Source organism: Mucilaginibacter tolerans (assembly GCF_030519375.1).
GTDB lineage: Bacteria > Bacteroidota > Bacteroidia > Sphingobacteriales > Sphingobacteriaceae > Mucilaginibacter.
Window position 1 is genome coordinate 173,015 of the sequence record NZ_JAUMKB010000007.1, and the last position, 57,671, is coordinate 230,685.

Here is a 57,671-nt window from a genome sequence, read left to right on the forward strand (position 1 = left end):
CGTTAAATTTTATCCCGGCGGACTAGAAGCAGTCTTAGGCATTAGTCAGCTTAAATGCGTCAATCGGAGGGTTGATCTGGACGCTATTTTGCCTGCAAAACTTCTCAGCCAGATCAAAAAACCAATTACGTTTGCTGAGCGATGCGAATTAATGCAAGACTACCTGCTAGCCTCTTTCAAAGAGCGTCAGCAGAAAGACTATTATCTGCGTTTTGTCCGCGACTGTATCAGTAATTATGGAGTATCGGATATGCAAATGAGCATCGGCGAAATGGCCGAAAGGATGTTTGTTACCTCTAAAACCATCAATCGTTATTTTAACAGGGTGGTAGGTATTTCGCCCAAAAACTACTTCTCGGTTGTGCGTGCCCGAATTGCTTTAACATACTATGTAAATCATAAAACCGATTTTACTCCTTTCGATTTTGGTTACTACGACATGAGCCACTTTTACAAGGAGGTGGTACGGTTTACCGGCAAGAAGCTAATCGAGCATGTTGCAGCCTGAGATTGTCCGTTTTTTACTAAATTCCCTTATTGCAAAGCTGTTATTTTGCTGAAAAAGAATTGTCAAAATGAAATATCTGATATCTGTAATTGTATTTTTTATCCTATTTCAGCATGTAAGTTTTGCCCAGCAAAAAGCCTATACTCTACGAATTGAACCCTGCGAATGTGTTTTTAAAGCCGATACGAGCCTGAAAACCCGCTGCGCTTATCTGATCGTTCCTGAAAACAGGAGTAAACCTAATGGCAAAACTATCAAGCTCCCATTTATTTATGTAGAAAGCAAAAATCCAAATAAGCATAAAGACCCGGTGCTGTATACCGCAGGCGGTCCGGGGGCAAGCTCATTGCATGGGGTAACCTTTATTCATAATCGTGCTTTTATAAAGGACCGTGACTATATTGCCTTCGAGCAACGAGGCACTTACAATGCAAAGCCCTGGCTAAACTGTACCGAAGTACCTGAGGCGATCAAAGATTCTTACCGAAAGGGGCTGAACAGGGATAGCATGATATTACTTGCGGTAAAAGCCTGCCGTAAACGATTAGTAGGTGAAGGCATCGACCTGGATGCTTATAATACGATTGAGAATGCCGCAGATATAGAGGATCTTCGCCGCGTATTAAATATTGATTCCATAAACCTGGTTGGTATTTCCTATAGCGGTGGATTGATGATGACCGTAATGCGCAATTTCCCGCAGCATATCCGGTCGGTTGTTTTGGATTCAGCCCTGCCGGGATTTGTTAATTACGAGGAAGATGCTGTTTTCAGCATCAATGAGGCATTTGATAAAGTATTCAGCAATTGCGACAGGGATTCAACAGATAAGGCGAAATACGGAAATCTCCGGCAGCGATTTCATGATTACCTGAACTCGATAAGTAATAAAGCCTTCTACCTAAACTACAAGGAAAAGGGTAAACCGGATAGTATCCGCATCAAATATACCCGCGACGAACTAGTCGGTCTTTTGGTCGATAAGCTTTCATCCAACCGTGAGCTTAAAAATGTACCGTATATTATCATACAGCTGATGGCCGGGAGTCAAAAAAGTTATATGAAGGAGTATTTTGATGGGGTGTTTGGTGCAGGAACTTCTACAGATGGCATGCGATTTTCGATGTATTGCTCGGAGCAGATCAATTATGCCGATCAGAAAGTGATCGATAAACAAAATGGCATGTTCCCCTATTTTGCCGGATATCATTTTAATGATGTTGATCACCCGATATGTAATTGCTGGAATGTGAAGTCAGTCGATCCGACAGCAAAAACGCCGGTATACTCGCACCTTCCAGTATTATTGAGTTCAGGTGATACCGACCCGTATTGCAGGCCATATTATAATGATCTGATTCATCATTATATGCCGAACAGTCAACGATTGTTGTTTATCGATAAAACACATGGGCCGCTGTTGAATACCCGGGAAGGTGACGAACTGCTCGCTGCATTTTTGGCGCATCCGTTTAGCCCTGTAGTTGCAGATGGTAAAAAAGTTAAAGCTTACTGAAATGAAGAAATTGCTGCTTTTTGTATTGTTAATGGCCGGACTATCAGCCTATGCTCAAAAAGATAGCCGCATTGTTATCGGTACGGTAGATACAGTTTATTCCAAAGTTCTGAATGAAAAGCGAACTATCCGGGTACATGTTCCGGAGGGAGGTAAAAATCAACATTATCCGGTACTTTATATATTGGATGGCGAAGATCATTTTCTGTCTGCCGTGGGTATTACCGAAGAAATGAGCGGCGTAATACCTCCTATGATCGTTGTCGGAATTGATAATATGGGGTTCAATACCAGGGAACGTGATTTAACGCCGACTATCGACCCTAAAATAGCCCATTCTGGTGGAGGCGAAAATTTCATCAGTTTTATGGAGAAAGAGCTGATACCATATATTGAATCCAGATATGCTACTGCTAATTATCGTGTTTATAGCGGGCACTCGCTTGCAGGTCTAGCTGTTGTGAATGCGCTGTTCAATCATGCGGAATCGTTCAATGCCTATATAGCTCTCGATCCAAGTGTATGGTGGGACGACCAGCGGTGGATTAAAATCCAGGAACCTAAACTATCACAGCATAATTTTAAAGGCAAATCCTTATTTATAGCCATAGCTAATAATATCCCGCCGGGTTTGGATTCAGTATCGGTATTAAAGAGTAACGATCAAATGAGTTTACTTACACGCGCGGTGATCCCATTTGTGCATGCTGTACGGGACGCTAAACCAGCAGGGCTAAGATGGGCGTCAAAATTTTATCCAACTGAACGACATGGCACAGTCGAGATGATTTCGGAATATGATGCCTTGCGTTATATTTTTAACTATTACCAGTTCAGAACAAGTCAGTTTGTTGAACATCCGGAGCTGGATGAGGATTCCGTTCTCGCTGCTCATTTTCAAATGATTTCCGGAAGATTAGGCTACACGGTTTTGCCAACAGAAAATACGATAAATGAACTAGCTTATGACTGTATGGGACGACATAAAATGCCACAGGCATATAAACTATTTATTCGCAATACGCAATTATATCCAAATAGTGCGAATGCATTTGATAGTTTGGGCGATTACTATGTAGCGGCGGGTGACAAGCAAAAAGCTATCGAGGTTTTTACCAAATCATTAAGCATACAGGAAGTAGCAGACACGAGAAATAAGCTGAATGATTTGAAGAAGTAATTGGAGTAGTAGAGACGCAATGCATTGCGTCTCTACAGGGGGTAATTTTCAATAAGGTTTCCCAGCCGCCAGGGCCCTGTTCGCCCATTTAATAGCTACCTTTTCGCGGTAACGCGCATAATCGCCTTTAAAAGTCATTTTGAGAAGACTATCCACTCCGCCTTTGACAGCGAGATTGTACAGACTTGCTGCTTTCCGGGTAAGCGAGGCATCCCAAGCCCGGAGGCTTAGTGAATAAGAACCATCCAGGTATTTCATCCAATGCCAGTAACCGGTAGGCATAAACAAGGTATCGCCGTGTTCCAGGAAGGCTTCCGTGCCTTCGACACCGTTCAATGCCGGGAATTTTTCAATATCAGGGTTCAGTACGTCATAATCCTCTAAGGCATAAGTAGCATTAGGCAAACAATATAAACGGCGCTTCCATTTATTCTCGAACAAGATGACATGCTTGCGGCCGCCAAAGTGTGTATGGAAAATATGCGGAAGGTCAATGTCGTAATGCAGAAAGGTAACTGAATTCGATCCCCCGAAAAACATGGCTGGCATGCTTTCAATAAATCCGCCCATCAAATCCTTAGGCAAAACAATATCGTTTATTAATTCCGGGGCCTGTTTGAAAATATTAAAAAAGAAGATACGCAGTTCAGTCGGCTGGCTCCTGATCAGATCGATATACTCATCAAAGGGCATCTCTGCTGCACGCGCATTGATGGGTTTGGAAGGGTCGGCTTTTGAATTATCGTAGAGCGGTACCACTTTGTTGCCCACCACCTCTTTCAGGTATTCAGGTGTCCATTTCTGCCTTGCGGGCCAGTCTTTAGTTAGACCTTTAATAACTAATGGACGACGTGGCTTTAAATAATTCTCGTTAAAGTCAGCAGGACTGATCGTGTCTACGGTATCAATAGGGTGGAGGATAAAACTCATATGAATTGTCTCAAATCAATGATTAATATTAACCCTCAGGAGAGGCACCTTTTAGGCAATATTCGTCAAAGATAGCAAGATAACGATTTATGAAGATTAATATTTTCGTCATTTATACCTGCGACCAGGTTTTTACACAAAAAAGTCCGGGTGATTTACACTCAGACTTTTCAGTTTGCAGTTATCAGTTTGCAGTCGGCAAATAGTTAACCAACTGCTCAATTCGGCATCAATACCGTATTGACTACGTGGATCACACCGTTACTCTGATTAACGTCGGCGATAGTGATCCATGATTCACCACCCTTTTCATCTACAAGGTACAATTTTTTACCTTTTGCCATAGCGGTCAATTTTTCGCCCTGCACAGTAGTTAATTCTGCTTTGCCATTACCGGCTTTTACTTTGGCCCACAAATCTTCGGAGCTTAAACGACCTGACACCACGTGATAGGTCAAAATTTTGGTTAAAGTTTCTTTGTTTTCTGGTTTTACCAGGTTATCAACTGTTCCGGCAGGTAATTTATTAAAGGCTTCGTTGGTAGGGGCAAATACGGTGAATGGCCCTGCTGACTCTAAAGTTTCCACTAATCCAGCGGCTTTAACGGCGGCAACCAGAGTTGTATGGTCTTTTGAGTTTACGGCATTTTCAACAATGTTTTTCGTAGGGTACATCGCTGCGCCGCCTACCATTTTTGTTTGAGCATAGGTTTTAGAGCCGATCGCAATAGCTACCATTGCAAAGGCTGCGAAAATAATTTTTTTCATTTTTTAATAAGTTGTTTTAATTGGTAAATGATCCTGTCAGAAGAAATTTCTAATGCTGCAGCCTAAATGACAGACTCATTTAATTTTTTGATAGTAAGTTATTTGATGGAAGATACGGGGCAAAAGGAATGACGGATTTTAAACAAACCAAAATATTGTTTATTTTACTGATATACAGGTAAATATAATTTAAATAGAGATGATTGTATCAGAAAAATAGCTCCGATGCGATATGATCTGCATATAGCTTCCCTGTTTGAGTGAGATAAATGGTCTGATCTTTTTGAACAACCCATCCTCTTTCTAAAAACCCTTCCACCACTTTTAGCAGTGGTTCTGAGGCGCCCTTTGCGATTAAATTTAACTGATCTAACTTGAGACCCCATTGCGTGCGGAGCGAAGTCATAATGTACTCGTTCAGACGGTTTTCCTCAGTCAATACCTCAATTTCAGAGGGAATGGTTTTCTTATTTATAGCTTGGATATATTTGGCATTATTGGCGATGTTCCACTGTCGTTTTTCGCCATCGTAGGAGTGCGCCGAAGGACCGATACCCAGGTATTTTATTCCTTTCCAATAGTTTGTGTTGTGTCTCGAATAATGCCCTTTTTTGCAGAAATTGGATATCTCGTAATGCTCAAAACCCTGTGTTTTCATCGCCTCCATCAGTTGAATAAACTGTTGTGAGCTTTGCTCCTCGTTCATCGGCGGTTCTTTTTTGCTTTTGATGAATGATGCCAGCGCAGTACGCGGCTCAATTGTCATAGAGTAAGCTGATACATGCGTGACTTGCAGATCGAAAACTTTATCAAGGTTACGTTTCCATTTTTGATCGGTCAGCAGAGGATAGCCGTAAATCAGGTCGACTGTAATATTCTCAAATCCCGCATCCTGTGCCCGTTTTACCGATGATTCCGCTTCGTTGGAGCGATGGGCACGGTTCATCCATATCAAATCGTCATCAAAAAAAGATTGTATGCCTATGCTGAAACGATTGACAGGCGTCTGTTTTAATTCTTTCAGTTTTTTTAACGTGAGGTCGTCAGGGTTAGCTTCTAAAGTGATCTCTGCACCGGATGATACCGAATGAAGATCAGTAATGATATTGATCAGGTGATTTATTTCTTCTCCTTCCAAAAGTGAGGGCGTTCCCCCTCCAAAATAAATAGTTTCGATAGTCTCACCACTCAGAAACTCTTTTTGGAGACGAATCTCCTGGTGTAATGCTGCTAACAGGTTGGTTTTATAAACCAGAGAAGTACTGAAATGAAAATCGCAGTAATGACAGGCCTGCTTGCAAAATGGAATATGTATGTAAATGCCGGCCATCTGGGATTGATTAAATGCTAATTTAAAATATGCTTGTTACGGGGCAGTTATTATTTTTACTTAATTAATTTATAGTCTTGAGTATCTGAATACTCATCGGTCATCCATTGACAAACATATCGTTTTTCATCCCAGGAAATAACTCTAACTAATATCTGTGACGATGAAGACTTATCATTGTTTTTTAATGTTTGTTCATCGATTAGACCGAAAGTGTCTGGCGAAACGATATCCCATGTTAAGAATCGCCTTAAATCTATATTTCCTTTATTGTCAGTATAGTCCATTGAAGTTTTAGTCCTTTTAAATGTTGTTGCTGCCCCATTTGTAGAGGCAAATTGCCCGGTTTTTATATATTCAGGAACAGATACCTTGTCCGAATACGGACAATTAAACCATATGTCGGAAATATTCGCGTTTAAATCAATTGTTCGCAGTTCTAATGTTTGTAAGTCCTTGGAATTAGCAAATGTGTTTACGATATAGGAATTGACGGAATGTGTTATTTTGATTCAAATGTTTTTAGAGATAACAAAGGATTAAAGATTTTAAAAAATAAGACCCATCGAATGGGCCTTATTTTTTCATCAGTCATTTTGATTGATGAATCAATGATATTGATAGGCGCTTTTCTGCAAAATAGAAATGGCTTCATCGGCGAGGTCATCGGTAAGTCCGATAGACGGGCTAGTTAATACCAAGTTGTGTTTAATGTTTTCCGGCAAGCCATTTAACATTTTGTCGTCGTCTATAATGACAAATTCTTCATTAGGCATACGCTTTTTTGTATACCATTGTAATATTTCATCCTTACGACTTGTCAGCAAGCTGTTGGTAGTCAACCGGTGCACGCGTTTCGGATTAATTCCTCTCGATTTTAACAAGTCCTTCCACTGGGCAACTTTATATTTCGACTTATGCGAAGTCGTTAATAAAACAGATGCATTTGTTTCAGACAGGATTCGCTGAAGTGCTTTTACTGACCTTGAATTAAACATAGGAAAGCCATCTTCCATAAATTCCGGTTTTTTCCAGGAGTTCGCAGGAACTAATACACCATCTATGTCTAATAAAATCAACATGATACAAATTTACAACTAATTATTCATCTTGAAGTGATTTGCTTTACAAATTCGATTTCCAGTTTATTGTATTTCGCGTCCAATTCGTTTAGATAATCAATTTTCGCTGGAGTGTCCCAATCGTCTTCGACAAATCTCACCAAATCCCAGGAAATTGGTTCAGTTGCAGATGTCGAGTTAGTAGGTACTTTCCCTAATTTATGATTTATGGTCAAAGCGCTTAGGTATCGATGATGTCCATCAATAATTAAATTTTCACACACTTTAATCTCGTCAAATTTGATGCCATGTAACATCTTTTGACACATCCTGAAAATGATGGGAATACACAACTTAGTTTGTGTAGCCATCAATGGAATATCATGTGATGTTATAAATTCTGCTATAGATTCAGCTGTAATATCTTGCATCTTCGTTTAAATGGTGAAATCAAAAGTAATTCTTTTAGTTACCCTTCATTCGGCAAGAATCGGGAAAAGGCTTAACCTTTCGAAATTAAGGCATTAACTTGATTCTTAGGGCTCACTGTTATAGGCTACGCCCGGAATTTCTTTGCATAATCCCTGTTTTAACAGGTTTAAAGTTTCTTGAAGTTGTCCCGTATCCTTCATACTTATTTCCTTTTTATCAGGATGGTTAAGATTTACCAGAAATATTGACTTCTTATAAGTGCCATTTTCCAGTTGATTCTGATACCATATTACCCCCTTAATATTTGATAATACTAGTCCATAAAATGCTCTAGCTTTAAAGAGTATGTTTTTATCCTCAAGATCCCGTTCAGTTCCCGGTAACGAATAGTTATTTTCGCCGCTCTCAACTTTCAGTGGGCCATCTGCCGGAGAACAAATGTAAATCGAGATATTTGCGTCGCATTCATCACAATCACGCCCACTTAGAATTAGAAATGGGGCCTTATTTCCATTGGGTACTTGTCCTATATATTTTAGCTCGTATAGACTTGTTTTGAATTGTTTGCCATTTTTAAAATACAGCTTATTTCCCGTTATTTTTTCGAAATCCCAGATTTGCTTTTTGGCATCAATCTGTTGTTCAATGAGTTGTGTTCCCATTGGCTTTTGGGTATAATCTTTCATGTTAAGAGAGCAAACGCTGTAACAAACAAGGAGAATTTTATCTAAGTGAAGTATCATGAGTAATTACTTTTCAAGTTAGGCCGAAGATATGATGGTATGTTTTGTCTCGCAAGCATTGTAACTACCTATTCGAACTAGACTTCGAATCTTCTCCAGTCAGATTTTGGGAGGGGTTACAAAGGAACTTCATAATACAGGCGATGTTATATGCAGTTTGAAGTAAGCATACCATGCAGGCCAACTATGTTTGTGGATGATATTATTTAATTCCTGTTGTTGCTTATTTGTTACTTCTCGATTGTAACTATTTGTAAACCATAGCAATATTCAATTCCTGCCATTTGGGCAAAAGTAAATAAATTTTAAAGGGATGACCGAAAATCCTTTCTGAAGAGTACAGTTGGAAGGTGTTATTATAACATTACCGCTGGTTTTGTGGTGTTTTTGGCGGGATTTTTTCGAGATAATATTGGTTAAAATCGATGTTAAAATATTGTAATCGCGGTTTTTAAAACCGTTTAAGAGATGTCTTTTAAAATTAGGTTTTTTTTATTTTGTCCCGTTCTGACATGTCTTTTCTGAAAAGTAACCGAAATTAACCCGCATCTTCAGAGATATTTTGCCAGCTAAGAACGTTATACTTTGTTCTTTTTTCATTTTCGCTTCCACCATAGATCAGCGTCTTATTAACTTGTGCAGGGGCTGCAATTTCTTCAAACCGATCCATTTCTTTGAATAAGGCTGTACTTATGGTTTGCGTTGCCTTGATCTCAAAAATAGAAAAGCCTGGTCCTTTTTTCATGAGCAGATCAACCTCATGGGCGTTGCTATCCTGCCAGAAATAATAATCCAGATGAAGGTATAGATGATGGTTTTGCTTTTGGTATTCAGCCAATATCATATTTTCAAAGACGTGCCCTTTCAACCGGTTTTCTTCCAGTTCTTCAGCATTTCTTAGTCCCAATAAATGAGTAAGCAATCCCGTATCATAAAAATATAATTTAGGGCTTTTAATCAAGCGTTTGTTAAAGTTTTGATGATATGGCTGTAAAAGGAATACTATATAACTGCTTTCAAGGATCGACAGCCAGGCTTTGGCTGTGTTATGAGAGATATCACATTCGCTAGCTAAGGCACTGAAATTCAACAACTGTCCAGCGCGACCTGCACACAAACTTAAAAAGGTACGGAATAGCTTCAGGTCTCTTATGTTCATTAGTTCTGTTACATCCTTTTCTATGTATGTTTGAATATAATTGGCGTAAAAAATAGCCGGGTCAATGTCCCTGTCAAATATGGCCGGATAAAACCCCTTGATGCTTGCCTGTGTATAAGAATTTGACGACAAGCCGGGTTGTTTTAGCTCCGTAAAATCTAAAGGCAGTAATTTAAATAGGGCAACCCTACCTGCCAACGTTTGAGTTATACTGTTTAATAAATGGAAATTCTGAGAACCAGATAGTATGTATTGCCCCATTATTTTAGATTCATCAACCCTGCCTTGTATATAAGAAAACAACGCCGGTACTCGTTGCACCTCGTCGAAAATAACTTTCTGATCGTACTGATTCAAAAAACCGATGGGGTCATCCAGGGCAAACGAACGCGTGTTGGGATTCTCCAAACTGACATACTTATAGTCGCTGAAAATCTCTTTTAGCAAAGTGGTTTTACCGGATTGTCTCGGCCCTGTAACTGCTAGTACCGGAAATTTACTTTGTTGTGCTTTTATTACAGGTGCAATTTGCCTTTGAATAAATTTGCTCATAAATTATAAATTTAAACAAAATTACCAATTACTTACAATTTACATGACTTCCGATTACAAAATACATGACATGTACTTACAATTTACATAATCCTAAATCACCCTCAAGCAAGCGATAATCTATTACATAAGTCTATAGTCTCTTGTTGCTTGATCAATTAAAAGGATACAATTTGTTTTCTAAATTTGAAAGTAGCTAAAGTCGCTGCCTCATATGAAAGATGACTGATTAAATTATGCAAGTCCTTAGCCCTTTGTTACTTATTTGTCGCTTATAAATTGTAACTATTTGCAAATCAGCGGAATGTTCGACGCCGGACATCCGGCAAAAGTAAATAAATTTTAAAGGGGTGACGGAAAATCCTTTCCGAAGAGTACAGTTAGAGGTGTTATTATAACATTACCGCTTTATCACTGATTGCGGAGGTTGTTGTAAGACGCAGCAGAATAAACAATCGAGTGCGGCGATCGGTTATAAAAAATGAATCAATTCATCAGGAGGTAAAACAGTAACGCCGGCGTCTTTAAAATCCTTTATGTTCCTGGTTACAATAAAATCTAAGCTTTTGATGGAACCTGCCGCAAATATTTGGATAGCGTCTTCAAAATCTTTATGGTTTGATAAAAGGCTTTTTTTAATAATAGATAAATCAATTGAAATAATGTCAATGAAATCCAATAGAGAATATAAAACCACTCTTAGTTCTTTCTCGCCCATATATTTTTTTAATAGGTAGTGCGTCGTGGCATAAGAATGAGAAGAAGTGAATAATTTAGCTTTATGTTTTTCGGCTAAGTCGAAGATCGATACCGCAAACTTACTAAACGGGGGCCTATCGGCTAATAAATCTATGTGGATGTTTGTATCACCAAATACATTCCTCATAAGTGTTTGTTTTCAAAATAAGTATTCAATTCTTTGTTTTCATCAAAGTCGGCTGGAAGCTTAACAGAACCTATTAGTCTTTTTAGCTAAGGGGAAATCTGTCCAGTATCTTTATGCTCTTCAGTAAGTGTTTCAAGATATTTCACTATAAGTTCGGATAAACTTCTGCCCGTTTGTTTGGCGTACGACTTAGCTTTCTTAATTACGTCTTCTTTAACACTCAATGTAAGCTTTGTTGTCATGGCATGTGTCTTTATGACAGAGATACTTGGGGGAAATCAAAAAATAATTGTTTCATTGGGGTCTCAAGAGTGTTTCACGCCAGTTTGTGTTACTGTTGGCTTTGAAAACAACCTAGCGAATTGAAAATCGACCAACCAGGAGCCATACCTTGGGAAAACGATCCACATATGGGCCATGATTACAGGCCAGGCCGTAAATGATAGATACCCTGCAATCGTTTGTTGCCTATTTGTGATTTTCAGAAGGTAACTATTTGTAAATCATTGCAATATTCAATTCCGGCCATGTTTATTGTGGCGCAAAAATAAGCTAAGAGTTGAATAAATGGGCAATTTTAAGACAACTCATGCTTGCACAATGATTTTTATTTTATAAAACCGCTGTAAGGTTTATTCCTAAGCATAACCCAGGTACGATCATAAGATACAACATAATGTATTATAACGACAGCACCCATTATTAAACTTAATGTTGAATAGCCAAGATCATACAATGCCCAGCTTGCGAAGCCGAACAGGCCTAACTCCAATAATAAACGAAGGATTCCGGGAACGGCAACAGGCGCTGGTTTTGGGTCATTGGGTATACGGAATACGCCCCATAAAGTAGCTGCCGCAATGGGTAAACCTGTTGCAGCGATATATCGCGATATCCCGCTTAAATGCCAGCCCCAGCAGCCTAACGCTGTCAGCATAGCAATTTCTAATAAGAACCTTACAGTAAGATTTATGGGGTTTGTATTCATAGCGAGATTAAGGTAATATTTTCAAGTTTAAATTTTGGTTAAATCTTTTAAAAAGGCAACCATTTCATAAAACGCGCCGTGTTAAAAAAGAGCATTCCCCAATAGCTCATTTACAATCAAGTATAAAAGGGAAGGAGGTGTAGTTAGAAACAATTAAATACACTTAAAACTAAATCTCAGAAATAATTTATAAACCATAATTATATAACCAATGAAAAATCTAATGAAAATCAGAGTTCTGCTGGCAGTACTTATTGCGATCCCATGTTTCTATTCTTGTATGAAGGATCATAATCTCGGGAAAAGAATTGAAGTAGACCAGGTAAATCTTGTTTCGGACACTATCGGTTTTGGCGCCGCCAGAACTGACACCAATCTTAATAATGCCTGGGGCATCGCAGCGGCACCCGGCGGGCCCCTTTGGATATCGTCCAACCACAAAGGTGTTAGTGTTGTTTACAGTAAAACAGGTCAGACGCTAAAGGATCCGGTTACAATTCCTTCTATTGCTTTAGGACAGACTGGAGCTCCTACAGGGGTTATTTTTAATGGCACAGCAGACTTCGGAGCAAATAAATTTATTTTTGCCAGTGAAGACGGAATAGTTGCTGGGTGGAGCTCGGGAAATTCCGCCACCACTGTTGCTGACAGATCTTCATTTAATGCAGTTTACAAAGGCATTGCAATGGCTAATGATGGAACAGCCAATTTTCTTTATTTGACTAATTTTAAAGGAGGTAAAATTGACGTTTTTGACAAAAATTTTAATTACGTAACCGATAAGCCCTTTATGGATCCCGGTGTCCCTGCCGGCTTTGCACCGTTTAATATTGTAAATATTGGCGGGAAATTGTACGTTTCTTATGCGAAACTGAAAGGGCCCGATAATATGGACGATCAGGCGGGGCCGGGCAACGGGTACGTCGATATCTTTACTCCCGGTGGCATTCTCGTAAAACGCTTTGCTTCTCAAGGTAAACTCAATTCTCCATGGGGCATAGCCCTTGCCCCTGCTGGATTTGGCGATGAAAAGCAGTCGACAATTTTAATTGGCAATTTTGGCGATGGCCGGATCAATATTTTTGATCTGCAGGGACATTTTGAAGGTCAGTTGCAAAGCAAAGGGCAAGCTTTGACCATCGACGGTTTATGGGATATCGACTTTCTCGAAAATAATATGCCGGGCGGGAACTCAACCGACCCATTATTTTTTACAGCTGGTCCCAACGAAGAAGGACATGGGCTTTTTGGCTATGTCCAGAAAAAATAGTAAATGAAATAACCCCGGTTAATCTCACCCCAACCGGGATTATTTGCATAAAAATAATGATCAATTAAAGCGTGCATTTATAAAACAATCAAATATTCAGGTAACTTTGCGGCAGGATTTTGATTTGCCCCGGGAATTTCATATGCGTATTATTGCCATAGCCTTGTTGCTTTTTACTTTTCTGGCCGGTAATACTTATGCGCGACAGAATTCATCTGCTCTGCAAGGTAATGATACCTCTGCATCCGGAAGCAACCCCAACCGCCTGCCATTTCTTGATTCAGTAGCTTTGGCGATGCAGCAACGTGAACAGTTTGTTTCCGATTCGCTGGCTACTATTTATATCCGCCCGGCCGATCCGCTACGTCGCAACTTGCTTGTAGACACTTTGCTAAAAACCAATTTATATAAAGGGCATAACAATTTTCTCGATATCCCTCATGTATCCAAAAATCTGTTGAAAGAGGGGCATTCACGCAAAACCCGCGACCAGTGGGTTATTGTTACCATTATCGGTTTGTTATTATATACCGGTTTGTTAAATCGCATAATGAGTAAGGATGTCGAAAGCGTGTGGCAATCGTTCTATAGCAAACGCGTGCTCTCGCAGGTTGGGAAAGAAGAAAGCATCATTAATGCCTGGACTTTTGTAGCCCTGTTTTTGTTATTTGGGTTGATATTCGGACTATTTCTGTATCAACTGGCACAATATAAAGGCGTTTATTATAGCATTAACGGTGTGCGGCTTTTTGTGTCCTTTTCTCTAATTATCCTGATAGCGCTGGCCATTAAGTTCCTGATTGTTAAATTCCTGGGTTTTGTTTTCAATATAAACAAACTGGTTACCGAATACTTGTCAACGTTGTATCTTACTTATTTTAATATAGGCTTTGTTTTTTTGCCGGTTACAGTGTGTTTTTGCCTGTTGACAGCCGAGTTGATCAATTACATCCTATGGATTGCACTGGTTTTGGCAGTGGTGATATTTATATGGCAGTATTTGCGCAGCAGCGTGAATATCGTTTCTAATATTCTATTTCATAAGTTTTATTTAATTGTGTATCTTTGTGCCCTCGAAATTTGCCCTATTTTGATTTTGATAAAGGCGCTAAACATATAGGAATTAGATTTTTATATATTACAGATTTTGGAAGAAAGAAAGAAAAAGGTCAAAAGCATACTGGTTACCTTGCCCAAACCGGAGAATGATAAAAACCCTTATGCCGAACTGGCTAAGAAATACAATTTAAAGATCGATTTCAGGTCTTTCATTCATGTTGAGGGTGTACCGGCGAAAGATTTTCGAAAAGAAAAGATCAACTTGTCTGATTTTACAGCTGTAATTTTTACCAGCCGCAATTCAGCCGATCATTTTTTCCGTATTTGTGAAGAAATGCGTTTTGAAGTGCCTGTCGAAATGAAGTACTTCTGCCTTTCTGAAACCATCGCCTTATATCTTCAAAAGTATATCCAGTATCGTAAAAGGAAGATATTTTTTGGCAAACAAACTGCAGCCGACCTGGCTGAGGTACTAAAAAAACATTCGGGCGAGAAATTTCTTTATCCGTGTTCGGATGTTGCTGCCGAAGAAACCCAAAAATTCCTTCTGGATAACGGCTACAACTTTACACCTGCGGTACTATTCCGTACAGTATGCAGTGACTTATCTGACCTTGCTGAGGTGTTCTATGATGTGCTGGCTTTTTTTAGCCCGTCGAGTATACAATCACTTTATAAGAACTTCCCTGATTTTAAGCAAAATAACACCCGCATAGCGGCTTTTGGTGCTACTACACATAAAGCAGTGTTAGACGCTGGATTAATATTAGATATACCTGCGCCAACTCCCGGCGCCCCATCTATGACTATGGCTCTCGAGCAATACGTGAAGATGGTTAACAAATAATTTTACACATTTTTATCATAACGTCCTGCAACATTTTATAGCTGCAGGACGTATAATGCCTTGTATTAAATTAGCTGCAAGTGATAACTGGTTAATTTATAAGTTAATATGTTTTGTAGTAATAAACTATTAATTTATACTTTTGTTAGGATTAGCTTGTTGTTTTTACAACTAAAACAACATATTTGTGTTCTAATTGACTTTAACTGATTTTACATATAAAAGGGCATAATTTCGTTATTATCCAGATAACTGATTAGAAATTAAAAATGAAGCAGATATACTATTTATTAACATTTTTGGCCGGTGGAGTTATGCTGCTAAGCAGCTGTAGCAGAGGGGGCGATAGAGGTGAGGTGACCGGTGTCGCGCAAAGGTCATTCAGAGCTGAGGTCCCGTATGGCATGGTTTACATCCCCGCAGGCTCATTTTTGATGGGTCAAACAGACCAGGACGTTACATTTGCTCAAATTGCCCAAACCAAACAAGTTACTGTAAACGCATTCTTTATGGATGAAACCGAGATCACCAACTCGAAATACAGACAATTTGTAAACTGGGTTCGCGATTCTATCGCAATCACCAACTATCTTCACGACGATAAGTATTACATTAAACCCGCAAAGGGCGCAAAAGCCGCTAACGGGAAAAAATATATCAACTGGAACTACGTAAAACATTACCCTCTTTCGTTTAACGCCAGCAAAAAAGGCAATGCTGCTCACGCCGCTAAATTACAGGGAATGTACTACCAGGGTGATGATAGGGTTTTTGATAAAAACGAACTGGATGTTCGCCTGTTGAAATATAACTACGCATTATTTAAACTGCGCGACGCATCTGACTATAAGAACGACAAGACCAAAAAGAGATCAGATTTCATTTACCGCGATACTGTTCCGGTTTATCCTGATACATTGGTTTGGTTAAGTGACTTTTCATATGCTGCCAATGAGCCAATGGTTGAGAGCTATTTCTCTCACCCTGCTTACCGCAACTACCCGGTTGTGGGTGTAACCTGGCGTCAGGCAAGAGCTTTCACTGTATGGCGCACACGCTATAACGAGGCTTATAAAGAATCACGCGGCTTACCTCCAAGAGCCAGATACGAATTACCTACCGAAGCAGAGTTTGAATATGCAGCACGCGGTGGCAGGGTAGGTACAGATTACCCTTGGGGTGGCCCTTATATCAAAAATGCCAAAGGATGTCTGATGGCAAACTTCAAACCAGGTCGCGGTAACTATGCCGATGACGGTGGTGCATACACTGTAAATGTTCGCTCATATTTCCCTAACGACTATGGGCTGTATAATATGGCCGGAAACGTAGCTGAATGGACTGCTTCAGCATTCGACGAATCCGCTTCTACATTTGTTCATGATCTTGCCCCCAGTTTTGATTATGAAGCTAAACCAGGTGATCCCCCGGTGCTGAAACGTAAAGTGGTACGCGGAGGCTCATGGAAAGATGTTGGTTACTTCCTTCAAAACTCGACACGTACGTATGAATATCAGGATACTGCTAAATCATACATCGGTTTTCGCTGTGTAACACACTATTTAGGACGAGATATAAAAGACAAACACTAATTTAATTAACAACAATCATTACACTCATTATTTAAAACTATCATGGCTGGGAAGAAAAAACCTTACGGTATTACCAATATTGTATCATGGGGCGCAACCGTTGTAATCATCGGTCTACTATTTAAAATTCAGCACTGGCCTTACGGCGGTTTGTTTATATCTGCCGGGCTGACAACCGAGGCTGCACTATTCTTTCTTTTAGGTTTTCAGAGAGAAACCCAGGAAGATCATGTTGATTGGACCCGTGTTTACCCTGAACTAAGTGAAGACTATAAAGGTGAGTTGCCAAAAGCGACCGTTCGCGGTGTAGGTGGTGGATCAAATACTGCCGCATTAGATAAAATGCTCGAAGATGCCAAGATCGGTCCGGAACTGATTGGAAGCTTGGGTGAAGGATTAAGAACATTTGGCGATAAAGTGTCGAACATATCAAAAGTTGCTGATGCCGGCGCTGCTACTACTGAGTTTACCTCAAAAGTAAAAACTGCCAGTGCAAGCTATGATAAGCTGAGCTCTGCATTTGACCAGGCATCTGCAAATCTGCAGGAAATGGCAAACTCAAATGTCGACTCAAAAGCATATCATGAGCAAGTAAATAACCTGGCTAAGAACCTGTCGGCGTTAAATGCGGTTTACGAATTGGAATTACAGGATTCGAGCGCACATTTGAAATCGATGAACAAGTTCTACCATAGTATGGCTACCACCATGCAGAACTTTAACGAGTCGCTGGAAGATTCGCAACAGTTTAAGAGTGAAGTTGCACGTTTGGCTAAGAACCTGAGTTCACTGAACTCAATTTATGGCAACATGCTATCAGCCATGAGCCAGCCACGTGTATAAATAATTAACAAGAAGCTACTAATCTAAGTATAGAAATAAAGCAAAATGGCCGGAGGTAAAGAAACCCCTAGACAGCGAATGATAGGTATCCTATACCTGGTACTTTTGGGCTTGATTGCCCTGGAGGTGCCGGAGAATTTGCTGGACGCATTTAAAAATATAGGCGATAGCTTAAACGCCTCAAAAACAAACGTGAAGACGGGTATTGACAATTCCTTCACCACTTTTGAAAAGACAAAGCTTAAGGATGAGCCCGAAAGAGCTAAAGATCCTTATGCAAGAGCTCAAAAAGCAAAACAGCTTGCTGACGACCTGGATAATTACATTGAATCATTAAAAACAACTTTGGTTAAAGAATCAGGTGGTATGAGTCAGGCGACTGGAGATTATGCAGGCCGTGAAGGGATGGACTTTGCTGTTGACCTGATGGTTGACAGACGCAAGAATGGCTACGCTCTGCATAAAAAGATCGATTCCACCCGCAAAGCGCTTTTGGAATTATTCAAAGACCCAAGAGATACCGTGGGAATGAATTTATCATTACGTGCTACTCCACCACGGCCAAGAGCGGGCTTCCCAACCAAAGACTGGGAACAAGCTAACTTTGGCGAAGGTATCCCTATGGGTGCCGCTATGACTTCATTGATCAAAATACAATCGGATGTTAAAAACTCCGAAAATGAGGTTGTAAAGAAGTTATTAGGGAAAGTGGATCAGGCAGTGGTTAACCTGGATAAATTCCAGGCAGTGGCTGTAGCGCCAACAAGTTATGTATTAGTTGGACAACCATATACTGCACAAGTATTCTTAACGGCATCTGATTCACATTCAAATCCTGATATTACCGTGGAAGGTTCTAAGCTACCTACACAAGAGGGCGTTGGTAAATACACAGGTGGAACAGGCAGCGAAGGCATGCATACCTGGGTTGGTACCATTAAGGTTAAACAAACCGATGGTTCGTTTAAGGAATATAAAACAGCTCCACAAACTTACCAGGTAGCCCGTCCATCAGCGGTGGTATCGCCAGATAAAATGAACGTATTGTTCATTGGTGTACAAAACCCGGTATCAGTTTCGGCACCAGGTGTTCCAAAAGAAAAACTGCATGTGAGCATATCAAATGGTTCATTGAGCGGGTCAAATGGAAAATATGAAGCGACTGTAAGCGCGCCAGGTGAGGCAACTATTACAGTTTCCGGTGAGCTTGGTGGCAAAACTCAGGTATTAGGTTCAACCATGTTCAGGATAAAACGTATACCTGACCCGAAACCACAGTTTGCCGGCAAGAGCAGCGGTGCAACCAGCGCTGCTAACTTGAAGGCGCAGGACAGGTTATTTGCTAAATTAGAGAACTTTTATTTCGATCTTAAATTCGATGTGACTAGATTTACTATGTATATTATGAAACCACGTCAGGATGCGATCATTTTAAACAGCTCGAGCAGTGAATTAACACCGCAAATGAAGCAAGCCTTAGGCACTATTGGGCCTGGTACAAAAGTGGTATTCAGTAACATTATAGCAACGGGCCCTGGCGGTCAGCGCGGATTGGACGATATTATATTAAGTGCAAATTAATAGCATTAAGAAATAATTATTGCGATGAAAAAGAAGATTTTGGTAATTGTACTGTGCCTGGCATGTGTGGCGGGATATGCGCAGAAGCGCAAAAAGAAAACTGCAGCCAAGAAACCTGCAACGACTACGCAGACCGCAGCTTCAAATGCAGGCACGCAAGCTGCTGTTGATACTACCAAGCAACAGGTAGCAAGCAGCAAACCTGGCAAACCATTTGACAGGCCGCTCGATGGTTATTATAAAAAAACCAACATCCTGAGCGCTAAGGTTACTCCGTATCCCAATCTGCGCGAATCGGACGTAGCCTACTCTAAACGTGTATGGCGCGAGATTGACACCCGCGAGAAAATGAACCAATTTCTTTCATCGCCAAAAAGACGCCTGATCGATGTGTTTATGGATGCTATTCAAGCTGGTGAGCTAACTGCATATGATGCTACTCCCGGTCAAAAAGACGATGTTAACGGTGACGAATTTTCAAGACCATTGACTGCTGCACAGGCCAGAAACAAAATGGCAGACAGCGTAGTGGTAGATAAATTTGATAAAAACGGCGATAAAATAGGGTCTACTTTAAAGGCCGGTGAGTTTAATCCGGATAGTTTAGTAAAGTTCCGTATCAAAGAAGATTGGATTTTCGACAGGCAGCGTTCTATTTTTGAACCACGTATTGTAGGTATAGCACCGATGATCAGGATTAAAGTTGGCGGTGTTGAGGGTGATTATCAGCCTGCTTTCTGGATCTATTTTCCTGATGCACGCCAGATCCTTGCGACGAAAGAGGCTGTTAGCAGAAGCAGCGACGCGACGGGCTTAAGCTTTGACGACGTATTCATGAAAAGGATATTTACCAGCTATATCGTAAAGGTATCTAACGATAAGGACGAACGTATCAAAGATTACGCTCAGGGAATCGACAAGCTTTACGAAGCCGAGCGTGTAAAGAAACAATTAATGGACTGGGAGCTTAACCTGTGGTCGTACTAGTTAAATCGTAAGTCTGAAGTTATAAGGAAAAAGTCTTGGGTTCATGCCCGGGACTTTTTTTGTTTGCGGGATCAAGTGAGCGCCTCAGCATCACAGTTTTGGCACTAAGGTATTTATTATATGATTAAAGCTAAGTACTTATCGCCTTCTCGCGGAAATAACTCAGAATCGCGTTCGCCTGCTTGTAATTTACTACTTCCTGTAATTCGTCAGTTGTTGCTTCGCGTATCTTTTTTACCGATTTAAAGTATTTCAAAAGCTTTTCAGCAGAGGTTTTGCCAATGCCTTCAATCAGTTCCAGCTCAGTAGCCAGGGTGCCTTTATCGCGCTTTTTGCGGTGGAAGGTAATGCCGAAACGATGGGCTTCATCGCGCAATTGCTGGATAATCTTTAAAGTTTCCGATTTTTTATCGAGGTATAGCGGATATTGATCACCGGGGTAATACAATTCTTCCAAACGTTTAGCTATGCCAATGACGGTCACCTGTTTATCGATGCCTAATAACTTAAGGCTCTTTAACGCGGCTGACAACTGACCTTTGCCCCCGTCAATAACAATGAGCTGAGGTAATTCCGTCCCTTCATCCAGCATACGGCGATAGCGACGGTGTACTGCCTCTTCCATCGTAGCAAAGTCATTCGGACCCTCCACTGTTTTCACATTAAAATGCCGATAATCTTTTTTGGAAGGCTTTGCATCTTTAAATACCACAATAGCCGAAACGGGGTACTTGCCCTGGAAGTTGGAGTTATCAAAACACTCGATATGACGCGGCAGCTGGTTCATGCGCAGATCTTTCATCATCTGTGTCAGTAAACGCTCTGCTCGGACCTCAGGGTTTAGTTTTTCATACTGATCGATCTTTTCTTTCTTAAAGAACTGCACATTCTTATGCGACAGATCGAGCAGCTTCTTTTTTTCGCCCAGCTTCGGTACAGTAAACTTTATCGACGGATCATCAATATGGATATCAAAAGGTACAATTATCTCTTTAGAATGGCTGTCATATCTTGATCTGAATTCCGAAATAGCTAATGATAGCAATTCTTCCTCGTCTTCATCCAGCCGCTTCTTTAATTCAATGGTTTGTGTTTGGATGATGGTGCCATTCATCACTTTCAGGAAGTTCACGAATGCATATTTCTCATCCGAAGCGATATTAAACACGTCTACATCCGTAATAGATGAATTAACCACGGTTGACTTGCTCTGATAATTTTCCAGCAGATCGAATTTTCTTTTCAGCCGGTGGGCTAGCTCAAAGTTCAGGTCAGAAGCAGCCTTGTCTATATCTGACTTAAGACCGCGCAATACAGCACCGATTTTACCATTCAATATGTCTGTTATCTCTCCGATATTATGATCATAATCGTCTTCGGTCTGAAAATTCTGGCAGGGGCCCTTGCAGTTACCCAACTGGTATTCAAGGCACACCTTAAATTTACCGGCATCAATATTTTGTCTTGTTAATGCCAGGTTGCAGGTACGTAGTGGATAGGTTTCTTTGATCAGATCGAGTATGGCGTGCATCATACTTATAGATGCATACGGTCCCAGGTATTTTGAGCCGTCGCGAACGATCCGGCGCGTCCAGAAAATACGTGGAAAGTTTTCGTTTTTAATGATGATCCATGGATAAGTCTTATCATCCTTTAGCAGCACATTATACCGGGGCTGATGCTTTTTGATCATGGCATTTTCCAGCAGCCATGCATCTACTTCGGAATCAACAATGGTAAAAGTGATATTGCGGATCTTTGATACCAAAACCCTTGTCTTGGCATTTACATTCAGATCCTTGTTAAAGTAGGAGTTGACGCGGTTGCGCAGGTCTTTGGCTTTACCGATGTATATCAATTCGTTTTCTGAGTCCCAATATTGATATACGCCCGGTTTATGAGGTATTTTTTTTAACGCCGCCCTATAATCAAACTTCTCCATAGTCTTGTGAGTGGTGAGTGGTGAGAAGTGAATGTTCAGTAGTCGATAATGAATAATCCATTACAAAACCACTTCAACCATTACAACATTTACAACCACTTCAACTAATAAAAACCCTAAAAATCCAGCTTTTTATCTACTTCGTTTGGTGTGCCTTGTTCCTGCTGATCGTACGCGCCGCAATCGATGGTGATTGTCAGCGGCGTTTTAGGCGGATCAAAATCTACATCTTTTTTGATACCTAGCTCCGGATTGGCGTACACCTTTTGCATGAATAAGGCAAATATAGGCAAAGCCGTGTTGGCGCCCTCACCAAGCCTTGTTGTCCTGAAATGGAAATCCCTGTCTTCGCAGCCGGTCCATACACCGGTTACCAGTTGCGGCACCATACCCATGAACCAGCCATCGGAGTTATCCTGGGGCGTTCCTGTTTTGCCGGCTACCGGGTTGTTGATGTGATAGGTCCATCTTAGCCTTGAACCTGTACCGTTTTCAATCACACCTTTCATCATATGGGTCATTACATAGGCTGTTTGCTCGTTCATGGCCTGGCTTATCCTTGGTTTGTGCGTATAAAGCACATTCCCCTTTTTGTCTTCAATACGAAGAATAAAAGTTGGCTCTGTCCAAATACCGTGGTTGGCAAATACAGAATAAGCACCGGTCATATCATATACTGAAGCGTCGAATACACCCAAACAAATAGAAGGATACGGATCGACACGTGAGGTAATCCCCATTTTCTTGATCAGGTTAGCTACCGGAACCGGTCCAACCTGTTTCATCACATAGGCCGTCACATAGTTTTGCGAATACGCTAAAGCAGTACGAAGCGTGATCATTCCCGGCTGCAGATCATATTGAGACTGTCTGGGCGTCCATGGGTCAGAGCCAGGTACATCAATAGTAACCGGCACATTATCCACCTTCATACAAGGTGAATAACCATTGTCGATAGCTACCGCGTAAGTAAATGGCTTAGCAGTTGATCCCACCTGGCGGGTGCCATTTTTAACCTGGTCATACTTATAATGCTCAAAGCTAATGCCGCCTACCCATGCTTTAATATAACCCGTTTTGGGATCCATACTCATCAAAGAATTACGCAAAAGCATTTTTGAGTATACAATAGAATCGATCGGCTTCATGGTCATGGTGGTGTCGCCTTTCCAAGTAAATAGCTCAACCTTCGTTGGGGTATTGAAATCCTTCCTGATCTCTTCAGGTGACATGCCTTGTATGGTATCTGCTTTATACCTGTCAGAACGATGCATCCCCTGGTCGATCAGCAGCTTGAAGTTTTTGATGCTTTTAGATAAAGTATAGCCATGCCAGTGATCATTAAACTGCACCTGAAGCTTTCTCATGTATTCTTCTTGCGCCTCTTCGGCGTATTGCTGCATGGTATAGTTAATAGTAGTATAAATTTTCAGGCCATCGCGGTCGAGGTCATAAGGTGTGCCGTCGGCTCTGGTGATCGATTCCTGGTCAAATATTTTCTGTATTTCTTTTTTTAGCACAGCTCTGAAATATGGTGCAGGGCCATCGGTATGGCTTATTGGGTTAAATTTCAAACCAAGCGGCTTGCTTTTGTATTTTTCCAGTTCGTCTTCGCTCAAAAAGCCTTGCTTAGCCATCAAGGGAAGTACGACATTGTTACGCCTGCCTAACGCCCTGTCTGGGTGGTTTATGGGTGAGTAGGTACTTGGCGCATTGATCATCCCCATTAGCAAAGCTGCCTGATCCGGAGTTAATTTATCCGGTGTGGTACTAAAATAGGTACGTGCTGCCGACTTAATACCATAGGTGTTATATGCACCGAAATCAACCTTGTTCAGGTACATAGTGATGATCTCTTCTTTGGTGTAATGCTTTTCCAATTGTACCGCTGTGATCCATTCTTTAAACTTCTGAGTCATGCGGACTAGCTTGTTGTGCGATGGTTGTTCGGTAAACAAATTTTTGGCGAGCTGCTGCGTGATGGTACTACCACCCTGTCTTTTAAAAATGTTTAGAAAGATAATGCTGAAAAGCCTGCGGAAATCAATACCGGAATGTTCCAAAAATCGCTCGTCCTCTGTGGCTATCAATGCATGGATCACATTGGGTGATATCTGGTTATAGGTGACGCTCGAACGGTTCTCTACATAATAAGTACCCATTACCTGTTTATCTGAGGAAATGATTTCTGATGCCTGGTTGCTTTTCGGATTTTCTATGTCACGGAAGGATGGGAGCGCTCCAAACACCCCCAGATAGGTCGCTACAATGACTAGCGTAACCAGTAAAAAACAACCGGCAACGAATTTCCAAATATAGCCGTTGTATCTTTTTGTATCTTCTTGAGTTAATTTAACTATCATTTGCTTGATCTAAATTCAGGGGTCAATATTAACTATTTCAATAATTGCTTTGGTAATATTCTATATAACTATCCAGCAAAATTTTATTGTTCAGCTTGTCTAAATTTTGTTTGGTGATGATAAAAAAGCTGTATTTATCCTTTGGCACCTTCATAATATCCGGCATTAGCGGAATAATAGCGCGGGCGTAAGCCTTTACTGCATCGAGGCTATAAAATCTGCCCACATAAATCAATTGATTATCATCGCCCACATCTTTCAACTGATGTACGATTGCGCCTTCCTGGAAGTTTGCCCGGTTAAACTGCCCGATGCCAAAACGCGACGATGCCAGGTTGGTGGTAGCCGTGCCCACATTTACCACAAAATAGTAATTGGTACTGTCGCTCATCGAGAAGATGGATGGCTTGGGTTTGGGTTTCACCGCTTCAGTAGTTGCCGGATTATTTGCTGAAGGGGTGGTAACCGGAGATTTTACAGCTGTGCTATCCGTTTTTTTCGCTTCTATTCGTTTTTGCGCAACTTGCCGCACCAGTTGCGAATTGTTATATTCTGCTATCTTGTCCTGTATGGTCGGTTCTTGCTTAAACGGAACCTCCGTTGTGTCATTATTCGTAAGAGCGAACGGGTAAGTTGCCATCTCGGCCATGTGGGCATCAATATAAGTCAGGTGCTGTTTTACCAATGGGGTGATCAATCGGTCATCAGGGTATTTATTAACTATCTGAACCAGTTCTTCCCTGAATGGCGCTAACCGTACCAAGTGCCCGTCGGATATGGCGCGCAAATAAGCCAACTGCGACGATAGCTTATTATTAGGGTAAACAACCATTAATGAGTCGATACGTTTGATCGTTTCTTTAAATTTCTTCTTAGAATAATTATCATACACATCGTTATACATGCCATTAAGCCCTGCATCTGCGTCGGTTATTTTTTTGCCGTATTCAGGGTCAATGATGGTTTTTGCAAAAGCGGTCTCCGGATAATTTTTCAGTACCAGGTTTTTATATTCATCTGCTTTAGGAATATCAGGCAGGTCGGTATACAAACGGTACAAGTTGTAATAAATAGCCGCCTTATCTGCAGAGTTTGGAAAACGTGTTAGCAGCAATTCGTAAACAGCTATTGCTTCTTTCTTATCGCCCAATATATCACGGTAAAAATTAGCTATGTCGAAATAGGCATTATAAATACGCAGATTGGACCGAGCCAGTAATTCAGGAGTAAGCGGCAAATCCTTAATTAATTGCTGCCTGTAATTCCCTGCAGAAACAGGCGCTTTACCCCCATTTGCAATCGACTGGTCTGTTGGCGCATCCGGGTCGACGCTTTGGGTAGTACCTAATGTACTACCAGCTACTATTCCTTTATTGCTTCGCCGCCAGTTATCTTCCAGTTTGCGGTTGCCCCATTGCCGTTTAAAATCAGTTACCCCCATGCTTAATGCATTTGAGTTATAAAAATAAAAACTGCTGGTACCGGATGTACCCGGTGAATTGCCTCCATTTGCTTGATTTTGTGCCGGGGCAGCTGCTGCGGCCTGTAATTGCAGGATATGCTTTTGAACCATGGCGTCGATACGGGCAGCCCTGGTTTTTTCATCCAGTTGGGCAAGCATTTGTAAGGTGTCTTCGCGTGCTATTATGCCATACTTATCGGCCAATACCTGCAGATTGTCTCTCTTTTTTTGCACTGACTGGTACCCCGGATAATTTGGTGACAGGCTGTACAACGTGCTGTCATAGTATTTTTTGGCGCCGATATAGTCTGCTTTGTTCTTAAAATTGATATCTGCTATACGGAGGTAGGAGAGTCCTTTCTGATTCTGATTTTTTCTGCTGTTGCGAACGGATAACTTATAGTTCTTAATTGCATTATCGATATCCTTGTTGGCAAAATATAGCTCAGCTATCTGGAAATATATCTGATCAATAAAATCCTTATTGTTCTCATTTTTGATCAGTGCCTTTAGCCTATCGATGCGATTTATTTTAACGCCGTTTGCAATATCTTCGAGCCTGATGCGGTTCAAATTAGCATTGAAGGCCATTTCAAACGAAGCGTTGCTGTTTGCTACTCGTATATAGTTTTTAACGGCCTCCGCATTTTTATTATTCAACTCCTGTATCTGCGCCAGGATGAATGTCCAGCGTAAGCGTTGTGCTTTGGTGTGGCAATAATGAATGGCTTGTTTGGCCGCCTCTTCGGCATCAGCATATTCCTGCACATTAATATCGTATTGCAGTTTAGTGGCATAAATATCGGCCAGGTAAGCTTTCTTTTTTGGTTTGATGCTTTGTATAGCTGTGTCAATCACCTGTTTGGCCTGGGCCATTTGGTTCATGTACATCAGCGACCTTGCTTTCCAGAATAAGGCCTGCTGTACCAATGGCAGCTTATCTGGGAACGAACGGGTTACATAGTTGAAATACTCCAGCGCCGAGAAATAGTCGCCGCCCAAAAAGCTGGCTTTACCTAAAACCAGGTAAGCATCGCCGATATAATGGCTTTGCTCTTTTATGTTGATAATCTTATTGGCCTTAGCCTTTGCTTCGGCAAGATCCTTATCCGGGGTCGGGGATTGAGGGGTTGTATCCTGGTATACGCTTAATATCTCATTATAGGAATCGACAAATGATAATGCATAACCGTCCTGCTTTTGCCTTAATATCTCATTAGCATTAAAAAGGATATTGTAGTGGGCTGTTAGATTTTGCAGACCGCGGTTCACGGCGGTTTGTTTTTGAAGTGCGCACCCAGCAACCAAAAACACAAAAACTATTAAGATAACTTGTACTGATACAGATGTTTTGGAAATACGCTTCAAAATAAAACCCAGGTTAAGAAAAGCATTGCTAATTTACTAAATTGTATGGAATAGGATTAATAAATTTGCAGATGGCTAAAAATGAACCGGATGATAAAGGCGATAACCCTATGAGCGCATATGCCAAGTATAGCAGCATGGGTTTTCAGATGATTGCCATTATTGGTATATTCACTTATGCCGGTTTAAAAATAGATGAGTCGGCTAATCATCATACAAAATGGGTAACCGGTATTATGTCTCTTGCCGGGGTTTTTATCTCATTATATATAGTTATCGTATCTTTGAAAAAATAATTTAGACTATTTATCACAATGAAGCTTGTTCCTTCAATACTGTCGTATTTGGGCGTTATGGTTTTGCTGACTATAATACCTGTTACTGCGCAGCATAATGGCTATGCCGACTGGCTGGTGCCAAATTTTTGGTTGATGTTTTTCTTTATATCAGTACTCACAATCGGGGTACTGGTGGCGTTGCTGATTGTATTGAAAAAGAACCAGGAGTATTATGCACAAACCTTCATGATATGCACTACGGTGAAAATACTGGCATGTTTGATTTTTATATTCCTTTTTATAGCAAAAAACAAGGTTGATAAGTACGTTTTCATAGCCGATTTTTTTTATGTTTATTTCTTAAATATGGCCTTTGAAGTTTATGTTTTGTTGCGTAACTTGCGGCACAAAAATTTAAGGTAGAAAACTTCAAATAAATGATAAACGGCTCGATTTTGAACTCAAAAATTTTTAGAATTTTCCTGTTTTGCGCGTTTTTTTTGATTCTGGGTGGATTTCCAAAGTTAGCATTCAGCCAGGAAAATGCCCCAGAAAGCAAAGAAAAGAAGTTTGATGCCAAAGAAACTATTCTTGAACACATAAGCGATTCTCACTCCTGGCCTTTTGCATTTCCTTTTGTAGAAGAAAAGCATATCCCGCTTCCTGTTATACTTTATACAGATAAGGGTCTGGATATTTTTTCATCTGGTAATTTGTATCCGGAAGGTACTGTATATAATAGCGGCAAAAACAGCTATAAGCTGGAAGGCAATAAAATTGCAGTGGTTGATGCTGCCGGAAAAATTGATGAAGAAGCCGGAAAGAAAGTGATGGACTTTTCTATCACCCGAAACGTGATTAGTATGTTTATGGGCGTTACCATTCTGCTGATTGTATTCCTGAGCATTTCATCTTCCTACAAAAAACGCCAGGGCAAAGCGCCAAAAGGTTTGCAGTCATGGCTGGAGCCATTGATTGTATTTGTTCGCGATGATATCGCTGTTCCTAACATGGGTCACAAGTATACCAGGTTTATGCCTTTATTGTTGACGGTGTTCTTTTTTATCCTGCTGAACAATTTAATGGGTATGATCCCATTTTTCCCTGGAGGCTACAATTTAACAGGTAACATTGCGGTAACAGCAGTATTATCTATTATTATATTCTTTGTAGTAAATCTAAATGGTAATAAACATTACTGGAAACACATATTTGTACCAAACCCGTGGTGGTTGTTCATCATCATGATACCGGTGGAAGTTGTGGGTATATTTTCAAAGCCAATCGCGCTGATGATTCGTTTGTTTGCGAACATCACTGCGGGCCACATTTTGATCCTGAGCTTAATATCGCTGATCTTTATCCTGAATACAATTTGGGTGTCGCCGGTTTCAGTTGTCTTCGTGGTATTCATGGATGCTATCGAGTTGCTTGTTGCATTTCTGCAGGCTTACATTTTTACATTGCTTTCGGCGCTGTTCATAGGAATGGCTATCGAAGAGCATCATTAATTGAATTAATTACATATTAATATACACGTTTAAATTATCAAACAATGACTGGAATGATTGGAACCTTAGTTCAGGCTGTAGGAATGCACGGAAACATCGGCGCACTTAGCGCTGGTTTAGCTGCTATCGGCGCTGGTATCGGTATTGGCCAGATCGGTGGTAAAGCTGTTGAAGCGATTGCTCGTCAGCCAGAAGCTATCTCTAAAATCCAAACAAACATGATCATCGCTGCTGCACTTGTTGAAGGTGTGGCTCTGTTTGCGGTGGTTGTGGCTGCTTTCCTCTCAAACTGAGGAAGAAAAGAATACCCGGAGCGATTGGCTCCGGGCTATTTAAAAATTTGAACAGAATTAATTTATTATAAAATATACTATGGATTTAGTAACCCCCAATATTGGTTTAGTTTTCTGGACAACCCTTTGTTTCGCAATTCTATTATTCTTATTAGGAAAATTTGCCTGGAAACCGATCCTGGCTGCTATCAGCGAGCGTGAAAAATCAATCGAAAGTGCGCTTTCAATGGCCGAAGCTGCCAAAGAAGAAATGGCACGTTTGACCAGCGAAAACGACGAGCTTTTAAAACAAACACGCATCGAACGCGATAATATCCTGCGAGAAGCTAAAAAAGTAAAAGATCAGATCATTGCCGAAGCTAAAGACGCTGCCAATGCAGAAGGTACCCGCATGATAGAACGTGCGCGTATTGAAATTGATAACCAGAAAGCAATAGCTATGGCTGACGTAAAAAACCAGGTAGCTACTTTATCAATAGAAATTGCTGAGAAAATCTTGCGCAAGCAATTCGAAGATCAGAAAAGACAGGATCAATTAGTGGCCGATCTTTTAAAAGAAGTGAAATTAAAATAGATATGAGAACTGAGATTTGAGATATGAGATTATGAGGCAAGCGATGTCTCACATCTCACATCTGATATCTCACATCTAAAAAGATATGTCTGAATTAACAGTTGCAACCAGGTACGCCAAATCATTGATCGATCTTGCGGTGGAACAAAAATCCCTTGAAGATACGAAAAAGGATATGGTGTTTTTTTCGCAAACACTAAAGGCCAATTACCAGCTTCAGGCTGTTTTGGCAAACCCGATCGTTTCCCACGATAAAAAGATCAAAATACTGCAAGCGATATTCGGAGGCAAGGTAAGCAAGATCACTGATTCTTTTTTTAAGATCATGATCAACAAAAGCCGCTCTGAAATTTTATATGCTACTTCGAAGGAGTTTGTCAACCAGTATAACGTGATCAAACACATTGTCAGGGCCTATGTAACATCGGCTACTCCTTTGTCAGCTGAAAATGAAAAGAAAATTGTTGCCGAACTGGAAGCAGCGACCAAGGGTACTATTGAACTGCATACCAAAGTTGATCCGAAACTGATAGGCGGATTTGTGCTTACAGTAGGCGACATGCAGGTAGATACCAGTATATCAGCAAGCTTGAATAAATTGAAACAGGATTTTGCCCGCGGGGTAAATCAATAATTTAAAAACAAAACTCTAATTAAATAAAAAATGGTAGAGGTTAGACCAGACGAAGTATCAGCAATATTGCGCCAGCAATTATCGGGCTTCAAATCAGAATCTGAATTAGAAGAAGTAGGAACTGTACTTCAGGTGGGTGATGGTATTGCCCGCGTTTACGGATTAACAAAAGTTCAATCAGGTGAGCTGGTTGAATTTGAAAATGGTTTACAAGGTATCGTATTGAACCTTGAAGAAGATAACGTGGGTGTGGTATTGTTGGGGCAATCTGACGAGGTGAAGGAAGGTGATACCATTAAACGTACTAACAGGATCGCTTCGATCAATGTTGGAGAAGGCATGCTTGGCCGTGTGGTAAACACATTGGGTGCGCCAATTGATGGCAAAGGTGCTATTGCTGGTAAAACTTACGAAATGCCTTTAGAGCGTAAAGCTCCGGGAGTAATTTACCGTCAGCCGGTAACCGAGCCTTTACAAACCGGTATCAAAGCTATCGACGCAATGATCCCGATCGGCCGCGGTCAGCGTGAGCTGGTGATCGGCGACCGTCAGACAGGTAAGACTGCAGTTTGTATCGATACCATTATCAATCAAAAAGAATTTTATGCAGCCGGTCAGCCCGTGATCTGTATCTATGTTGCTTGCGGACAGAAAGCTTCTACCGTTGCTAACATTGTACGTACACTGGAAGAAAACGGCGCTATGGCATATACTATCGTTGTAGCTGCAAGTGCCGCTGACCCTGCTCCAATGCAGTTCTTCGCTCCATTTGCCGGTGCTGCTATTGGTGAGTACTTCCGCGATACCGGACGTCCTGCTTTGATCATCTATGATGACCTGTCAAAACAGGCTGTTGCTTACCGCGAAGTGTCATTGTTGTTACGTCGTCCACCGGGCCGTGAAGCTTATCCTGGTGACGTATTCTACCTGCACAGCCGTTTGTTAGAGCGTGCTGCTAAGATCAGCCAGAATGATGATATCGCGAAATCAATGAACGACCTTCCTGAGTCAATCAAGGGTATTGTAAAAGGTGGTGGTTCGTTAACCGCTCTTCCAATCATCGAAACTCAGGCAGGTGACGTATCAGCGTATATCCCAACTAACGTAATCTCAATTACCGACGGTCAGATATTCCTAGAGTCGAACCTGTTTAACGCAGGTGTTCGTCCTGCCATCAACGTAGGTATCTCGGTATCCCGTGTAGGTGGTAACGCCCAGATCAAATCAATGAAGAAAGTTGCTGGTACATTGAAATTGGACCAAGCGCAATTCCGCGAGTTGGAAGCTTTCTCAAAATTCGGTTCAGACCTCGACGCAGCTACAAAAAACGTAATTGATAAGGGTGCCCGTAACGTAGAGATCCTGAAACAAGGTCAGTATTCTCCGGTAACTGTTGAAAAGCAGGTAGCTATCGTTTACGCAGGTACTAAAAACCTGATGCGTAACGTACCGGTGAACAAGATCAAAGAATTCGAAAGTGAATATACTACCCAGTTAGAAATGCGTCACCCGGAAACACTGGCTGCTTTGAAAGCCGGCAAACTGGACGACCAGATCACGAGCGTACTGGACACAGTTGCTAAAGAACTGGCAGCGAAGTATTAATTAGATATGAGATGTTAGATATGAGATTTGAGACTTCTCTTTTCTCATATCTGACAAAATAAATTAGATAATAGATTGGGTTGACGATGTAATCTCACATCTCATATCTCAAATCTCACATCTCAACAAGAATGGCTAATTTAAAAGAAGTAAGAAACAGAATCGCGTCGGTAACTTCAACGCAGCAGATCACCAAGGCTATGAAAATGGTTTCGGCTGCTAAGTTGAAACGTGCCACCAATGCTATTATACAACTGCGCCCTTATGCTGAAAAGCTGAAGGATATGCTGGCTAACCTTTCAGCAAGCCTGGAAGATGGTTCATCTCCGTTTTTGGAAGAACGCGTGCCAAAGCGCGTACTGATCGTAGTAGTATCATCAAACCGTGGTTTGGCCGGTGCCTTTAATACTAACGTGATCAAAACCACTAATAACCTGATAGCTGAAAAATACAGCGATCAGTTAAAAGCCGGTAATGTTTCTATCGTAGGTATTGGTAAAAAGGGGCAGGAGTTTTACCAGCGTCGTAAATACAACGTTATTGGTAATAACAATGAATTGTTCAGCGATCTTACTTTCCTGAATGTATCAAAAGTAACGGAAGCTATAATGGATGGTTTTTTGAAGGGTGAATTCGACCGTGTTGAGGTAGTTTATAACCGCTTTAAAAATGCTGCTGTGCAGTTCATTACTGTTGAGCAACTATTACCAGTTCCGAAGGCTGAAAAGCAGCAGAATGTAAATACATCTCAGGTTGATTATATCCTTGAGCCTTCCCAGGAAGCAATTGTTGAGCAATTGATCCCTAAGAACATCAAGATACAGTTATACAAAGCTGTGTTGGATTCACATGCTTCTGAGCATGGTGCACGTATGACCGCAATGGATAAAGCGACCGATAACGCAGGCGAATTGTTAAAGGCGCTGAAATTATCGTATAACCAGGCACGCCAGGCCGCCATCACTACAGAGCTTACCGAAATCGTGAGCGGCGCGGCAGCGTTGTCATCAAATTAAAAAAAAATATCATTGATATCGAAAGGCTTCTCGCAAAAGAGAGGCCTTTTTTGTTTGTCTACCCGCCCACCTTTGCATGCCCTGAGGCTATTGGGTGCCGACCATATTAATCAATAGATTCTCCGCCGTCACTCAGAATGACAAGTGTTATTGTAACAAAATCATCATCGTGGGTTACTATTTGCAGGGAAGTAGTATCAATTGGAAATCAATTAAATCTTACAATTATGAAAACAAGGGTATTGCTCGTTGTAGTAGCTGCTATTGCTTTATTCGCAGCATGTAAAGGGAAAGGATATTCCAGCGCAGCAGATTCTGCGAGAGTCTCAGCTGACTCTATATTAAACAAACCCAAATTGGTTAAGACTGTAGATATAAACTTTAAGGTTAAGAATGTCAGACAAACCGGCGATGCAATAGCTGTATTAGTCGACAAATTTGATGGATTGGTTACGCATCATCAAATGCAATCAACAACTGAGCGGTCGGAACGAATTCATTTAAATAACGATTCGCTGATGCTTGTCTCTGCATTTAATACAACGGCTAGTATGGCTGTAAAGATTCCTTCTGATAAACTGGAAGATTTCGTTAATCAGGTTAATCATATGGGAATTTATATCAATTCAAGCAAAATGGATGTTGATGACAGAACATTTGATTACCTGTCAACAGAACTGAAAGAGAATAATCGAAATGAGTTTGTAAATCAGCAGCTGAAAGCTGAAAAAATAACACATAAGCGTGCTGAAGAGTTATTAAAAGTAAAGGATGACATCGTTGACAAGCAAGTCACCAATTTAAAAACCGATTATGATGTAAAATATAGTACGGTAACCCTGAGCTTTTATCAAAGCGATACTATTCTAAAGGAAATTGTCGCTAATGATGACCCTTCAGCATATGATATACCTTTGAGTAAAAGGATGGGCCTGGCATTTGCCACCGGTTGGGCTGCTTTTATGGATGTGCTGGTTGTATTAATCAATTTTTGGGTGTTTGTGCCGATTGGATTATGTGTGTGGCTAGGATATCGTTATTATAGGAAAAGAATGCATTTAATAGATCGCCCTTTAGTATAAAATATTAAAACTAATGTCCGTTTTTCGGTAAACATTTCTATTTTTGTCAAAAAACATTAACCCTTAAGAATATGAGTTCAACAGAGCACGCTAACGACGAACGCCACTACATTTTGATAACCATAGCCATTGCTATTGGGCTGGTAGGAGTATATCTTCGCTTTGCCGGCGATGCACCTTATTATTCATGGATAGCTAATGTAATCCTGATCATTGGTGTTGGTATTGCGTTGAAGGGTGTGTTTGCCATTTTGAAGTAAAGAACTTACAACTCTATAAAACGAAAAGCGCTCAGATTTCTGGGCGCTTTTATTTTTAGTCTGTACTATGATCTAATTGATTTTTTGATAACTATGATTTTATTCCACCCGTGCTGCCGGAAACACCTTGCTTTTGGCCCGCATGTTAAGTAGCACCTTTTAAATAAGCCCTCTTGTATTTTTCTCAAGCCGTGTCAGTTAATTTTTTTAACTATTGCGGGTGTTACACCTTGACTGAACTTAGATTTACCTGATTAACCAATCGCCGGTCAACTGATTAACCAATCTTTAACCACTAATCACTACTTCGGCCTGTACTTCGAATCATTTAATATCTTTTGGGAATCTTTTTCTGCCATCAGTTGTGGCAGGCTCACTTCCGGATGCTTATCCATGTACTGGCGAACGATCTGCCAGCCTGTCCATAAGGCTAATTTAGGCGCTGCATCGTTTTTCTCGCCCAAACCAGGCGTGAACGGTGCTTCACCGAGGTACTTCTGTATCTTTGCAAAATCACTTTCATAAAGCAGGTTTTCCTCAAGGAAATACCCCCATATCTGCGATTTGAAATCTTCGCACCATTTTAGCTGCTTAGCGGTGTATCCTATTTTAGTGCTATCAGCTACATCAGGCAACATCATATCCATAAAATACAATACCTTTCCGTTATAGATCATTTTTGCGAGCAGGGTTTTATCCTGCTCATTTTCCGGGAACATATCTTCACGGGCAATGCCTTCAACTATTCGTGGTGCAATGTTGTCGGGCGTAAACCTGCGCGTAATATATCGTGGTAATGTCTCGGTTAAAGCGGGGTAGAACCTTGAATCAGCGCCTAAAAACATATCCAGCCCAACGGCAAAATAGTTATCGCCAATCGAAGTCTGCGCCTGGAAACCTGATAGGTAGGCATATACTCTGGGTAGTTTTTTTTGTGGGAAGTAGTATTTAATATGACGGAATGCATCGGTAACCTCTGCATTGGTTTTGTCCATGTTCGGGAAAACGGAATCTACATCGTGTTTCAAATCGCGATAACCATTGCCGGCAAACATTTCATGTAACTGCTTAAAGTAACCGGTGTCGCCTATCGAGCCGTATTGCATAATGCGTTGGATATAGTCGGCATAAAAAGGGCCATATTTTTTGAACATGGCAACAGCCTGCACATCCATCGGTTTTGAGCGCATTTCGTCAAGGTCGTGGTCAAATCTTTCGATCTTCACATTAACGTCAATATTGCTTACATCAACCTTTTTAGACCGGCCGCAGGCACTTAATAGTAAACAGCTGAGAAAAATTAGGTAAATTTGCTTTACTCTGATGTAATTGAAGACCATTTTTTGTCGTTTTAGCAAAAATATATTTTTCACCTGCATTAACCTAAGTAAATTGATATCTATACCATATGAAGATCGCGCTGGCACAATTGAACTATCACGTCGGTAACTTTGAATCGAATACTGCTAAAATCATTGACCATATACATAAAGCAAAACAGCAGGGTGCCGACCTGGTGGTGTTTGCCGAGTTGTGTGTCTGCGGCTATCCCTCACGCGATTTTTTAGAATTTAAAGAATTTATCGGCTTGTGCGAAGCTTCGGCAAAAAAGATTGCAACAGCCTGTCACGATATTGCCTGTATCATCGGTCTGCCAACTTTTAATGATAAGGCCGAAGGTAAGGATTTGAATAACTCAGCTTATTTTATTGAAAATGGCGAGGTAAAGGCGATAGTAAATAAAGCCCTGTTGCCTAACTATGATATTTTCGATGAATACCGCTACTTTGAACCATCCACCCAATTTAGCTGCATCGATTTTAAAGGGCACCGTATTGCTTTAACTATCTGCGAGGACCTTTGGAATACCATTGAAAATCCTTTATATGTGACCCGCCCGATGGATATGCTGATCAAAGAGCAGCCTGATGTGATGATCAATATAGCTGCTTCCCCGTTCGCCTACAATCATGACGAAGAGCGTATAGCTATTCTGAAGGATAATGCTTTGAGGTATCAGCTGCCATTGTTCTATGTAAATCATGTAGGTGCCCAGACTGAATTGATATTCGACGGTGGCTCGCTGATTTTTAATAACAAAGGCGAATTGGTAGATGAGCTGCCTTATTTTGGTGAGACCTTATCTCATTACGAGCTGACGGATAAATCGGAAGTAAAACTGCTACAGCCGTCAACAAAACGTAATACAAGACAAAGTGATATCGAGCAAATTCATCAGGCTCTGTTATTGGGCATACGTGATTATTTTTATAAGTCAGGGTTTAAGAGTGCGATTTTAGGTTTATCAGGAGGTATTGATTCAGCGGTGGTTTGTGCCCTGGCTGCCGAGGCACTTGGCCCGCAAAATGTGATGGCCGTGTTACTGCCGTCCCGCTTTTCGAGCGATCATTCGATAAAAGACGCTGAAGACCTGGTTAAGAACCTTGGCTGTAAGCACGAGGTCATTCCAATAAGACATGTGACCGAGGCTTTTGAGCATACACTGCATCCCCAGTTCAATAATCTGCCATTTAATATTGCCGAAGAGAATATTCAGTCGCGAAGCAGGGCTGTTATTTTAATGGCTATGTGTAATAAGTTTGGCTATATTCTGCTAAATACTTCGAACAAAAGTGAGGCTGCAGTTGGATATGGCACTTTGTATGGCGATATGTGTGGTGGCATATCTGTTATTGGCGATGTTTACAAAACGCAGGTATTTGAGCTTGCCCTGTACCTGAACCGGGATCGTGAGATCATCCCGGTCAATACCATTGTGAAACCGCCATCAGCAGAATTACGCCCTGACCAAAAGGATACTGACTCATTGCCGGAATATGATATTCTCGATCCAATCCTAATGCAATACGTCGAGAACCGGTGTTCATCGGGCGAGATCATTAAAATGGGCTATGACGAACAAACGGTGAGAAGAGTTTTGAGATTGGTAAATTTAGCAGAGCATAAACGTTACCAAACCCCACCGATTTTACGCGTATCGCCAAAAGCGTTCGGTATGGGGCGCCGTATGCCGATTGTAGGGAAGTACTTATCCTAAAAAACTAATGAAAATCTAATTTATAGATTAAACCATTTGAGCTTAAATTAGTCTAAAGGAATATTAAGGAAATTTTAGCCATGAAATCATCAATTTATCGCGCAATTGGCCTAGTGGCAATTACCGCATTATCCGCATGTAGTCGTTACGACTATTATACTGCTGGTCTCAACAAAACCAATATGAGCCAGTACCGATCTTTTGCATGGCTCTCTCCGCAAGGTAAAACTGAAGACCGTCCAACTGCAAGCGCGGTAGCCGATCTTAAAATTAAAGACGCCGCCGTTGCATCACTTACCAATAAAGGTTTAAGGATGCAAAAAAGTAACCCTGACCTGTTGGTGACCTACACAGCCAAAGTTGGATTGGGTTCTAAAACAGTTTATTATCCAACTTACTATGGCACCGGATTTTACCCTGGTTTCGGTATTGGTTATGGCTGGGGCTATCGTCCTTACTATTGGGGCTGGGGTGGTCCGGCATTTGTTTATTACGGCGGCATGACGGCAGTTGATAAAGAACATTATAAAGAAGGAACTATTATAATCGATCTGATTGATACCCGCAGCCGTAAAGTGGTATGGCGTGGTTTTGGAGTAGGAGAGGTACATCATGATGTTCAGAAGAATATCGATGACATACCAAAGATTGTTGAAGGCATTATCAATCAATTAAATACCGGTATACCCGGAAGTATACCCGGAACTAAGGCATCTTAACCCCCTGGTAATATTTATTGTTTTAATTATCCCTGCTATGTGGTGTGGCAGGGATTTTTTTATTTAAGGCCGGGTTTAATTTAATGGAAATCGCAGCAATAACAATATTATTACAGCGGGATTGGAATAATCATGCCCTCAAATGTAAATCCGGAGAGCCTTTTAATCGTGTAAATAAAAATGCTGCAGCGAAATTTCGCTACAGCATTTGTGAATGGTTAATGTATGTATATTATAGTTTGATGAGCTTGCTTTCGCCTACAAAGCTTTGAGTCTTGTTATTCATTACCCTTACAATGTAGATGCCAGGCAATAAGTTGCTGATATTCCCCTGCCAGGATGTTTGTGACGACATCACCTCTTTCACCACTAATCCGGTACTGCTTACAAATCTGATATTGTAAATGCCTGCGTCTGCGTTTTGTGATGAGATGGCGAGGCTGACGGTGCTGCCGGCAGGATTAGGATATACACTCAGGTTATGGCTAACGATACTGTTGATGTTAGCATACTGTATAGTTACAATGCCCGAGTAAGAAATATTGTTGTTGATGTCCTCTTGTTTCAAACGATAAAGGTTTGTGCCGTTAGCCGGATTCTTATCCAAGAAGCTATAAGTACCCTGGTCAGCTGCGGTTACACCGCCAAGTATTTGGTAAGTTTCGCCGTTATCGGTGCTTCTTTCAACGGTAAAACGTGTGTAGTTGCCTTCATTTTTGGTATTCCAAACTACATTTACCTGGCGAACATTATTTACTTTGTTAGCGTTGAAAGCGGTCAGTTTATAGGCGTAGGCTGCATTTTGACGTACTACAACTACAAAACGGTTACTGCCAAAGCTTGCAGTATCCTTAGTGCTGATATCGAACAGGTAAGAAGGATTTACTCTCATATCCACAGAATCTTTTCGGTAGTTATCCATCAGCCAGATATCGTAAAGTCTTGGTAAACTTCCTAGAGCTTTCAGGCTCATAGTATAAGTCCCGGATGCGGTGGCCGATACGTTTAAGCCGATCCTGGTGGCAGTTTGTTTTGGTAGCGGCTGATGATTAACCGCCAGAGCAATATGATCACTTGATGAGCTTGATAAGCTTATGGGGGCAAAGCCTTTCATATATAACGCGTCAGCGCCAAAGTCGAATGTTGTTTTTGCATTCTCATTAAAACAGATCACAATATTTTCGTTGTGAATACTGTCTTTAGTCATTTGTAATTTCAAATACTGAGTAACTGCCTGATTTTGTGCAGTCGTGCTCATCAATAACTTTTGCCCGGTAACCTGTGCGCTGGTCTTGGCACTCTCATTAAAAGTCAATGTTGCCGAAGTATTTAAAGCAATTGCAAAAAAAGCTGAACCGCTTGGAATAACATTGGTGGCAAAGTTTGTATTTAAAGGGCCATTAGCGCCCGAACCGGCATAATAAACGCCATAAGAACCATTAGGATTAAGCACTTCGATATAAGTAGCCACATTTGGTCCGTAAATACCATTACTGCTTGACGTTTGGCTGAATTGATCCCAATCAATTGAACAAGGATAGGGATTGCCAACCAGGTTAAAGCCGATGACACCTGACGGGGTTGTTGATGTATAGCTCAAATTACTGCTGGTAGGCGTAAACCAGTCTTTGAAAGTGATAGTACCCTGGTTTAATGTTCCCACGGAAGTAACAGCAGTGGCCGCTGCAACCGAACCCGCTACGTATGGAGTAGATGTGCTAAGACCTCCACGGAAGTAACACAGATAACCATTAGCAACCGGAATATTAAATGGACCGCCATCGATATTCAGTGTATAATTAGGAGCAGAACTGATATCTGAAATTCCTCTGAAGCAGCTGGTTATGAAGGAATTGTAAGTCGGCGTCATGTTCTCGCGAAAAATATACAATGAAGGATTACCCGGCCTGCTTGTCGCTGTTGTTTGAAAGTTTGTGCCGCTAACATAGGTTGAGTTTAATAAATAATTAATGCTGTAAATATTATTGCCATTGGCAGTAGATGTGTAGACAGGTGAGGATAATAGCCTGTAACCACGAACGCCGCTTATGTAACGTTGTACGGAAATGTTTCCTATAACACTGGATGTTGAAGGAATAGCAGCTATCGAGGCTGACCCATTCGCATCAGATGCAAGTGTGAATGTGCCGTTATTGGTTAACGTGGACGATGCTGATAATGTGATAACCAGGTTTGATGAAGCAGTGATAGAACCATTGGCATTAATTACCGAGCTTCCGCCAAGTGTAAGATTACCTGGTCCCTGAATAGTTACGTTGCATGACGTGTTACCCGTGATGCCGCTGGACACGGTTAAAGTTTGGCCTGAATTAATGGTTAGAACCGGGGAATTGGTTGCTCCAAACTGAATAGCCGCAACTGAAGCGCTGCTGCTGATTGTAGGCTGATTAGCATTGCCACTGTAGGCGGCTACACCAATTTGAATTGTTTCTCCACTTACCGGTACATGGCCGCCGCTCCAGTTGCTGGTCGTATTCCAGTCGCCTGAGGTGCTACCATTCCAGTTGTTCAGACATGATAAGGTGATTGTTGTAGAAGCATATCCTGAAGTATTGAATCCGGAGATTGTATAAGTTGTTGGAAGAAACCCAGCAGTAGGAGTGCCGCTTATAGTACCCGTTGTTTGGTCAAAAACTAAACCTGTTGGAAGCGAGGGACTAATAGTATAACCTGTAAGTATAACCTTCCTGATATTGTTCATACTGCCGTCAATGACGTAACCCGCACCTGTATTATCGATCCACAAGTCCACTGGCTGACTGAATTTAGCTGCTGTGCCAATTCCATCAGCCCATCCTGTGTTTGTAGAACTACCCGCAATTGTGGTTACAGTTTGATTGGTTGTTATGCTTCTTACGCAAGAGTTATAAAGGTCAGCAACATAAACAACATTGCCGAGCGTTGCTACGCCCGTAGGATTGTTGAAACGGGCTGCTGTACCAACGCCATCGGCCCAACTACCGGCGGTATTTTGATTGGTAAAAACAGTATTTCCTGCATAAGTGGTCGTTACGCCTGCCGATGTCACTTTTCTTATAGCATTATTTAAATAATCAGCTACATAAATATCATTATTAGATAGATCTACCTGTACATCATTCAATTTATAAAATTGCGCCGCTGAGCCTGTTGCATTCACATAACCAGCGGTACTATTACCTGCTATAGTAGTCACAACACCCGCAGGTGTCACTTTTTGAACCTGATTGGCATCCTGCTCCGCTACAATCAGGTTACCTGCATTGTCAAAGCTTAAACCAGAAGCCCCTACAACCAAAGTCACCCAGGTTGTTACCGCACCTGTGCTCAAATTCATTTTTCGAATAGAATTGTTACCGTAATCAGCAATGTATAGTGTTGTCCCGGCTGCATCGATTGCAATCCCATCCGGCCCCTTGAATGAGGCTGCTGTACCGATACCATCCTGGTTGCCGCTTGTTGAGCTACCTGCAATAGTTGTCACCACACCCGCGGGGGTAATTTTACGAATATCGTTATTCCCATACTCGGCAACATAAATGTTACCATTGGCATCTCCAACTACACCTTCCATATCAGTAAAGCGCGCATTAGTGCCTGTTAAATCAACATGGCCACCCGACCAGCCACTAGTATTCGTATTTCCGGCAAGTGTAGTTACCTGCCCGTAAATAGTTGCAGGAACAGGACCACCGCTGTTGGTAATAATTGCTGTGAAGGGACTCCCTACCGATAGCGTAGCCGACGGCGACGAATAGGAAATATTTGGAGACTGAGCTTTCACGAAGCTGCTCAATAAAACCAGGATGACCAGGATATGTAATAACTGTTTCAATTTCGGATAGATTTAATTCTTAACAACTTATGGGGAATGTGGCAAGCACACTGCTCCCGGTAGTTTTAAGACAAACCGTATGCCACATTAATTTATGAGAAATAAATTGCCTGAAACTTTATTACAATTTCACGAACTTGCTTTCGCCTATAAGATTTTGAGTGTTGTGGTTAAATACTTGCAATATGTAGGTTCCCGACTGTAAATTTGCCGTACTACCTTGCCAGGATGGCCCTGAAGAGGTTGTTTCCTGAATAATAAGCCCCAAAGTATTGATAACTTTTATGTCATAAGTTTCAGAATTTGGGGATGTGACATCCATATTTAAGCTAATATTATTGCTCACAGGATTGGGGTATATGTTGATTTTATTCCCCAATTGCTCATCACTGAGATTTGAATATTGAATAGTGATAATGTTAGAGTAGGAAATAACATTATTAATATCTTCCTGCTTCAACCTGTAAAGGTTTGTTCCAACGATAGGGGTGTTATCAAGGAAACTGTAAGTACTTTGCCCGGCTGCCTTTACGTTCCCAAGTATTTGATAGGTATTTCCGCCGTCAGTACTACGTTCAATCGTAAAAGCAGTATAATTTCCTTCGTTTACAACTGCCCATATCATTTGAACATGCCGCCCCGTGTTTGGGGCCTTAACGGCAGTAAAATTAAGCAGTCGATAAGCGTAGGCCGGGTTTTGACGAATTACGAGGCTAAACCTATTGCTTCCAAAACTTGCAGTGTCATTTTTATCGATATTAAAACTATAAGTTTTGTTTTGACGCATGTCCAGTGAATCCTTCCTGTAAGCATCTATAAGCCATATATCAAACAATTGCGGTATGGCCACCAAATCGCGCAAGCTCAAGGTGTATAAGCCATTGGCTGTAGCATTCACACGTAGTTTAATCACCCGGCTTTTAGTGTTTGGAAAGGGAATGCTATTGATGCAAAGGGCAAAATTATCCTGTGATTGAGTTGACAAGCTGGCGCCCCCTGATCCGGGTTTATATAGTGCATCCAGGTCATCGGCATAATTCAACGGTGCCTGATCTTTAAACCGGATTAATGTCTGTTCACTTATGGTCGAATCCTTGCCGGTTAACTGTAATCTTAGATATTGGTTGTTGATAGTTATCAACGGAGTGCCCATCAATAGCTGAGCTCCGGTTGGCAAAGCGGTTGTTTTGGCTGACTCGTAAAAAGTTAGTTTAGCACAAGAGCATTTGGCCGTTACAAAAAAACCTTGCCCGCTGGCTATTAAATTACTCACAAATGATTGGCTCCCCACACCGCCAGACCCTGCAATGTATGAGGCGTACGTTCTGGTTACTTCATCAAAAATATATATACTATTCAGGATTTGATATCCATAAATTCCTGAACCGGGGCTGGTTTGATATTTATCCCAGTCAATGGAACTCGCGTAAGGGTTACCCACCAAATTATATCCCCGCACGCCGCTGTTGCCGGCTGTGTTGGTATAACCAAGGTTGGAGGATGACGGCGTGTACCAGTCTTTCACGGTAATTGAGTCGGTATTTAAAGTACCGGTGGCTGTTAACGTTGCATGCACAGGTATATAAGACGGGACAGTTTCTGTGGAAAGCGAGGCAGCATTGCGGTCGCCCCTAAAAAAGAAAAGATAGCCATTGCCGACCGGTATATTGGCGGTCGGATAGGTAGTATCGTCCATTCCATAGAGCGGCGTAGTGGAAATATTATTGATACCCTTGAAGGCACTATTAAGGAACGTTGTGTACATCGGGAACGTATTTTCGCGAAAGAGGTATATCGTAGGGTTGCCCGCTTTATCAAAACCTCCGGATGTACCATTAGTTCCGGTGAGGACACAGGAACTAATCAGATAATTAATGCTGTAAATGCCGCTTCCCTGGTTAACAGGTGATGACATCAGCCTATAACTACGATGAGGCAATGACCCACCCGACATGAATCGTTGTACACTGACATTTCCGGTGATTTTGGCTCCGCCGGACAAAGCAGCCACCGTTGCAGATCCAAGCGTATCAGACTTTAGGGTGAGATTGCCGCTTGCAGCAAGTGTACTACCACCAATCATAGTCAAAACAGAGGTGCTGGATACTGTAAAAGCGCCGGATGACATTGTTTTTGTGCCTGCGCCGCTAAAACTTACGTTGTTGAAATTAGTTCCCGCACTGCTGGCATCCTGTAATGTTTCTGCGGATGAACCATTGAATAATGTGGTTCCTGTACTTTGGCTGTAAGTACCGCTATTGGTATAATTACCGCTTATTGTAAGGCTGGCCGTACCCAGAACCAACTTTCCTGAGTTGGTAAGATGACCATTTACGGTAATGGCGCCACCGGTTTGTTTCAGGGAATCAATATTGTTAAAGGTTCCCGTAATAGTCATGCCACCCGTTGCGCTGCTACCCTGGCTAATAACGCCTGAGTTGGTAACCCCTCCAGAGGCTGTTATTGCCCCGCTGCTGGTTTGTGATATAATGCTTGTTGATGATGCATTAGTCAGTAAACCGCTTACTGTGATATTTCCTGTCGTTTGAGTTATTGTACCACTATTGTTTAAAGCTCCTGTAACCGATATGCCCCCTGTTGAGCCGCTGCCTTGAGTATAGGTTCCGGCATTGGTAAAGCCGGCGGATGCGGTGATGGCTCCGGTGCTTGTCTGCGATATAATACCTGTTGTAGCCACATTGGTTACAGCCCCGGTAAAGGTGATGCTGCCACTGCCGGTCTGGTTCAGTGTACCTGCATTACTTGAAGTACCTGTAACCGACATTGTGCCGGTTCCGCCAAGGTTAAGCGTTGTATTTATATTAGCAGTATAAGTACCCCCTATGGTTACTACAGGACTATTGGTTGCAAAGTCAGCAGTCGGGGTGCTCGAAACAGAAAGAATAAAGTTATTGCCTATAGTAAGGGCCCCGGCGTCGGCCTTTTTGGTTGACGCACCCGAAAAAACCAGGTTTTGATAGACGGATGGAGACCTGTCGAGTCCATTGGCATATTGCCTTGTACCAGCAGCATTATAAGCCGATGATGTGGTGTATACTTCCTGATTGCCGCTTGCACTATAGTTTACCTGGGATGATCCACCTGCCGTACCATAAAAATCAACATATCCGGCATTGCCGTCCAGACTTAAAGGATTCGATCCGTTAAAATATAAAATACTTGTATTCCCCGAAGACGGATTCATTAAAAACTGAGCGCTGCTTGAGATAGCTGCATAACTAGCCACCAGCGGAATTGTAAATGCTGATAAATTTATATCATTTGCGTCTACGGTTTGAATAGTATTGCCGACGCTAACCCACCCGCTGTTCAGATTAAAAACAGGGTTATTCACATTAGCCGCAGGGTAAAGAAGGCTAAGTGTAGCAGAACTTGAAGTGGTGGTCAATACAACTTTCTGAACCACAGTCAATCCTGACAATGAGAAATTCAGGATAGTTTTACTAGTTGTATTAGCTAAGCTAATTAACGGAGTAGGAGGGGTAGTACTATCGCCAAGATAAAAGTTAGTGCACAGCATACTGCCTGTACCGGTTATACTGGTCGTTACGCCATTGCCGCTTCCATCATTTTTTTGGGTAAAATCACCACTGATAGACACGGCGGCATTTATCGTTAAAGTTACCGTTGATGTCTTGGTGCCAATAATGAGTGTCGCAATACTTATAGCGCCGGATATGGTAGGCTGATTGGAGATGGTATTTGACACGCCAATCTGTGCTATATCTGTTGATGCAACCCCGGGGTAATTTGTTGTTTGGGTCACCCCGCCAACTTTCCAGTTGCCGGGTGTAATCCAGTTGCCACTGACTGATCCTGTCCAGTCATAAGTAATGGCTGCAGCGTAAGCTTTGAGACATAGCAAACACTGCAAAATGCAGGCAACGTAAGTGATCTTGTAAAATGGTTTCATAGGAACGGTTACTTTAATCAGGTCACTAAGAACGTTCTATGTTCCTTGTAACGAGAAATTTACAATATAGTTACCTAATAATTTAAGTTTACGTTGCGTTTTGAGAAAAAGTTTGGCTTAGTGCACCCGATTTTATACCGTTAAAACACGGTATTTTTACACGTTTTTTTCGATTTACACCCTGTTTTATTAACTAATGGATAAAAAATTAAAGGGCATAAACAATAATAGCCTCATTTTCATGAAGCTATTATCTACAGTTAAAGTGGAGAGAGTCGTGTTTAATTTTACAACTTAACAAACTTGTTTTCGCCGACAAGGTTCTGGGTTTTATTATCAAATACCTGTATAATATAAGTGCCTGGTTGTAAATTCTCGGTAGTTCCAGTCCAGTTAGGCTGCGAAGATGTTGCTTCTTTTACCAGTCGGCCAGTCGTGCTCATAAACTTGATCTGATATGAACTACCCGTTGTGTTTTGCGATGTAAGAGCCAGGTTGATATTATTGCTTACAGGGTTCGGATAAATGCTCAGGTTGTTACCAACAATCCGATTGCTTAGGTTAGAATATTGTATCGTTACAATTTTAGAATAGCTAATTGTATTATTAATATCTTCTTGTTTCAAGCGGTATAAGTTATTTCCATTTACAGGGCTTTTGTCCAGAAAACTGTAAGTTCCTGCCCCCGTTGCATCGATACCCGCCAAGGCGGCAAATGTAGCTCCGTTATCGGTGCTGCGCTCAACAGTGAAATTAGTATAGTTTTCTTCATTTGCCGCCTTCCAAACAACTTGAACCTGTCGTGCATCCTGCACTTTTGTTGCATTGAAGTTGATCAGGCGATAAGCATAAGCCGGATTTTGACGAATAACCAAAGTAAAACGTTTGCTGCCGTAGCTTGAAGTATCGGCTCTATCGAGGTAAAATTGATAGGTAATATTCTGCCTCATGTCCAGCGAGTCCTTCTTGTAATTGTCCATCAGCCACACGTCAAAAAATCGTGGAATAGCGACAATATCCTTTAATGTTAATTTGTAAATTCCATTCGAAGCAGCGTTTACTTTTAAGGCAAAGGTTTCCGCTTGCAGATGAGGTAAAGGAATTGATTTTATGGAAACATCAATTTTGTCGTTTGTATAACCCGCTAATGTAACAGTCCCGCTTCCTGGTTTGTAAGCCGCGTCAGTATTATTTATAAAATTGAGGGACGCACTACTGTTTATGCGTATCATCGTTTCATCGGTGCTTATGTCGTCTTTAATCAGTTTGATACGAAAATATTGCATAGGCCCGCTGGCCACCGGCTTACCAAGCATTAGGTTAGCGCCTGTTACTTGCGTTGACGTCTTTGCACTTTCATTAAATATTAGTTGCGCACCCGTAGCTGTAGCTTTTACAAAAAAACCTTCTCCACTAGGGATAATGTTCGTTGCATTATTGGTGCCTATATGATTATTCCCCGCGATATAAGCGCCATAGTTTTTACTAACGGGGTCAAACATGTATATCGTATTATCGATATTTACTCCATAGATTCCAGATGAACTTGTGGTAGTTTGGAACGTATCCCAGTCTATATTGCTTGGGTATGGATTACCAACGAGATTGTATCCTTTTAAAGACCCGTTTGTAACTGCAGCGGTATAGCCCAAATTGGACGATGCAGGAGTATACCAATCTTTGGCAATTATTTGCCCAACATTTAATGTGCCCGAAGCGCTGAACGTTACAGACTCGGCACTGGTTCCCGGAGTGTATTTATTAGCCAGATTGGTAGTACGGTCTCCTCTGAAGAAGAATAAGAACCCGCTCCCGGGCATTAAGTAATAATTAGTTGCAACACTGTTAAGCTGAATGTTATAGGTAGGGCTATTATTGATTTTGCTTACCGCAGGCCAATTCCCTGCACCAAAATAAGTATAGTTTGAAGCTATATCTTCGCGGAAGAAATATATTGTTGGATTACCAGTTTTATCGAACCCATTGGTGCTTCCCAATGCTCCTGTTAATAAAGTTGAAGCTTTTATATAATCGAGATTATAGGCCTTGTTACTGCCAACTGTGGCTGCATAAACAGGAGATGACATTAACCGATAAGTCCGATAGGTAGAACTTCCGCCTGTAACATATCGCTGAACGTTAACTGTCGTGCCGGAAGTAATGAAGTTTGTACTAGTTACTGGCCCGACGGATGCTGATCCTGTCGCATCTGATTGCAAAGTAAAGCTATTGGTTGAAATTGTTAGTTTCGTGCCATTCACAGAGATTAACGAACCGGGGGCCATAATGAGAGAAGAAGAGGCATTGCCTGTTATTACAGCTGTTGCGCTCGTATTAATTGTAAGGGCATTGTTGATTGTTAAAGTATTGCTATTTACGGTTAAAGTTGGGGCGGGGCGAACAGAGCCAAATGTAATAGAACGCACAGTAACATTTCCTGCTGTTATAGAAGGTTCCTTATTATTTAAATAAGTGTGGGTGCCAATTTCTACATCGTCGTTAGTGATGGGAGCAACGCCTGTGCTCCAGTTTCCGGGCGTTGCCCAGGCGGTGGTATTGCTTCCACCTGTCCAGTATAATGTCTGCCTGCATTCCAAACTAACGGTAGTACTTCCGTTGCCGGCTGCATTGTAAGCCGTTATAGTGTATGTAGTAGGGGAAAATGAGGTGGTAGGAGTTCCGGTTATGCTGCCAGTAGTATTATTAAAGCTTAAACCTGGCGGCAATTGGGGGCTTATAAAATAACCACCTGTCAGGGTGTATTTATACACTGCGTTACCTGAATAAGAAGCAACATAAAGATTACCTTTGGTATCGGTTACAATTCCTTCAGGGTCAGTAACAGTGATGGTAACAAGGGTGGTGCCGGTCGGGCCATAAATAGTTACTTTATTGTTTCCGCTATCTCCTACATATACGTTGTTTGCTCCATCTACCCAAAAACCGAATGAGCTATTTGATAAGCCGGTTTTGAAAGTAGATTGAAATGTGCCCGATGAATTATATTTTGTTACAGTTCTGGCTGTCAGATTTAATACAAAAACATTCCCGGAGGCATCAGTGGCTACGTTGCTGGGACCGCTAATACTAGTTGTAATGGTTAACTGTAGTGTGCCGCCACTGTTGTATTTTTTTACAGCGTTGTTACCGTAGTCTGCTACATAAATATTGCCTGAGGAATCAATTGCCATGCCATATGGCGAGTTAAAACCCGAAGCAAAAGTTCCGAGGGCAGTCCCGCTTGAATTGAATTTGCTGATATTATTGCCGCCTGTATTTAATACATAAATGTTGCCAGAGGCATCAGCCACCACAGTCTCAGGCCTATTATATCCGCTACCAAATGCGGCTGTGACTAACGTTCCCGCCGAATTATATTTTTTAACGGTGTTATTACTGTAATTCGGGATGTAAACATTTCCGGATGCATCCACATTCAAATTTGACGGGCCGCTATAGCTGCCGCCAAATGCTGTTGCGGTACTGTAACCGAAAGCTGCCACTGTTCCTCCCCCCGGGTTATTGGTTGGATTTAAAGCAGTGATTGCTGTACCTACTGTGTAGGAATTAGTTGATGGGCTATAAGATATATTGGGAGCCTGAGCTCTGGCGCTTACTGATAAGATGTATAATAAGAGCACTGCAAACGAATACTTGAAGTGTTTTTTCACAACAATAAGTTAGTTAGGGAATATTAACTCAAAACTAAGATTTTTTGACATCCCTTTTTATACGCAGATGATGCGTTATTTGTTGTAAGTAACTGATTATCAATGATATATTTGCTTATTCGTTAATATTAGTGCGATTTGTTGTAATAATAATTAATGCAGGAAGTAATAGTTAATATTTGCTATTAATATTGCTCAATAGGAAAGGGAAGGACTTAATCAGAAATTAACTAAATTGTTGAAAAATGTGCAAATGTTGAAAAATAGTTAAATGAGTTTGCATGTCTGCGAATGTTTCCGGTAGTCGTCAAAGGGTAATTTGTCAAAACAATCGACGGGACTAAAATGAAAACACAGATTGCATGATGAGAATTGTTCATACAATCTGTGTTCGGAAAAAGGTGAAATTATAACTTGACGAATTTATTTTCGCCTACCAGGTCTTGTGTGCTATTATTAATAACCCTTATCATATAGGTACCCGGTTTCAAATCACTTATATTGCCTTGCCATGTAGGCTGAGAAGACATAATATCTTTTACTACTAAACCAGAAGTGCTCATAACCCTGATGCGATAGGCTGAAGTAGCTGAACTAGCTGCTGAAATCGCAAGGTTTATGGTACTATTTGCCGGGTTAGGGTAGACATTAATCTTTCCACCAGCCAGTTGGTTGCTCAGATTGGAATACTGAATAGTCACTATTTTTGAGTAAGAGATAGCGTTGTTAATGTCTTCTTGTTGTAGTCGGTATAGGCTTGTGCCATCAGCTGGCGCTGAATCAATGAAACTATAGTTGCCTTGCCCGGTTGCTTTCACGCTGCCAATAATTAGGTAAGTTTTGCCATTATCTGTACTACGCTCAACCGTAAAGTTGGTGTAATTGCCTTCATTTTTTGTTGCCCATGTTACTTCAACTTGTCGTGACGTAGTAGCTCCTTTTTTGGCACCAAAGTTAACAAGCTGGTATGATAATGCCGGATTTTCTCGGATAACTAACATGAAACGTTTTGCGCCGGAACTGGCAACATCTGCCTTGTTTACATTAAAGCTATAGGTCTTATTAAGCCTTAAGTTGACGGAATCTGCTTTATAAGCATCAATCAGCCACAGGTCATAAAGTTGCGGCACTTGTACCAGGTTTCTTAAAGAAATGGTGTATTTACCACTATTAGTAACGGTGAAATTAAGTTTTACTGCCCGAGCATTCTGTTTAGGGAATGGAATATTGTTTATCGAGAGATCAATCATGTCAGATGATTTAGTCGATAAGCTGGCTTCACCAAAACCAGGCATGTAGGCAGCATCTACGCCCTGGGTATATTTTCCTGTAGCCATATTATTAAATCTGATCAGTGTTTGATCGCCTACAGTTGAGTCTTTTCCCATCAATTGTAACCTTATGTATTGGTTGTTAATCATGTTGACAGGTTGTTTAGTCATTAACAGGGTGATGCCGGTATTATGTTTGGTTGTTTTGGCAGATTCGTTGATTATAAATTGCCCCCCGGCTGAACTGGCTACTATGAAAAAGCCCTGACCACTGGAGATAACATTAGTCATGGCCGAAGAACTGCCAACACCACCGGAACCCGCTATATAGGTACCATAGGTTTTGGTTATTTCATCGTATTCATATATGGTATTCGTCACATTTACGCCATACATGCCCTGGGTAGGGGTGGTGGTTTGAAAAGTGTCCCAATCAATTGCACTCGCATACGGGTTTCCAACCAATTGGTGCCCCATAATCCCGGCAGGTGAGGATGGAGAATAACTTAGAGCAGTTGTTGTAGGGGTAAACCAGTTTCTGAAAATAATTTGGCCTGCGTTTAATGTGCCGCTTGTACTTAATGTGGCTGTTTGAGGGATATAACTGGGAGTAGTCTCAGTGGCAAACGAAGCAGCCGCCCTGTTACCTCTGAAAAAGCATAGATAGCCATCACCTGCTAAAATATTATAAGGCCCGCCGTCTATATCCAATGTATAATTTGGAGCGGATAGAATATTATTGATAGCCCTGAAGTTACTACCAGTAAATGTGCTGTAATCCGGTATCATATTTTCACGAAATATGTATAGGGTCGGATTTGCAGCCGCAGTGTTATCAAACCCTCCATTTGTGGTTGTAGCGGTAAGATACATTGAATTTTTGAGGTAATTTATACTATATATATGATTGCCATTGCCATCTGTTGCATTATAAACAGGGGAGGATAACAACCGGTAACCCCTGTAAGAAAGGCTGCCGCCGGTTAGGTAGCGTTGAACTGTAACTGTTCCTGTAATTGAGGTAGATGTAATCTGCCCCACCGAAGCATCTCCCGTTGCGTCAGATTGTAGTGTGAACAGTCCACCACCAGAAAGCGTGAGGGCAAGAGTACCCGTCCCGTTTACATTTACTGTGGACGAGGGAGTCATGTTTACCAACCCAGTACCTGTTATAGTGGCACTAGCCCCTGTATTGACTGTTAAATAGCCCGGAATAGTTAATGTTTCTGGGTTATTAACCGTTAGAGTTGTTGCCTTAGCCGAACCAAAAGTAATGGAATTAACGTTCACGTTACCTGTGGAGGCATCAATAATAGGTTGATTGGTAAAAGTTACAACTCCAATCTGCACATCATCGGTCGAAACCGGTACAGTTCCCCTGCTCCAGTTTGATGCCACAGCCCAAACACTGTTTGTTGTACCAAGCCAGTTATTGGAATTGCCGCAGGATAAGGTTACTACAGAACTGCTGCTTCCTGAAGCGTTAAATGCAGTGACTGTATATGGCGTTGCAGAAAAGTAAACATTCGGCGCGCCAGCAATCGCACCTGTGCTGGTATCAAAAGTGAGATTGGTATGTAATACAGGAACTATAGCATAACCCAATAATGCAATTTGACGAATAGATGAACTGGCATTTCTATCGTCCCCAACATACAAATACCCCGAATAGTCGGCTACAATCGCAGTTGGGGTATAAAGTTCGGCCAGCGCACCGGCAGCGTCATAATCATTTTGTACCCCATCTCCTGCAAGGGTAAGCACAATACCCGTTGGAGTAATAGTTCTTACCTTATTATTTCCAGCGTCAGCAACCTCAACATATCCTGAAGCATCAATTGTAAGACCCTGAGGAGCAGAAAGACCAGCAGAGGATGCAACGAAAGTTGAAACGGCATATGGCGATGTTGTATTAATCTTTCGAATTGTATTTCCAGTGTTATCAGTTACATAGAGGTAAGCAGATCCATCATAAGTTATACCTATAGGGCCATTGAAACTTGCAGATGTTCCGGTAGAACTATCAACCTCTGAGGCTGAACCCGAACCAGCTATGGTTACTACTGCGCCTGTACTTACATTAACCCTCCTGATGGTATTGCCTGCATTATCGCACACATATAAGTAGGTTGACCCATCATAGACAATGCCTGTAGGGTGATTAAACCTTGCGCTGCTTCCTGTGCCATCAACTTCTGTCGGAACACCGGAAAGGCCAGCTAACGTTGTCACCGCATATGGAGCCATAGTACTAATTTTTCTGATTGTACTTCCCAGGTAATCACTTACATATATATATCCGGCCGGGTCAAATGCAATACCCCATGGATTGTGGAACGTGGCTGAGGTGCCTGTTGTGTTATCACTTTCTGTGGCGGTACCATTACCAGCTATCAGAGTTGTTGTACCGCTGGAATTTACCATATAAATGGCATTGCCCTGGTAATCTGATTCGTATATATTTCCATAGCCATCTATCGCCAGCCCTTTGGGATTGTAAAGCGGGGAAGATGCGGGTACAAATGTGGTAACCGTGCCATATACCTTTGATGGCACTGCACCACCGGTATTAGTAGGCGTAATTGCAGGTGATATGGCAGTATTTAAGGTCAGAACATATGATGAAGGGCTATAATTGATATTAGGCCGTAGGTTATTCGCCTGGCATGATAATGTTAGTGTTGCAAAAGTTGCGCCTGTTGCATTGTAAGCCATCACGGTATATACTGTAGAAGAAAATGTAGTTGTCGGCGTCCCCTGGATAACCCCCGTAGTGGGATTAAAGCCTAAACCGGCACTTAATGCCGGGCTTATGGTATAACCCGTTGCTATGATCTTGCGAATGGTAGACTGGGCGGCCTTACTATCACCTACATATAAATTGCCTGCTGAAGCATTTATGGCGTAAGGTGAATAAAATTCGGCATTTGTTCCGGTGGCGTCTAATTCATTTTGCACACCATCTCCGGCAAAATTGGCTATCGAGCCGGTTGTAAATACTCTTTTGATACGATTGGTGCCGCGGTCAGCTACGTATAAAACGTGGCCCGACACAGTTATTCCTTCAGGGCTGGAAAGTCCGGCAGCGGAATTTACTAATGTAGTAACTGCATAAGGTGCTGTGGTACTTATCTTTCTGACTGTATTGCCGCCATTGTCTGTTACATATAAATATCCTGTATTATCATATGTTATTCCTCGTGGGCCATTGAATCTGGCCGAGGTTCCGGTGGTGTTATCAACCTCGCCTGGCGCGGCCGATAATCCGGCAATTGTAGTAACTGTGCCGGTAGACACATTAACCTTCCTTATAGTGTTTCCGCCGTAGTCGCATACATATAAATAAGATGAACCGTCAAATACTATTCCCGAAGGCCTGTTAAATGCGGCTATTGATGAGATACCGTCTAATTCAAATTGATTACCCGATGTCCCGGCAAGAGTAGTAACAGCATATGGCGCTGTTGTACTGATTTTTCTGATTGTACTGCCTGAATAATCGCAGACATAAATATATCCTGCGGAATTATAAGCCACTCCCCACACGCCATTGAATTGAGCTGACGATCCGCTGGCGCTATTGGATTCGCCCGCAATTCCCGAGCCGGCAATCAGAGTAGTGGTACCGCTGGAGTTAACCATGTAAATCTGGTTGGTCGCGGTATTAGTTTCATAAACGTTTCCGGATCCGTCTGCAGCTAATCCTCTCGGACTGTTAAGGGATCCACCGGCTGCAAGTGTTGTAACAGTACCATAAATGGTAGCAGGCACTGCTGATCCACTGCTCGTTGGTGTCAGCTGACTAATAGTTACATTCTTAGTGTAAGTATTTGTTGATGGACTATAAGAAATACTAGGCGCCTGGGCCAAAGCATTAATAATAGTCAGAAATAATAAGGGTGCGGGTAATAAAAATGGTAGATATTTTTTCACAATAACAACAATTTGATTCGGCTATACGAATGTAATTAATTTTGGTTACATGTTTCCTATGGGTTAATATGGTATGTTAATTGGTAAGGAAATTTCTTTTTATTTTAAGTTAATTGAATTGTACTCAATATAACTTATTGATTTGCAGATGTTCCTAGAATGCTATGTGAAGAGCTTTTTTGTCTGATTTTCGGAAATATTGCGATTAACCTATAGTTAATTATAATATATTTTGTTGATAATATGTTGAAAAGTAATTGGTATTAAGAACTACCCAAAATAACTATTGGGTTAAAACTATTAAAGGGGCGCCATGTTTTAATGGCGCCCCTTTAATAGTTTTATTGCAGAACTTGGTTTATAGTTTTACAAGTTTTGACTTGCCCACAAAGGATTTGTCTTTATTGTTAACTACCTGAATAACATAGGTACCAGGAAGCAGATCGTTTATATTAGTTTGCCAGTTTGCCTGTGCCGATGTGCCTTGTTTTATCACCAGGCCATAGTTATTAGTAATAGTAAAATTATAAGTTGTTGCACTGTTGCTTAAGGCGGTATTTATGGCCATGTTTACAGTACTGCTTGCCGGGTTGGGATAAATGTTGATATTATTTCCAGCGAGATTATTACTTTGTTTTGCAAAACCAACCGGAATAATATGAGAATACGTAATATTATTATTTATATCTTCCTGTTTTAGGCGGTACAAGTTATTTTCACCCGGAGTCTTATCTAGTAAGCTATACGTACCAGCGCCAGTCGCGGTAACACCACCTACTACAGTGTAAATTGTGCCACCGTCGGTGCTTCTTTCCACAGTAAAGTTGGTATAGTTAGCTTCATGCTCGGTTACCCAGGCTAACTGAACCTGTTTACCGGTTGATTTACTGGCAGTAAAGTTAAGCAGGTGATAAGCAAGCGCTGGGTTTTGACGCATAACCAGCTTGAAGCGGTAGGCACCATAACTGGCCGTGTCAGTTTTAATTACATCAAACAAATAAGTTTTATTGTGGCGCATATCAACAGAGTCTTTCTTGTAGGCATCCATCAACCATATATCATACAGTTCAGGAATACCTTGTATTGAATTCATGCTTAATGAATAAGTGCCGTTAGCAGTTGCATTTACATTTATCCTTACTGATAAGCCTTTGGTTTCTAATGGCATTGTATTTACAGCAATTGTTTTATTATCGCTTGATAGGCTAGCAATATTTACTTTACCTGTTCCCTGACGATAAATTGCATCTTCATCAAGTACATAACTGGTTTTTGCATTATTATTAAAGCTTAGTACGGTTTCTTCCTTATTAATCGAATCCATGGCTATTCTTAGGCGTAAATATCTAGGAACCATGTTTACAATAGGTGCTTTACTTAAAAGTAGACTTGCACCGCTATTTTGAATATTTTCCACCTTACATGATTCATTGAAAGTCAATTGAGGTGTTGGCGATGTACTGGATGCTTTCACAAAAAATCCTTGTCCGCTGGCAATGTACCTTGATGCATTAGTTGTAGCGGGTGCGCTGCCATCAAGTGTATATACACCATAATTTTTGCTGACTGGATCGAGCTCGTATACAAACTTTGACAGGTTAGTCATCGAGATACCACCGGTGGCATAAGTTGCAAGGTCTATAGTACAAGCATAAGGATTGCCTACTAAGGTGAACCCCCTGTAAGTACTGTCTGGGTTTGTGGTTGTATACATTAATCCTGATGTACCTGGTGTATACCAGTGCTTAAATGTTATAGCGCCCTGATTTAACTTTCCGGTAGCACTTAGAGTAGCTGCCGCCGGCGTCGAAGAAGTAGAATATGGGTTTACAGTACCTGCACCACCTCTGAAAAAGTAAAGAAATCCATTGCCAATCGGAATGTCAAATCCAGAACCGTCAAGATTGATCGTATAATATGGCGATGCACTCATGTCGCTAATTCCTCTAAAACTACTGGTTAGAAAACTTGCGGCCGTAGGAACCAGATTTTCGCGATACAAATACATTGAGGGGTTGCCCTGTTTTGAAAATCCACCTGAATTATAATTTGTTGTGAAACTAGTCCCTGAAACATAGCTTGAGTTTGCTACGTAGTTGATGCTGTATAACGTGTTCCCATTAGAATCTGTCGTTCCTGTATTTACGGGAGAGCTTAATAATCTATACCCACGTGTACCGGCTGGTAAATAACGTTCAACCGTAACATTGCCGGAAATTACTCCTGATGTTATCGCAGCTACAGATGCTGAGCTTGTAGCACTTGATTGTAAGGTAACGAAATTACCAGTTGAAGCAGATGTATTAATCGTTAATGATCCGGTTCCGGTTACGTTCAGTACAGCTGTTGAACCAATATATATGGCACCTGTGCCTGAGCCGGTGAAGGTTGGTGTTGAGTTTGTATTGACAGTCAATATGCTGCTGACAGTGAGCGAGCCTCCGGTTTGGACAGTTAACGTAGCAGCGTTTGCAGCTCCAAAAGTTACATATTTAACACTAACGGCTCCTGTTGTTGATGTTATGACGGGATCTGGACCTGTATAATTAATAACACCTATACTGGCAAGGTCATAACCATTTGTTCCGGGAAGTTGTTTAGCACTCCAGTTTTGTTTGTTCTCCCATTTTT

Annotated in this window: 42 protein-coding genes (2 of these 42 running past the window's edge); 22 read left to right on the forward strand and 20 right to left on the reverse strand. The window is 41.4% G+C overall.

The genetic code is table 11. The annotated features are described in order from the left end of the window. From Q3A68_RS12035 to Q3A68_RS12045, 3 genes are all read left to right on the forward strand, one after another. Positions 1–508, forward strand: the 3' portion of a protein-coding gene (locus tag Q3A68_RS12035; protein ID WP_302901336.1) for an AraC family transcriptional regulator. 305 nt of this gene lie to the left of the window's left edge; the window shows 508 of its 813 coding nt (coding positions 306–813); its start codon lies off the left edge, out of view; the stop codon is at positions 506–508. Positions 509–575: 67 nt separating this feature from the next. Beyond that, on the forward strand, positions 576–2,024 hold the full coding sequence (locus Q3A68_RS12040; protein ID WP_302901337.1) for an alpha/beta fold hydrolase: 1,449 nt from the start codon (positions 576–578) through the stop codon (positions 2,022–2,024). Between the two features lies 1 nt (position 2,025). Beyond that, positions 2,026–3,204, forward strand: coding sequence for an alpha/beta hydrolase-fold protein (locus Q3A68_RS12045; RefSeq protein ID WP_302901338.1), 1,179 nt, complete (start codon positions 2,026–2,028; stop codon positions 3,202–3,204). A 48-nt stretch (positions 3,205–3,252) separates the two neighbouring features. Here the strand turns inward: Q3A68_RS12045 and Q3A68_RS12050 are convergent, their stop codons facing one another. The 11 genes from Q3A68_RS12050 to Q3A68_RS12100 form a co-directional block, all read right to left on the reverse strand. Beyond that, positions 3,253–4,134 carry a cupin-like domain-containing protein gene (locus Q3A68_RS12050; protein ID WP_302901339.1) on the reverse strand — a complete coding sequence of 294 codons (882 nt, stop codon included), beginning with the start codon at positions 4,132–4,134 and terminating at the stop codon, positions 3,253–3,255. A 218-nt stretch (positions 4,135–4,352) separates the two neighbouring features. Continuing rightward, positions 4,353–4,901, reverse strand: coding sequence for a fasciclin domain-containing protein (locus Q3A68_RS12055; RefSeq protein ID WP_302901340.1), 549 nt, complete (start codon positions 4,899–4,901; stop codon positions 4,353–4,355). Positions 4,902–5,109: 208 nt separating this feature from the next. Beyond that, entirely contained in the window at positions 5,110–6,231 is a 1,122-nt protein-coding gene (hemW, locus tag Q3A68_RS12060; RefSeq protein WP_302901341.1) for a radical SAM family heme chaperone HemW, read from the reverse strand. A 56-nt stretch (positions 6,232–6,287) separates the two neighbouring features. After that, entirely contained in the window at positions 6,288–6,518 is a 231-nt protein-coding gene (locus Q3A68_RS12065) for a hypothetical protein (protein WP_302901342.1), read from the reverse strand. Positions 6,519–6,839: 321 nt separating this feature from the next. Then, positions 6,840–7,313, reverse strand: a complete 474-nt coding sequence (locus Q3A68_RS12070; protein WP_302901343.1) for an HAD domain-containing protein — start codon at positions 7,311–7,313, stop codon at positions 6,840–6,842. Between the two features lie 23 nt (positions 7,314–7,336). Then, a complete protein-coding gene (locus Q3A68_RS12075; RefSeq protein WP_302901344.1) occupies positions 7,337–7,723 on the reverse strand; it encodes a hypothetical protein in 387 nt (128 codons plus the stop codon). A gap of 105 nt (positions 7,724–7,828) precedes the next feature. Beyond that, positions 7,829–8,410, reverse strand: coding sequence for a hypothetical protein (locus tag Q3A68_RS12080; RefSeq protein ID WP_302901345.1), 582 nt, complete (start codon positions 8,408–8,410; stop codon positions 7,829–7,831). A 595-nt stretch (positions 8,411–9,005) separates the two neighbouring features. Then, a complete protein-coding gene (locus Q3A68_RS12085; RefSeq protein WP_302901346.1) occupies positions 9,006–10,178 on the reverse strand; it encodes an ATP-binding protein in 1,173 nt (390 codons plus the stop codon). A gap of 472 nt (positions 10,179–10,650) precedes the next feature. Next, positions 10,651–11,064, reverse strand: coding sequence for a type II toxin-antitoxin system VapC family toxin (locus Q3A68_RS12090; RefSeq protein ID WP_302901347.1), 414 nt, complete (start codon positions 11,062–11,064; stop codon positions 10,651–10,653). An 86-nt stretch (positions 11,065–11,150) separates the two neighbouring features. Next, positions 11,151–11,306 carry a DUF6364 family protein gene (locus tag Q3A68_RS12095; protein ID WP_302901348.1) on the reverse strand — a complete coding sequence of 52 codons (156 nt, stop codon included), beginning with the start codon at positions 11,304–11,306 and terminating at the stop codon, positions 11,151–11,153. Positions 11,307–11,671: 365 nt separating this feature from the next. Continuing rightward, positions 11,672–12,052 carry a YrdB family protein gene (locus Q3A68_RS12100; RefSeq protein WP_302901349.1) on the reverse strand — a complete coding sequence of 127 codons (381 nt, stop codon included), beginning with the start codon at positions 12,050–12,052 and terminating at the stop codon, positions 11,672–11,674. 223 nt (positions 12,053–12,275) lie between these two features. On the opposite strand from Q3A68_RS12100, the gene Q3A68_RS12105 reads away from it, so the two are divergent. From Q3A68_RS12105 to porN, 7 genes are all read left to right on the forward strand, one after another. Then, on the forward strand, positions 12,276–13,322 hold the full coding sequence (locus tag Q3A68_RS12105) for a TIGR03118 family protein (RefSeq protein ID WP_302901350.1): 1,047 nt from the start codon (positions 12,276–12,278) through the stop codon (positions 13,320–13,322). Positions 13,323–13,365: 43 nt separating this feature from the next. Continuing rightward, positions 13,366–14,442, forward strand: a complete 1,077-nt coding sequence (locus Q3A68_RS12110; protein ID WP_302901351.1) for a DUF4271 domain-containing protein — start codon at positions 13,366–13,368, stop codon at positions 14,440–14,442. A 27-nt stretch (positions 14,443–14,469) separates the two neighbouring features. After that, the gene (locus Q3A68_RS12115) at positions 14,470–15,228 is read left to right on the forward strand and encodes a uroporphyrinogen-III synthase (RefSeq protein WP_489671732.1); all 759 of its coding nucleotides are present in this window, start codon (positions 14,470–14,472) and stop codon (positions 15,226–15,228) included. Between the two features lie 269 nt (positions 15,229–15,497). Then, positions 15,498–16,820 carry a T9SS ring complex lipoprotein PorK/GldK gene (gene porK / locus Q3A68_RS12120; RefSeq protein WP_302901352.1) on the forward strand — a complete coding sequence of 441 codons (1,323 nt, stop codon included), beginning with the start codon at positions 15,498–15,500 and terminating at the stop codon, positions 16,818–16,820. A gap of 42 nt (positions 16,821–16,862) precedes the next feature. Beyond that, entirely contained in the window at positions 16,863–17,663 is an 801-nt protein-coding gene (gene porL, locus Q3A68_RS12125) for a type IX secretion system motor protein PorL/GldL (protein WP_302901353.1), read from the forward strand. A 45-nt stretch (positions 17,664–17,708) separates the two neighbouring features. Continuing rightward, positions 17,709–19,244, forward strand: a complete 1,536-nt coding sequence (gene porM / locus Q3A68_RS12130; protein WP_302901354.1) for a type IX secretion system motor protein PorM/GldM — start codon at positions 17,709–17,711, stop codon at positions 19,242–19,244. Between the two features lie 24 nt (positions 19,245–19,268). Continuing rightward, a complete protein-coding gene (porN, locus tag Q3A68_RS12135; protein ID WP_302901355.1) occupies positions 19,269–20,231 on the forward strand; it encodes a type IX secretion system ring subunit PorN/GldN in 963 nt (320 codons plus the stop codon). 130 nt (positions 20,232–20,361) lie between these two features. On the opposite strand, the gene uvrC is transcribed toward porN, so the two are convergent. From uvrC to porW, 3 genes are all read right to left on the reverse strand, one after another. Further along, on the reverse strand, positions 20,362–22,173 hold the full coding sequence (gene uvrC, locus Q3A68_RS12140; protein ID WP_302901356.1) for an excinuclease ABC subunit UvrC: 1,812 nt from the start codon (positions 22,171–22,173) through the stop codon (positions 20,362–20,364). 116 nt (positions 22,174–22,289) lie between these two features. Continuing rightward, the gene (locus Q3A68_RS12145) at positions 22,290–24,536 is read right to left on the reverse strand and encodes a penicillin-binding protein 1A (RefSeq protein ID WP_302901357.1); all 2,247 of its coding nucleotides are present in this window, start codon (positions 24,534–24,536) and stop codon (positions 22,290–22,292) included. A gap of 37 nt (positions 24,537–24,573) precedes the next feature. Further along, positions 24,574–27,312 carry a type IX secretion system periplasmic lipoprotein PorW/SprE gene (gene porW / locus Q3A68_RS12150; RefSeq protein ID WP_489671733.1) on the reverse strand — a complete coding sequence of 913 codons (2,739 nt, stop codon included), beginning with the start codon at positions 27,310–27,312 and terminating at the stop codon, positions 24,574–24,576. Between the two features lie 125 nt (positions 27,313–27,437). Between porW and Q3A68_RS12155 the strand changes: the two genes are divergently transcribed. The 10 genes from Q3A68_RS12155 (at position 27,438) to Q3A68_RS12200 (ending at position 34,619) form a co-directional block, all read left to right on the forward strand. Then, positions 27,438–27,662, forward strand: a complete 225-nt coding sequence (locus tag Q3A68_RS12155) for an AtpZ/AtpI family protein (RefSeq protein WP_302901359.1) — start codon at positions 27,438–27,440, stop codon at positions 27,660–27,662. 18 nt (positions 27,663–27,680) lie between these two features. After that, positions 27,681–28,067, forward strand: a complete 387-nt coding sequence (locus Q3A68_RS12160) for a hypothetical protein (RefSeq protein WP_302901360.1) — start codon at positions 27,681–27,683, stop codon at positions 28,065–28,067. Positions 28,068–28,099: 32 nt separating this feature from the next. After that, complete coding sequence (gene atpB, locus Q3A68_RS12165) at positions 28,100–29,155, forward strand: F0F1 ATP synthase subunit A (RefSeq protein WP_302901361.1); 1,056 nt, start codon at positions 28,100–28,102, stop codon at positions 29,153–29,155. Positions 29,156–29,238: 83 nt separating this feature from the next. Next, a complete protein-coding gene (gene atpE, locus Q3A68_RS12170) occupies positions 29,239–29,448 on the forward strand; it encodes an ATP synthase F0 subunit C (RefSeq protein WP_302901411.1) in 210 nt (69 codons plus the stop codon). 79 nt (positions 29,449–29,527) lie between these two features. Then, complete coding sequence (locus tag Q3A68_RS12175; protein WP_302901362.1) at positions 29,528–30,022, forward strand: F0F1 ATP synthase subunit B; 495 nt, start codon at positions 29,528–29,530, stop codon at positions 30,020–30,022. A gap of 85 nt (positions 30,023–30,107) precedes the next feature. After that, the gene (gene atpH / locus Q3A68_RS12180) at positions 30,108–30,656 is read left to right on the forward strand and encodes an ATP synthase F1 subunit delta (protein ID WP_302901363.1); all 549 of its coding nucleotides are present in this window, start codon (positions 30,108–30,110) and stop codon (positions 30,654–30,656) included. A 30-nt stretch (positions 30,657–30,686) separates the two neighbouring features. Beyond that, a complete protein-coding gene (gene atpA, locus Q3A68_RS12185; RefSeq protein WP_302901364.1) occupies positions 30,687–32,261 on the forward strand; it encodes a F0F1 ATP synthase subunit alpha in 1,575 nt (524 codons plus the stop codon). 131 nt (positions 32,262–32,392) lie between these two features. Next, positions 32,393–33,277: an ATP synthase F1 subunit gamma gene (atpG, locus tag Q3A68_RS12190; protein ID WP_302901365.1), complete on the forward strand. Its 885-nt coding sequence runs from the start codon at positions 32,393–32,395 to the stop codon at positions 33,275–33,277. A gap of 137 nt (positions 33,278–33,414) precedes the next feature. Next, complete coding sequence (locus Q3A68_RS12195; RefSeq protein WP_302901366.1) at positions 33,415–34,359, forward strand: DUF4349 domain-containing protein; 945 nt, start codon at positions 33,415–33,417, stop codon at positions 34,357–34,359. A gap of 71 nt (positions 34,360–34,430) precedes the next feature. After that, a complete protein-coding gene (locus Q3A68_RS12200) occupies positions 34,431–34,619 on the forward strand; it encodes a hypothetical protein (RefSeq protein WP_302901367.1) in 189 nt (62 codons plus the stop codon). A 302-nt stretch (positions 34,620–34,921) separates the two neighbouring features. On the opposite strand, the gene gldB is transcribed toward Q3A68_RS12200, so the two are convergent. Continuing rightward, complete coding sequence (gene gldB / locus Q3A68_RS12205) at positions 34,922–35,959, reverse strand: gliding motility lipoprotein GldB (protein ID WP_302901368.1); 1,038 nt, start codon at positions 35,957–35,959, stop codon at positions 34,922–34,924. A 68-nt stretch (positions 35,960–36,027) separates the two neighbouring features. Here gldB and Q3A68_RS12210 point away from each other — a divergent pair, with 68 nt between their 5' ends. Next, positions 36,028–37,677, forward strand: a complete 1,650-nt coding sequence (locus Q3A68_RS12210; protein ID WP_302901369.1) for an NAD+ synthase — start codon at positions 36,028–36,030, stop codon at positions 37,675–37,677. Positions 37,678–37,757: 80 nt separating this feature from the next. Then, entirely contained in the window at positions 37,758–38,396 is a 639-nt protein-coding gene (locus Q3A68_RS12215) for a DUF4136 domain-containing protein (RefSeq protein ID WP_302901370.1), read from the forward strand. Positions 38,397–38,628: 232 nt separating this feature from the next. On the opposite strand, the gene Q3A68_RS12220 is transcribed toward Q3A68_RS12215, so the two are convergent. From Q3A68_RS12220 to Q3A68_RS12240, 5 genes are all read right to left on the reverse strand, one after another. Then, a complete protein-coding gene (locus Q3A68_RS12220; RefSeq protein WP_302901371.1) occupies positions 38,629–42,231 on the reverse strand; it encodes a DUF8693 domain-containing protein in 3,603 nt (1,200 codons plus the stop codon). Positions 42,232–42,352: 121 nt separating this feature from the next. Continuing rightward, on the reverse strand, positions 42,353–46,165 hold the full coding sequence (locus Q3A68_RS12225; protein WP_302901372.1) for a DUF8693 domain-containing protein: 3,813 nt from the start codon (positions 46,163–46,165) through the stop codon (positions 42,353–42,355). Positions 46,166–46,452: 287 nt separating this feature from the next. Next, positions 46,453–49,836: a DUF8693 domain-containing protein gene (locus tag Q3A68_RS12230; RefSeq protein ID WP_302901373.1), complete on the reverse strand. Its 3,384-nt coding sequence runs from the start codon at positions 49,834–49,836 to the stop codon at positions 46,453–46,455. 407 nt (positions 49,837–50,243) lie between these two features. After that, positions 50,244–55,040 carry a DUF8693 domain-containing protein gene (locus Q3A68_RS12235; RefSeq protein ID WP_302901374.1) on the reverse strand — a complete coding sequence of 1,599 codons (4,797 nt, stop codon included), beginning with the start codon at positions 55,038–55,040 and terminating at the stop codon, positions 50,244–50,246. A gap of 358 nt (positions 55,041–55,398) precedes the next feature. Next, positions 55,399–57,671 carry the 3' portion of a DUF8693 domain-containing protein gene (locus tag Q3A68_RS12240; protein ID WP_302901375.1) on the reverse strand. The gene runs 1,447 nt beyond the window's last position, so only the last 2,273 of its 3,720 coding nucleotides appear in the window; its start codon lies beyond the right edge, outside the window; the stop codon is at positions 55,399–55,401.

Coding starts and splice junctions, on each gene's coding strand:
- Q3A68_RS12095 (WP_302901348.1), bottom strand. CDS start 11,306: ATGACAACAAAGCTTACATTGAGTGTTAAAGAAGACGTAATTAAGAAA.
- Q3A68_RS12080 (WP_302901345.1), bottom strand. CDS start 8,410: ATGAAAGATTATACCCAAAAGCCAATGGGAACACAACTCATTGAACAA.
- gldB (WP_302901368.1), bottom strand. CDS start 35,959: ATGGTCTTCAATTACATCAGAGTAAAGCAAATTTACCTAATTTTTCTC.
- atpA (WP_302901364.1), top strand. CDS start 30,687: ATGGTAGAGGTTAGACCAGACGAAGTATCAGCAATATTGCGCCAGCAA.
- Q3A68_RS12085 (WP_302901346.1), bottom strand. CDS start 10,178: ATGAGCAAATTTATTCAAAGGCAAATTGCACCTGTAATAAAAGCACAA.
- Q3A68_RS12210 (WP_302901369.1), top strand. CDS start 36,028: ATGAAGATCGCGCTGGCACAATTGAACTATCACGTCGGTAACTTTGAA.
- uvrC (WP_302901356.1), bottom strand. CDS start 22,173: ATGGAGAAGTTTGATTATAGGGCGGCGTTAAAAAAAATACCTCATAAA.
- Q3A68_RS12225 (WP_302901372.1), bottom strand. CDS start 46,165: ATGAAACCATTTTACAAGATCACTTACGTTGCCTGCATTTTGCAGTGT.
- Q3A68_RS12045 (WP_302901338.1), top strand. CDS start 2,026: ATGAAGAAATTGCTGCTTTTTGTATTGTTAATGGCCGGACTATCAGCC.
- porK (WP_302901352.1), top strand. CDS start 15,498: ATGAAGCAGATATACTATTTATTAACATTTTTGGCCGGTGGAGTTATG.
- Q3A68_RS12215 (WP_302901370.1), top strand. CDS start 37,758: ATGAAATCATCAATTTATCGCGCAATTGGCCTAGTGGCAATTACCGCA.
- atpE (WP_302901411.1), top strand. CDS start 29,239: ATGCACGGAAACATCGGCGCACTTAGCGCTGGTTTAGCTGCTATCGGC.
- Q3A68_RS12200 (WP_302901367.1), top strand. CDS start 34,431: ATGAGTTCAACAGAGCACGCTAACGACGAACGCCACTACATTTTGATA.
- hemW (WP_302901341.1), bottom strand. CDS start 6,231: ATGGCCGGCATTTACATACATATTCCATTTTGCAAGCAGGCCTGTCAT.
- Q3A68_RS12075 (WP_302901344.1), bottom strand. CDS start 7,723: ATGCAAGATATTACAGCTGAATCTATAGCAGAATTTATAACATCACAT.
- porL (WP_302901353.1), top strand. CDS start 16,863: ATGGCTGGGAAGAAAAAACCTTACGGTATTACCAATATTGTATCATGG.
- Q3A68_RS12105 (WP_302901350.1), top strand. CDS start 12,276: ATGAAAATCAGAGTTCTGCTGGCAGTACTTATTGCGATCCCATGTTTC.
- Q3A68_RS12145 (WP_302901357.1), bottom strand. CDS start 24,536: ATGATAGTTAAATTAACTCAAGAAGATACAAAAAGATACAACGGCTAT.
- Q3A68_RS12070 (WP_302901343.1), bottom strand. CDS start 7,313: ATGTTGATTTTATTAGACATAGATGGTGTATTAGTTCCTGCGAACTCC.
- Q3A68_RS12175 (WP_302901362.1), top strand. CDS start 29,528: ATGGATTTAGTAACCCCCAATATTGGTTTAGTTTTCTGGACAACCCTT.
- Q3A68_RS12195 (WP_302901366.1), top strand. CDS start 33,415: ATGACAAGTGTTATTGTAACAAAATCATCATCGTGGGTTACTATTTGC.
- Q3A68_RS12065 (WP_302901342.1), bottom strand. CDS start 6,518: ATGGACTATACTGACAATAAAGGAAATATAGATTTAAGGCGATTCTTA.
- atpG (WP_302901365.1), top strand. CDS start 32,393: ATGGCTAATTTAAAAGAAGTAAGAAACAGAATCGCGTCGGTAACTTCA.
- atpH (WP_302901363.1), top strand. CDS start 30,108: ATGTCTGAATTAACAGTTGCAACCAGGTACGCCAAATCATTGATCGAT.
- Q3A68_RS12155 (WP_302901359.1), top strand. CDS start 27,438: ATGGCTAAAAATGAACCGGATGATAAAGGCGATAACCCTATGAGCGCA.
- Q3A68_RS12160 (WP_302901360.1), top strand. CDS start 27,681: ATGAAGCTTGTTCCTTCAATACTGTCGTATTTGGGCGTTATGGTTTTG.
- Q3A68_RS12050 (WP_302901339.1), bottom strand. CDS start 4,134: ATGAGTTTTATCCTCCACCCTATTGATACCGTAGACACGATCAGTCCT.
- Q3A68_RS12040 (WP_302901337.1), top strand. CDS start 576: ATGAAATATCTGATATCTGTAATTGTATTTTTTATCCTATTTCAGCAT.
- porN (WP_302901355.1), top strand. CDS start 19,269: ATGAAAAAGAAGATTTTGGTAATTGTACTGTGCCTGGCATGTGTGGCG.
- porM (WP_302901354.1), top strand. CDS start 17,709: ATGGCCGGAGGTAAAGAAACCCCTAGACAGCGAATGATAGGTATCCTA.
- Q3A68_RS12055 (WP_302901340.1), bottom strand. CDS start 4,901: ATGAAAAAAATTATTTTCGCAGCCTTTGCAATGGTAGCTATTGCGATC.
- Q3A68_RS12090 (WP_302901347.1), bottom strand. CDS start 11,064: ATGAGGAATGTATTTGGTGATACAAACATCCACATAGATTTATTAGCC.
- Q3A68_RS12100 (WP_302901349.1), bottom strand. CDS start 12,052: ATGAATACAAACCCCATAAATCTTACTGTAAGGTTCTTATTAGAAATT.